Here is a 57671-nt window from a genome sequence, read left to right on the forward strand (position 1 = left end):
CACGCAAAAATCGCCACGGGCCTGTATGGGTGTCAGCATCCCAATCAGTATGGTGCCGATGCGCTGTTTCGGCCGGTGCGCACGCTCAATCTGGACCTGATCAGTCGGGAATGGGACAATCTGCTGCGGATCTTCGTCTCCCTGGCGCGCAAGACGACGACCCAAAGCGTGCTGGTGAGCAAATTGAGCGCAACCAAGCGCCGTAATCGGACACTCCAGGCGCTGTGGGAGTACGATCATCTGGTGGCGAGCCAGTATCTCTTGGACTACGTCGATTCCGAAACCGTCCGGCAGCATGTGCAACGGGCGCTGAACCGCGGGGAGCAATATCACCAGCTGAAGCGGGCGCTGACGCAGGGGAATGCCGGCAAGCTGCGCTTCAGCAGCGATGAGGAACAGGAGTTGTGGGATGCGTGCAGCCGACTGCTGGTCAATGCGATCCTCTACTACAACATCCGCATGCTCTCAGACGCCGTCGCGCTCAAGGAATCCCACGGTGACGCGGCGGGTGCCACCTTCTTGAAAGAGGTGTCCCCGATGGCCTGGCATCACATCAACCTGCATGGCCAGTATGCCTTTGGCGACGAACCGGCGGCCGTCCCATTGGCGCACTGTGTCGCCACGATGGTCCAGTATCATCCAGCTGACACAGCCACGTCCGCCGACGGTGCACCAGCGCATGTAGCACCCGATTGAAGCGAACAGATGTTCACAGGCCTTAATCGGGGCGCGCTGTGATCAACCCCTTCATGCGGCGCGGTTTGACGGAGGCACGGCCCAGTTTGTCCTTGCTGTTGAAGCTGGCCGCTGCCGACTTAATAAGCGAGTTACGAGGTCGCTCATGACCATCACCTATCAGGCCATCATTGACCAGCTGCACCAGCGCTTTGCCACCCTGTCAAGCTTGGTGCGCCTGAATGCCAGTGGCCAGAATGTCGCGTTGTTGACCGAGGAACCCAAGACGATCAGCCAGTGTCCAACGCTCTACAGTTTGCTCGAGCACGTGACCTATGCGCCAAGCACCCCTGTGACAATCAGCGAGGTCGTGATTCTCTCGCGGCTGGTGGTTGCTGATGCAGGGAGCGATCGCTGTGAAGCAGCCTTGATGCCCTATGTCTTTGACCTGCCTGCCACCATCAACGGTTCATCCGAGGGTCGGCGTTTGGGCAACTGGAGTGCCATGCGGCGGGGAATAGCGACGGTCGAACGGGCGGAAGCGGTGTGGGTGGCGATTGGGGGCAAACAGCTCTATCGCGCCCTTGATATGTATACAAGGATTACCCTGCAATGACGGTGATTTATTTTACCTATGTGGCCACACCCGATGCCGGATTTTTGCCGGGCATTCCCTTGGCCGATTTGACCGCGACCCACTGTGTGCAGATGGCGGATTGGCAGCTACGCAGTGTGGCTGCCGCGCCGATGTACCAGCCAACGCCTGCGGGTGTCGCGTATGTGGCGGAACGCTTACCCGAACCGGAGCCCGAACCAGAGCTACCGGTGGAGCCAACACCACCGACTGAGCCACCAAGCGAGCCAGAACCTAAACCACCCGTGGAGCCAGATCCACCCGTTGACCCGGAGCCACCGAGTGAACCCGAGCCAACGCCGACGGCGACGAGCACACGCCGCAAAGGAGGTGCTGAATGACCATTGCCCAACAAATTGCTTTTGAATCCTTCGCCATGGCGCGGGAAGCCACCGCTGGCACGCCCGCCAGTGCGCCAACCCATTATGTCACCGCCAAAGGCCAAGTCGATCCTGAAATCACGCACGACGAGCCAGAAGAATCGCGCGGCACGTTGGCCAAAATCTACCGCTCGGCGGTGGTTAATCGCCAATCCAAGTGGAAAGCCAGTGGCGGTCTCGACCTCGATCTGATGCCGTTTCTGATGCAAATGCTGCACAACGGAGCGCTCACTGCGCCAACGACTCCAGCGGGGGCAACGCTCGCACGGTTGTGGGAGTCCACCCGCGTGATGACCAGTGCCAATACCAAATTTGCCACGCTCTGGTTTGGTGATCCCAACGTGCAAACCTTTCGTGCTGCTTTTGGGGGCTTAAACAATTGCAAGCTCACGAGCAATGTGGTGGGGAATGCCGCCACCAAGTTCGACCTCGATGGCTTCGCCCAATTTATGGAAGCGGTCAGCACGCTCGCCTTGCCACCGCAAACCGCTGGCGATCTGGTGATTCCGAGTGACTTAGAGTGCTGGATTGACCAAGGCAGCGATGCCATTGGGACGACTCCGGCAACCTTTCGCGTGATTCAAGTCGAGCACACCTTTCAACCAGGGCTCGAACCCGATAAGTCGGCCAGTGGCCCCAGTGGCAATCGCACCTGGAATCGGGTCAATGTCGGCGTGAGTTCGCCGCAAACCATCCTGACCCTCTATTTTGATGACCTGATCGATTACGACCGCTGGCGCAACGGCGTGCGCTGTAAGGTGCGCGTGCGCCATAACGGCACCTTCATCGAGACCGTGGCGGGGAATCCCAGCTATCGCTATCTCGAAGTCGATGGCTATGGCGTGCTCAAAGCCATGACCTGGGGGGCACAGAAGAACGCCCGCACGATCAAGCTCACCCTTGACCATGCCTATGAACCAACCATTGGCAGCGATCTCCGCATGGCCTGCCAGAATACCAAAACCACCGTCTAAGCCACGGTTTCTTAGCCGAGCTGAATCATTTTTATTCCGCGAAAGGATAGCCCAATGAGTCGTTTTACCCCAACCACCACCATCGCCCTGACCGATGCTGACGACACCATCACCATGCTCACCGGTTTGACCTATGGCCAACGCGCCGACTATGCCGATGCCTTGATGCAGATCGAAGGCGAGTACGTCACCACCTATCGCCGCCAGTTACTGATGCTCGAAGCCACGATCGAGGGTTGGTCAGGGCCATCCTTCGATGGCATGCCCCTCATTCCGGCGAACATCGCAGCGCTCGATGCCCGTGATCCGCTGGTGCAACGGGCGGTTGCCCATGCCGAGGCGGTGATCTACCCAAAGGCCGCACCATTAACGGGCGACACCAGCAGCACACCATCAGCCACGCCGACCACCTCTACTGGGGATGGTACAGCCAGCTAAGTGGTGGAGGGGCCGCACGCATCGGCGACTATGATGCCGAGGTCGCCTTGACCATGCGCTTCGGCTGGACCTATGAGCAAATTCGCCAGCAACCGGCTGGCTTTATCGATGAATTAATCGCGCGTGCCAATGCGGAAAGCGACTGGCATGCCGAGGAGCAGGGCCGTGGCGGAAGAAACCCTTGATCTGATTCTCACCCTGCGCGATGAGGCCACCAGCAAACTCGCCGCTGCTGGTGGCCAGCTTGCGTCCCTGAACGAGCAATCGACCCGCGCCGCCGCAACCGTGCAAACGTTGGCGGATAAATATCGGCTGGCGGGGCAATCCCAAGACCTCGTGGCGAAGTCAGTGACCGATCTCACGGGCAAGCAAGCCAAACTCGAAAGCACGATTGAGGCAACCACGCGCGCGCTGGAGCAGGAACGCGCCAAAGCCGACAGCAATGCCACCACCATTGCCACCTTAGAGCGCAGCATGGAGAAGCTGCAACAGCAAGCCCGCTCCACCAGTGACGCAATTGAGCGCAAAGTCATCAGTATCGAGAAGGCCAGCGTGAGCATGCGGCAGCTGGAGCAGCGCACGCTGACCGCCGCCGATGCCATGCGCCACGAAGACTCCGCCATGAGCGACGCGAAAGGCTCGATGGGCGGTCTCGCTGATGGCTTGATGGGCGTGGCCAAGGCCTATGTGGGGGTTGAGGCAGTCCGCAAGGTGGTGCAGTGGGGCAAAGAAGGGGCCGCGATCGAAGGCGTTGAGGAAGCCTTCGAGAACCTTGCCCGTAAATCCGGCATGTCCAGTACCACCTATCTCGCCGCCCTCAAAGACGCGAGCGCAGGCACGATTAGCGAAACCAATCTGATGATTGGGGCCAATAAGGCCGTCTTGCTCGCCGGTGATCGCCTGGCCAAAGATGTGCCGCAGCTGTTGGAGATTGCCCGAGCCGCGTCGAAAGCCACCGGCGAAGATATCAACTTCATGTTCGATTCGCTGGTGACGGGCCTCGCACGCAATAGCAAAATGATCATCGACAACCTTGGGATCACGGTCGATGTGGCCAAGGCGAATGAGACCTACGCCAAATCCATTGGTAAAACCGCCGATGCGCTGAACGATCAGGAAAAGGCACTCGCCTTCCAACAAGCGGTCATGCAGAGCGGCCAGCAGATGATCAACGATGTTGGGGTCGATGTTGACTCCAACGCCGCCAAGATTGCCCGCGCGGAAGCCCATCTGGAAAACTTTGGCAACAGTTTGAAAGTCCTGGCTGGCGATATTGTGGGCTTCTTTGCCGAGGGCATTGATGTGCTGGATCGCCTCACCAGCCAAAACTTCACGGTCGCCCAGCGGCTGCATGAGGTGGACTATCTCGCTATCCAATCGGGCAAGAGCTTTGCCACCTATGAGCAGTCCTTAAAGGATCTGGATGCCACCGAGGGCATGGTCACCGAGCGTCAGTACCATTTGGCCGAAGCCTTCCTCAAAACGGGCATGGATGCCCAATCGGCCATGGATCGGGTGCGCAGTTTAGGCGATGCGTTTGTGCGCAAAGCCGAGGCGGCGGGACTCTCCAGCACCGCCATTGCCGATCTCGCGGTGCGCGCGGATACCCTGTCAGAAAAGAGTGAGCGGGCACGCGGGGCCGTCGAAGCCACGACCTTTGCCTTCAGTGCCGGATCAATCGATGCGACGATGTACCGCGATGCGCTCGATGCGATTGAGCAGCAAGTGGTACAAGATGAAATTGAACTGACACGCCTCGAATCGGCAACGTTGCTGGTCGCGAGCAGCACGCGCGAGGCAACCGCCAGCACCGATGAATTTACGGCGGCGGTTGAAGCCCATACCGATAGTCTCTACGCCAAAATCGATGCCACGATCGAAGCCAGTATGGAGCAGGAAACCCTTGCCCTCTTGACCCAAAACGCGCGCTTGGCTGCCGATGATCATATTGGCGCGCTGGCTGCCGAAACCGGCAGTCTCTACGATCTCGCCGCTGCCGCCCAAACGGCTGGCGATGCGCTCGCCTATAAAGCCTTGATGGAAGGCGCAGCTCAAATGCCGCGCAATACCACCGCAGCCCGCAATGAGCTGCGCGCCGAGGGCATCGACCCCCGCGATCAGCGCCAATACAAAGATGCGGTTGTCGATCGCTCGCAAGATTTGGTCAATCCCGCAGGCGCAGCTGCGCGGCAGCGCGAAGCCGAACGCCAAGCCGATGAATTCAATCGCCACAATGCCGACCGTGTCCGCACGACACGCGGCACAACGCGGCGGAGCAGTGGCGGCGGTGGGAGCCGTGGGAATGGTGGCAGCCGCAACAGTGGCAAAACCGCCAGCGACCGCGAAGCCGAACAGCGCATCAAACAGGCCGAGCAAACCGAAGCCAAGATTGCGAAGGCGAAAGAGGATTTTCAGGAGAAGGCCGAACGGCTCACCCGTGATCACTATGCCACCGTGCGCAAGATTGAGGATGACTACCACCGCAAAGCACTGGCCGCTGAACAATCCTTCAATCGCCAAAAGTTTGCTGGCCAAGCCGATTTCTTGGAATCGGTCGCCGGCATGAACAAAGCGGATCGGGCAGAGGCGCTGCGCAAGCAAACGGAGGCATGGGACAAAGCCCAGGTGATGGCCCAAGCGGGACGCGCCAAAGAAGCCGATGCCTATCTGAAAGCGGCAGAAGAAGAAATTGAAGCGGATCAGCAACGCACCGATCGCATGCGCCAGCTGCGTCAACAGTTGGCCGATGAAACGGCAGAATTGACCGCTGCCGATCGTGCCGATCTCGAAGAACAACTGCGGCTCTTGGAGAAAGCCGATCAGATTAAGGATGACCTGGCGGCTAAACGCCTGAGCGACTTGGAAACGGCCAATGATAGCCTGAAAGCCGAACGCGATGAAGCCTTGGCCAGTGAGAACGCCGACTATAGCGAAGCCCAGGCGAAGCTGCGGGATGACTTTGCCGACACCATGCGCGGGATTGTCGACAAACAAACCGAACAATTGCAGGCCCATCAAACGTGGGCCGATGCCACGATCGCGTTGTATGGCCTTGTCGCGAGCGCTGCGAGCAACGCCGCGAATGCCGCTGGTCGTGTCCCAAGCGGCACACCTGCACCTGGTGATGACGCAACCTACACCACACAGGATAAGGTCGAAGCCAGCTATGCCCTAGGCACCGGCGATCGGGGGTTGGCGCGCGATATGATCGTCCAAGCCCACGCCCGCGAAATTATTGTTGACCCAACCCGCTCCGATGTGATTCGCAAAGCAGGCGGGATTGATTATCTGCTCAAACTGAGTGAAACCGAACGGGTCAATCGGTCACGCCCCGATCGCCTACCCACCGTCACGCCCGCACCGCTGGTGCAACCAGCCCGACGTGACGCGCCCTCAATGCCCGCTGCAGCTGGGCCAACCAGCGTGGCCATTCAGGCAGGCGGTTTGACGCTTGCCCAAGTCGAAGCACTTATGCGCCGGATTCTGGCCCAAAACAATCAAGGGATGGGGCAACAGAGCCAGGTCCGGCAACGCATGAAATCCACCACGCTGATCCGGTAACTGTCCGATAAGAGGTACATATATCTAGATATGTGCACCTCTTATCGGAATAGAAAAGGAAGAACCTATGCCAACTACCCAACGCACCTGTTCGTTGATTGCCGGAACCGACACCTTTACCATTGGCGACCCCAGCGCGGGAGCCGATGCCACCTTTGTCTTGGGCGGTGGGGCCATTCCCAGCACCCACGATGATCGCCCGGTCGAAACCCAATGGCTGATTAATATTGTGGGCAGCACGGCGGCGGATGCCATGAGTCGCTTGCAAAAACTGGGGCGGATTCTGACCGCTGCAACCTACTACCGCACCGCCCCCGAGCTGTATGAAACGTTGCGGCCACGGGTGCTATTTCAGCCTTTTGGCAGTAATCGCAGCACACCGCTTGTGCGCAGTTTGCTCGATGCGGCGGTGCCGGATGTGCCTGCTGGCATAATTGATACCGATTTGCAAGCGATTCCCCCAGGCATTAATGGCGTGGCCATCAGCTTCCAGTCGGGCGGCTGGTGGTTGCCCAGCGAAGTGAATGACTATGATCGCGTGACCTCGAGCAGCGTGGCGAATGGCAATGTGATGACGCTGAACTTTGGCGCGACCATCCATGCCATTCCCTCCCCAGCTCGGGTCGTGGTTGCCGGCAATTTTCCACCCACCAGTAGTGGCTTTCTGAACATGCCGCTTTCCGCGCTGCTGATGAGCAAACAAGGTGGGGTTCAGATTGTGGCGGGCAATAGCTGGAGCAATGATGCCACATGGATCAACAACAACCAATCTGCCCAAAAAGCGCGTGATACCACCGTGGTGCGTGGCACGCTGAGTACCGGGGTAACCAGCATCACCCCACAGCACAGCGGCAGCTTCAGCGTCAGTGGGCGACAGACCGTGGTCACCAAGATTGCCGTGCGGACGGCGGGGGTGAGTGTGCGGATTGCGGCGGTCTTGGAGAATCTGGAGAATGGCCAAAGTCTGGTCTCGCCCGAAGAAGTGGTGAGTGGCGGCACGACCACCAATCCACAAATCGTCATCTTCCGCGAGATTGCGATTAATAGTGTCAGCACCCGCTTACGCTATCGGGTCACCGCCAGCGCTGCGGCGATCGTGGATATTGAAACCAGCTACATCGTCGATACCACGCGCACCGAGTATGGGGTGCGCATCCTTGAACCGTTTACGATCAATAGCAGCCCCACCGGCGTTGTGCTCGACTTCCAACCAACCTACCGCCCCCGGGTCGCTATCACCGGCAAGTTTGTCGGCGCGCGGGGTCGCTTACCGGTGCAGGTGCCTGGGCAAACCGCTGCCGGAGCGGATGCGAATCTCGATGCCGTCTATGTCGGCACGTATAGCACCAACTGGCGGGTCGTCGATGCGGCCAGCGCGGTAACCAATTATATCCTGACCCTTGACCGCTATCGGGCCTACCGGATTCCAGAGTAAGCGAGGCGCTCATGCTTGATCCCCAATTCCAGATTCTCATTCAGGATCTGACCAGTAATCAAATATTGGATATTTCCGATCGGGTGGTCGCCGCCACGTGGCGCTATACCGAGCAAGGCTGTGGTGATTTGAATGTCACCATGCCCTGCACCATTGCCGAAGCCTATTGGTTCAAAACCTTGCCGTTTATCTATGTGAAAGTCTTCAACCGCTGCTCCAAGCGCGTCTGGTGGGGCCGCGCTGCGGGCGATGATGTGGCCATTACCCGCACGGCGGATGGGGCTATCTCCATTCAGATCGTGGCCTTGGGCTTAGTCAAGGCGCTCGAAGATATTCCGCATACCGGCTGGTGGAGTAGCACCCGCTATGGCGATTGGCAGGACGTGTCCAGCGACCTGATTCCCAGTCGCACGTCCGAACGCTTCAGCTTTGAGACTGAGCGGCGCTTGCGGATTGCCCCATCGGGCGGCAATGGCTTCACCACCAGCAGCATTGGCATGCTGTCGATTGCCCAGCCCACTGCGGCCAGTGTCCAGTGGCAAACGATCGAGGCGACCTACAGCCTGAAAGCGCCTACTGGATGGCGAGCCAGCCTCAGCCGCTATGACGGTACAACCTTCATATCCTCGCTCTGGACGCTTGATGGCATCGGGACGGGCGCGACCGGAATCACCACCCAAAGCGGCACGCTGAGCTTCCTGAGCGGCGTGGGCTGTTCGCGCTTGGGCTTCAATCTGTTTTGTACCCGTGCGGCCACCAATCTGCATACCGCATCGATCACCGCAGGAACCCGCACCGTCACGCCCGGTACAATGGCGGGGATTGCGGTCAATGCCAAGCTGGCGATTGGCGGCTCGGAGCCAGAAGAAGTCGTCGTCACCGCAATAACGGCGACGACCTTTACCGCCGTGTTTCGCAATCCCCACCTGGGGAGCGATCTCGTCGAACCCATCTGGGATGGTAATGATGGCGATATTGAATTGATCATCACCACCCTGCGGGTGAAAGCGGTAGCACTGTCAACGGTCACGCTCGACCAAGTGGCGAAGTATGCGTTGGGCGACGTGCTCGCAGTCAATCCGTGGGCGGTGGTCAATAGCGATGGTAAGGTGCAAAGTCCGCTCGTTGATCTTGCCAATCTGCTGGCCGAAGATCAACCGTGGGCCACCATCTTGAGTGAGCAGGTGCAGCTGGGTGATACCACCAACCGACCATGGGTGTGGGGGGTCGATGAGGATGGCGTGCTGTTCTTGCGGCCCCGCCAGTCGGGGCGGGTGTGGTATCTCAGCACCGAGCAATGCAGCTATACCCAAGGCGGGAATAGCGATGGGCGCTGGACGAGCGGCTATGGGGTCTATGAGGATGAGCAAGGCCAACGCCAGCGCACGCCCATCCAAACCGATGCCCAAGCGCTGGCCAATAGCGGCCTCGTGCGGCGCACGGCGCTGCCGGTGGACAGTGGGACGCTCGCCGTGGCCACGCAACGCACGAGTGTGTTTCTGAGTGATGCCGCCAAAGGGGAATCCGCTGCGAGCGTGACCTGTGCGTTACTCGAAACCATTGATGGTTTGGTCTATCCGGCAACCGAGGCCCGACCTGGCGACATGCTATTGTTTCGTGATGTGCTACCCACCAGCAGCGCCGTAGCCAATCGCTTGAATGGCTTTGTGTTGGCCGAAGTGCAGGTCGATGGCTTCAATCTCGGTACGGTGCAGCTCGTGCCCGAGGAGCCGCTGCCGCAACTGGAGATGATGACGAATAAGAGTTATTTATATCAAGGTTCTGTCTAATAATTCCTAAAGCTTCCTTGAAAATGCTCAGAACATCATCATTGCTATGGAAATCACCAAGGAGGTTACATTGAGAGACATATAAATGGGGTTTCTGAGACATTATATGGTATGGCCTTGAATTATCATACAGAATTTGGAGCATCAAGAAGATTTATACAATGATCTTTTTGGTGCTCCAGATTAAAATAAATCAGCTATATCAAATACTGATATATTCAAGGGTAAATTTTCTTCAAATAGTATAATATTGAAAATAAATATATGCCTCATAATATTCATTAAAATTTGTTCTCCTAATTCAATTTCCTCATTATGATATTTATTATAAACTCTATAACTTCCATGAAATAGATTATTTCTAATGGCATATAAAACCATGGATAGGGATATTATATTTTTTTTGTAATAATTATTGTCTTTTATTTCCTCTAATAATGTATTTCTTAGTCCATTTGTTGTATCTTCTCCATTTTTTAGTAATATATTTTTCTTGCTTATTTCTTTTATATGTTCTTCGCTTATTATAAATATTGATTTCACTAAATTAATATCCAAACCTTCTACTAATTTCTTTATAGATTCTTTCTCATTACCTTTAACTATTCCTTTATAAAGATTATTAAATCCAATCCAATTATATAAAAATCTTGTTGTACTATTTTTTTCTAAGCTTGCTCTATAATACCATTGTATATTTTCTATATAATCATTTTCAATGTCAATCGCACGCATTAAAATTTTATCAAAAAATAGCATATGTTCTTTATTCATATCTATCTGTAAAGCTTGTGAATTCGATGAGAAAGATGCGTTTCCTCCAAAGTTACGACCATTCATCAGGTGTTTTGAACCATTAAAATATCCTGATCTTCTAGTCACTAAAGATAAGACTCTTAGGATAGTTTCTTCTAAGATATCTGAAGTTTCTCTAAAATATAACATCCTTTTATCATTTGTACTAAATTCTGGAATTTCCTTATTCGAATAATATTCTAATTTTATCTGAATACAATCATCCTCCTTTTTTATAGAAAGAGATTCACTAATATAATCATTTTTTATTTCAATATTTAATAGATTGATTATTATCGAAATCATATAGGGCATAAAAGATTCCTTTCTCAAATAAAAACTCTTAAATACTTCGCCCATGGTTGAGCACCAGTAGGCGGCCAAGGATTTCATCATCAGTCAGTGTATCAGGCCATCCATAGGCAGCAAACACAGCTTTATCTAATTTTTTATGAACAATATCAAGCCATGTTGGACGCTCATTATACAGATTAGTCAAGGTACGTTTTGCTAGTTCCTCAGATGATACGCCTAAGGGATTCAACCATCTATCGCGCTTTTCAACAAGCTCTTTAGCAGCCTCACTAATAGCATGAAATAGATAATTATCTTTTGGTTCATTACCCGGCATCCAAGGGAATGGGAATGTTTCAAAAGTTGTTGTAGGGGTATAGCGTGGTCTATCTTCCAACGATGTTCCTTGACGAAGTGACCATAATTCATGAATTCTAGAGTGTAATACTCCGAAAAAATAATCATCATCACGCGCAAAAACCAGCGTACCCTGATTTGATAATATTCGTGATTCAATCCATATGAAAATGCGATACTTTGCAACGGCAGGTGTTACTATATAACGTTGAAGCTTTGCAACGGCTTTTCGCATACCTGGACGAGCCTCAGCATACTGCCACCATTTACTGGCATATGATGCTCTTTTATTAGCACTACGAATAGGATAGACATGTTCTCTTATATATGCAAATGGTGCTTCATACTGACATGCTTCTTCAAGTGACTGTAATCCAAAATCAATCGTATACTTTTTTCTATTACGCTGTACTACATCTGTAGCACTCATTACTGGCCTTATGACATCACTATTTGGCCTTCCATTTATATTGATTGGTTGATCAAGCATTTCTTTCGCTACGCAATCAGGAATATCAAAAGAGGCCTTAGGTGAAGGTCCCATAAAACATATATTATTGTTTTCCTCCAGTATGTACGCATTACTTATATTGATATCTGTTGTTAAGTCTGAATGAATTTGTGTCACCAAAGAACCGTTAAGCCATTTATCAGCCGTCGTTTTACTGAAGCCAACCATTGATATTCGAACCGTTGCACCATTTAAAATCCAAGGTCGATCTGACCATGCCATAAAAATTTCACTCGATGCTTTAATCCGTTCCAAAACTTTACGATTAGCACCCCCACGAATTGAGTTTGTCGCAATCAAGCCAGCCCGCTGTGTTTTTCCTTGAGTAACCATGGCGCGAGCCTTCTCAAACCAGTAACACACAAGGTCTGAAAATGCTGGAAGCCGTTCTTCATAACAATTAAACAATCCATCTACATATCCATCGCTTAGTTCCTGACGAATTTTATTGCCCCCTAAAAACGGAGGATTCCCTATAATAAAATCTGCTTCTGGCCATATAGGCTCGCTAAAATTCCCTTGTGCATCAACCCTTAGAATTGCATCCATATGACGAATGGTTTTGAGTGATTTCAAGATAGGTTCTGATAAATTTCCAAATCCATTTTCTTTCATCCACTGAATATAGCCAATCCAAATCGTAATTTGAGCTAACTCATGAGCATAAGCATTAACTTCCATGCCAAGAAATTGCTCTGGATTGACCTGTGGAATTTGTAACGGCAAGCCTACATCAGCACCAAAACGAATAACATCCTTTTCCAAATCGAGCAACAATTTTAAGGCAATATAGAGAAAATTGCCGCTTCCACACGCAGGATCAAGGACTTTTATCGATCGCACTTTATGCAAGAAGGTATTGATCTGGAATTCAATTTGTCGATTAATCTTGGTTACATCATTACCCACTGCTTCATTACGTTGGACAACTAATCCCTCAATAACCTGTTCTTGTTTAATCCATTCTTCTCTTAAAGGTTGAATAACGACTGGTTCGACTAACAGTAAAATATCATCTTTACTGGTATAGTGCGCACCCAGTTGCTTCCGTTTCGCCGGATCGAGTGAACGTTCAAATAATGTTCCAAAAATTGCTGGTTCAATCGATGACCAATCATAGGAACAAATATCCACTAAAATATCAAGTGCTTCACTATCCATAGGTAAAACCGTTGCATTATCAAAGAGCGACCCGTTAAAATGCCGTATCTCCTCAATGCCAAACCATCCTCCTGTAGTCATGACATTGAAAAGCTGGCTGAGTTGGGCTGTAAACGCAGAGGATTTCCCACGTGTTTGAGTCACTAAACGAGAGAAGATATCCTTGGGAAGCAAATTGACGTCTTCAGCAAATAAACAAAATAATAATCGTGTTAAAAAATGGGCAATTTCTTGGGGTGCAGCATGTTTTTCATAGCGGGTAATAAGTTGGGCTAATCGAGCAAACTTTGCAGCAACCTCTTCGGTTACCCGCTCTGGTGTGATTGGCGAACGAAATAGATCGGGAGCATAAAAAATACTTCGAATCGTATCGAGGCCATTCCTTGTTAATGTTTCATCGAGGGGTAACGTTGTTACCTTTTTGACTGTATTGGTAAAGTTTGTATGAATAACGAGACTATCAAGATCAGAAACGATTAAGAGTGGAGGATTTAACAAGGCCTCACGATATTGGAGAAGTTGATCATAAGCGCGGTTAAGATTCCCATGCTTGCCTTTATATTCAATTGCAAAGTAGCCTTTTTTCCAAACATCAGCCCATCCTTTTCCACCATTGAGTTTTGTAACACCCGCCTCAAAGGTATAAAATGTTCCTGTGGGATCTTCCTCAAGTGGGGTTTTAGCCCCAACTAAGGAACAGAGGTCGGTAAAATGCTCATAATATGCACGTCGTTCGTTGACCTGAATACCTCGCCATTTTCGAACAAACTCAAGAGGTTGCATAGTGGCCTCACATGCAGTATGGTGGAACTATAAGAATATGAGACCTATCATAGAAGTACAGATGGTTAATTAATAGATGCAGCTCTTCCCCTTATAACTAGACAGATGTTATGTTTTAAAATAAGTAGAATTTCCTAACACCTAATAGCTATCACATATGTTCTATATATAGATACAATAGTACTACTAATCAAGTTTGTTGGAGAGTTTATGACCAAGAACAAACGCCTAAGAAAAACTGCAAATAAGACAACTAATAATCAACCGCCGTTACCTGATACGACAAAATGGCAACCCCGATCTGATAAAACCAACACCTTACAAGCCAGCTTTCTCAAGCGGTGTATAGCGGTAGAAAAAAAGATTGTCCTTCGCGCACAATATGAACGAGGAATGATCATAGATAATTTTGATGCAGGAAGTGGCATAGAAGATATTCTGCGGGATGAATTACGAGAAATCTTACCGCATCGATACACTGTGACAACCGGCACGATAGTAGATAGAAAGGGCAATACAGCGGGTGACTGTGACATCATCATTTTCAATGACCACTGGTTTCCCTCTGTTAAGCCAGGAGCCATACCCACATCACGAAAAACCTTTTTCCCTATAGATGGTGCATATGCAATAATCGAAGTAAAACAAGCATTGGATTACGAAATTCTTGATGAAGCAATGAAAAAATTAGTGATCTGTAATAGACTTGAGCGCCCTCATACAAATGCCAATAGAATTGTTGAGAATAACGAGTTCGATGGATGTTTTCATGGCCTTAGAAATCCACTTTATACGGCCATTATTGCAACATCTCTCAAAGATGGTATTGATATGGATATTCTTGTTGAACGATTCTTCAACATCAATACTACGCTCGATAGACTCGAAGTTATCCGATGTTTATGTGTTTTAGGTCAGGGAAGTGTTACGTGGTTTTTCCGAGATCTTGATGGCAATATTAAACCAACCTTATTTATGCGCGAAGATTTATTTACCCACATTCTTCCTGCATACCATAAAGTTCCACAAACAGAATCAGCTCTCTATGCATGCGTTTCAGATTTATTACTGCATCTTTATCAATCGGTACTCGCAGCAGAAGATATAGCAATCGCTTACGGGCCAGTCAATTACCATTTCTTAGGTCCCACTTCCCCAATGATATCTTTGTCTCCAGATCCGGAATGGATGGAAAAACTTAATTGGACTCGCAATGAGCAAGGGCAAATCAAGCTTATTGATGAGCAGCAATAGATTTTATCTTCCATCGTTCTCATAAATATAATTCTCATTACAAATTTTTAACGTATGTGCTCAGACCAACCCACCCGTAAAAAACGGTATGGTTGCTTAATATGTTATCCATTCTTGGTATACTGGGCTATCCAGATCGGCGTGAGAGTAGCAGAATTACGCACATCGTCAATAGGCACAATCAATAGTTGATTACTAGACTAGACGATTTTCCATACATCGAGCACTGACCGTTCGTGGCGTTGGGTTGGTATCGTAAAGGTAATGAGTGGCTAAATGTAGCGTCCTTCCAATGCTTCTAGCGATACAACTCTCTATACGAATGCGCTTTCCCCATGATAATAATCGATTCCTCGGTTCACCTAATCAATCGTATACAATTGATCGATTTGCCCCTACTATTGTCCAATACCAAGTAATGGAGGTGACAATTGCTCTCAATCAGGCTATGTTGCATTACCCCAGTAGTGCAAGGTGCTGCCGATGATAGCCGACGAATCTTCGACGTGGCAACGCAACGAACAAGCGTCTTTCGAATCAATACTGCCATGAGCGAAACCTCTGCGGGTTTGATCTGTACCATGCTGGAAACCGTAGATACCATGTTCATTCAGCAACACGACCCAATCTGGTCATGATATGTTTATTATGTGATGTACTAAAAATTAGCAATTCATATACTATACATTTATTTAATATAATTAGAGATAAAGTCAACAATATTTCCAGTATATCTATTTACAATAGAGCTAATTAATATTATTATAGTCAACCTTAATAACTTCAATGAAATTGGCTTTTCATCTTTATATAATTCAATAAGATATTTCTTTAATATATCAAAATCTTCATCTGATAATTTCATCTTTTTCTTATAACGAATTATTTTACTAATCCTATCACTATTTTTCTCAATAAAATAAGGAGTTCTCAATTCATGGTAAAACACTAGTAAAATAATAGATGATATAGTTATATAAGAAGATGTTACTATAGAAATAAATTTATTTTCAGATATCATAAACATATAAAAAACTGCCGGCATTGTATATATACAATAAGAAATTATTAAATAAGAAGATTCACTTAGATCACTTATCAAAGGATAATGATAATACTTTCTAGTTGAATATAATATATAAGAAGATATCAATATTAATAATCTGATTGATTCTATTATTTTATATAATAATGAATCATATAAAATAATAGAGCAAAAAGAATATATTGCATATAAAAATATCATTAATTTAATAATAATTTTTTTCATAACTATGGAAGAAATAACCTCCCTACTATCTCCTGTATAATTTGCCACAATAATGCCAATATAATACCATACCAGACTATTTTTATTAATTCAAAAAAATTAGCCTTATAGTTATTTTGATTTTCATACAACATTTTAGTAAGATCATTTATTTCTTTTTCATTCAATCTATTAATCATTTTTTTATAAATATCTCCTATTTTATCTGGTTTAATCGTTTGTTTTTTATTTATACTAAATAAATAAAATCCTTTGTTCAATATCCAGATTAATACAAAAGATATTTCATATATTAATGAATATACAGAAATATCTTGATTACGAATTACAATACCTCCTAAAATACCTATAGAAAAGAAAAAATTCATATCCAATAACATAGAGAAAAATTCTATGTTATTCATTGGTAATAGTTTTTTATACATATATGGTTTTTCTCTATTTAAATAAAAATAATCAAAACTCCAATATAAACCCATAGACATAATGACTAGATTCAGAATAAACTCTGGGATTGATTTCTGATCGCTCTTTAAGATATCGAAGATTTTATGGGCAGGGTTGAAAATAAGTAAGTATCGACCAAAAAGCCCAAACATATGCCATAAAAACAGGTGATTCTTGCTTAGCATTCGTTGTTCTTTATAAAACAAGAATCTATCAGATGGAATAAATATAATTTCTTTCAAAGATTCACCCTTTTTGAAGGAACAAATTATAATTTATATTATTTCCAATACGATGATTTTCTATAAATGTTGCAAACCATGCTGCGCGTAAAAAGCGATGAGGCTGCTGAATGCGTTGTCCTTCTTTGGTGTACTGGGTTGTCCAGATAGGTGCAAGCACCCCTGATTCACGAACGTCGTCAATCGTGGCAATCAGGAGTTGGCTGCCAGGCCAGCCCATTTCCCAGGCATCGAGCACCGCCCGTTTGCGCCGTTCGTTCGGCACGGTAAAGGCAATCAGTGGCCAACTATAGCGTCCTGCCCAATACTGTGATCGATACAACTCAGCATAGGAGCGTGCCTTGCCGGTGATGATACTCAGCTCTTCAGTTCCCCGATCAATCTCGATGGCATAGAGTTGATCAATCTGGCCTGGCTGTTGGCCAACACCGAGCCAAGGATACAACGACGAGCGCTCACAATCGGGCTGCATAGCATTAGCCCAGCGTCGCACAACGACAATGCCGTCGGCGCGTGGCCGTGCGGTTGGGCCTAAGTCCATCTCAATATAACTGCTCATCCCCACAATACCAGGCACATAGGGCAGCGATTGAATCAAACTGGTGATGACCTCAGCATACTCAATTTGATGTTCGGCTTGGTGTTGCGGATTGAACATCGTGGGAGCCAGTCGCTCACTGCCTTCTTCAAGCATAGGAAAGGCCTGTTTGACGATCTCCCAGCCGAGTGATGTAAGACTATACAAACGGCCATGGCGCGTCCAGCCAATTGCACCGCGCGGATCATAGCCATGCGATTGAAAGTGTTCACAATAGGTCAGCAGTTTGGCATCAACCAGTTTGGCCAACGTGCGATTGACCGTTTGAATCGTCACCGTAAACGGATGGCCCCAGGCCGTGCGGAGGTGGCGCGAGAGCAATCGCCCGAGCCGAGCAACGAGCAGCAGGATCTGTATCTCGATGGGATTCAAGCCAATGGGGGTATGTGTAGTCATTCAATCACTCCTCACACGATAATTGGTAGCTTCGCAGACTGTTAAAGAATGTCGGCACGACCAAATGGCCAATTTAGGCGATTCTAGTGCGCTATTTTCTACGTGGCGATTTGTAGACCATCTGAACGCGATATGAACACGGTTTGAACGCGATGTGAATGGGCTAGCATGCGATCACCAAATGGCCGTGGCTGGCTACCTAAAGCAGCCACGGCCATAGCGACCCTTATTAAAGCCCGCTGAGCCAGTATTCATCGGTTCGTACTGGTTCGGGTGGAACAGGACGCTGCCAGTCGGCCAACCGCTTGGCAAGAACACCATCACCATCACCCTTATATTCCCACCACGACGGCGCTCTAGGGGTGGAAAAGGCATGAATAAACACGGGGATGTGTGGTAAAACGAGTGCTGGCGGAACGGCCATGAGCGCAACCGTCCACAACTGATGGGATTGTCCGTTCGCATCGACGACCGTTTCGGCAAGTAAGGTTTCGAGCGGCGTACTTTGAGGCACACGCAGATACAAGCCAAGAAACGGGCAAACTAGCACGCTACACAGTGCACCGCACAGATACCGTGGTGGCTGCTGGACGCGAATCAGTGCGGCATCCAGTTGCTGAAAAAGCGTCATCGTAGCCTGTTGCAGCAAGGGAGCAAGGTCGTGGGGCTGCATGCTGGGTGGCGACAGCGTAATCTGCACAGTATGCTGGCCGTTATTGGGCAGAGCCAACGTTTCGGTCAAGGTAATGGTCATCGGTATCGTTGTCATCGAAGAGCTTCCTTTCTGCTTAAGCACCGAGATCAAGCACCTGCTTGACCTGGCGAATTTGCGTTAAACGGCGGGTTCGTTTACCACCCAAGCTGTCAATAATTTCATTGCCACTTTTGCCTGCAAGAACAAGCTTGGTAATCAGAATGACATCGGTCAATGTAGCATCGTCGATTTGGCTCTCATCACTAGTTCCCATGGTTCCAAGTGGGGAATCACCGGTTGAATCGACTACGGAATTGGGAACTTGCCAGAGGCGGCGCGGGTCAATCGGGCGAGTAGACAGCATCCACGCGGGTTCACGATCACACCAAAACCATTGACAATTCCATTCAATCGCCGCAGGCCACGGAGCGAGCAGCGGAGACTTCATTTTCTCCAATGCCCGATCGCCAATCGCAATCCACAGCAGGTTATCGAGCGCTTCGCTATCGCCTTCAATGCCCAGGGGTTTGACCAAGGTGGTTTGGGTCACGAGGATGAGATGCATGCGATACTTGGCCGCTTGACGCAGCATTTCGCCCACAAAGCGTTGGGCCACGGGCACTTTGGGTTTCGCTGCCGAGCCATCTTCACCGTGCACCTTGCTCATGACATCCGGCGCTTCTTCCAACACCACCGTGATGGGGTCAAACGTTTCGACACCCGTGGCCGCTGCGGCCTTGCGTCGCCCCAGTTCGGCGAGCAGCGCTTTCATTACCCGATTGATCGCAGGATAGTCATAAACTTGGGGCAACCCACCATAGTCATTGGGTCGGGCATGGGAGTTGAGAATCACCAGCTGGTGGCCCTCGAGGGCGCGTAAATAGGTCAACGCCATGCTCAGCACCGACTTACCTTGGCGCGAAGGGCCAGCAATCCCAATATGCGGGCGCTTGGCCAAGGTGTCGAGCAGCATGGGCCACGAATAGGTTGGCAAGTGCGCAACATCCGGTTCGACTGGTTCATCAACTATCGGTCGCGCTACGACTACCGCCCGCGTCGCACCCGCAGAACGAGAGGCGGCGGGTACAGCGGCAGGGCGACGTTCGCTCGCGGGTGTGCGTGCGTGCCACCAGAGAAACGTCCCAACAAAACTACACGCAAAGAGAAAAATTAGCGGATACAGCCAAGGCGAATTAATATCCATGGGGATGCTCCTGTGGAGTGCGGCCAAAGGCCAAATATTCTGGCCACCGCGCCGAGACAATACCAAGGATGAGACCAGCTCCCCACGCCAGGGCAATGGCTGGCAGGCCGGACGTGAGTTTGTAGGCGATGGGATAAAACAACCATTCGCACCACTTGTAGGCCGTAATCATGGCATCGGGAGCGAGAAAACAGCCATAGCCCCACGCGGTTCGGCGTAAGGTATAGAGTTGGCCAAGGAAGAGAAAGAGCGCCAGCCCAAGGCCCGCGAGGATGCCGCGATAATCGCGAATGCCCCAGAGCCAGTGTTGAAAGTCACTCAACGTCGACACCGTGGTGACAATGCTGTTGCCCCAGCCCAAGGTGCAGGCGATGCCCTTCACCAGTTTGCGACTCGGTTCAAGGCGGCGAAGATCAAATAACACATTCGATGTGGTCATCGTGTTCTCCTTTGGTATACTAGCGCTGCATCACTTTCGTGTTCTCCGGTGATGCACGCCGCCGATGCTGATTTCATCGGCGGTTTGTGTGTCAAAAGAAGCGTGGTGGTTCCTAGACATCTTGATACTCGGGATCAGGCGGCAAATCGAGCAAATCGGGCAACGGAACCGGAGTTTGTTCAACGGGTGGTATACCACTGTGCAACCCATGGTCAACAACGGGTGTACCGCTGTTCAACCCATGGTCAACACTGGGGGAACGACTGTGCAACGCGTGTTCAACAGGTTTCATCAGAACGGCCAGTAACGTGTCGCGCACAACGTGATCATTAAGCCGCGCAACGCTGGCCAACGCATCGGCGGTGAACAACTGAATCTCTTTGCCACAGGTATGCAAGCCAATAATCACGAGCGCGCGGATCACGGCAGACTCGTTACCAAGGCTGGCAATCATCGCACTGAGCACGCCCGAACTGCGGGTCGTCAAACGTTCATCAAAACTCATTGGCCAAACTCCTCGTAGCGCCGCGCACGGCGGGCATAGCCACGCGCGATCGCGGTTTGCGGATTGGGAGCGATGATGGTTTGGCGAAAACGCTGTTGAATCGCCTGAACCAGCATGGGCATTTCCGCACCACCCCCAGCAACAATAATCGCCGCCAGCTTCGCACCGCTGCCCCATGCTCGAACCAGTGCATCGGCGACTTGATGGCCATTGGCCAACCATGGCCGATCCCAGCCGCTTGGCAGATCACATTCCTCACCCGCGACCCGCACACAGCCAGCGCGCACTGCACTATCGACTTCGTGTAAGGTCAGATCAAGGTTGTAGCGGCCACTAATTTTGGTTTGCAGCTGCTGGAGTGGACTCGCGCTCCCGAGTTCGAAGCTAATTGCACTTTCTGGCACAACATTCATCGCTTGAACAATGCAGGCATCGACCGTGTTGTGGCCTAAGTCAATAACACCAACCCGACTCAGCTCATAGCCGCTGCGGGCAATGGCTCCACTCGGATCGAGTAAGACCCCATACAACGCACCAAGGGGTTCACTAATCACGCGAATGCCAGTTTTGAGCGTCGTCCCGTGGTAATACTGGGTAGCGACTGCATCCCGCAGCCGCGATCCCAAGGCCACCGCTAAGTCGCGTTCGCCGGACCAGGCGGCGGGAAGTCCGGTGACACATGCACCCCCACACGGTTGGTTGAGGCGTTGTAAGGCTCCTTTCACCAGCGCGGGGATAATGTGGCGATCGTAGAGCCGTTGTTGCGAGCGGAGCGATATCGGCGCGGGATGCAACAAGGCATCCTCGCCCGTCCACCACAGCGTGCCGTGGACTTCAACCGTGGGCACATCGTGCAGATTGCCATCGGTGCTACTGGCCGGAGCCACCAGCGCAGGAAAGATAATGGTTTCTTCGTGATCGCCGGTATTGATCGTATATTTCACATAGCCATGGCCAATATTGGCCCCATGGGCAATAGCAGTCATAGAACACTCCTCTACGATGGATGGGCGTTGAATCCCATCCATCAAGAACACATCAGTGAATCGACCGACGCAGCCTTAAGCAACCGATTGGATGGCACTGGGGAAGTCTTGCGTCCACCAGTGATCAAGATGGGTTGCAATCCACGACCGTAAATCCATGCCACACTGCACGGCCATCGTGCCGAAGTCGTGAGGATCGGGCCGCATCCGCGCAACCTCTTTGCCTTTGAAAATATCGAGCCAATAGGCTGCGGCTTTATCACCAGCTGCATCGGCATCGGTTGCAATGAAGAGTGGCTGACAGAGGCTGTACTGAACGAGCCAGCGAAAGCCACGGCCTTGGGTGGTTCCAATTGCCGCCACCCCGCTGAGCGGCTGTCCATGGCGTTCAAATTGGCCAAGGGCTTGTTGGGCCACCAACGCATCGATGGGGCCTTCCACGAGAATGCCAGGGCGACCCGCGTGAAAGGTATCGATGCCATAGGGCACATTGCTGCTTCCCGCAATCGTCACATATTTCATACCTTCGTCGCGGGGCGTAGTTTGGCGAATCGAGAGCTTCCAGAGCTGGCCATCGCAGAACCACGGAATCACATAGCCAGCGGGCAACCACACGCCATCTTTATCGGGATCAGTCAATCCCCACTTGTGCAGCGGACGGTAGAGCGGCTTGGGGTTATAACCAATGGCTGCCGTGCGGAGCGTGTGATCCGTTAGGCCACGCTGGTGGAGGTAGCTGCGTGGCGAGGACTGACTATCCCCATCCTTCCACAACATATCAACCGCGTAGCCAAGGAAACTGAGGGCGGCCTGTTGCCACGTCGCTGAGGGTGGCTCACAGAGAGTGGGTGGCTCAGGGTCAGGCATTGCTACCGTGCTTGGAGTCGATTGGGTCAGCGTCAGCCCCAGCGTTGTAAAGACCCCTTTGATCAAGTTCTTCCAATCAGGATGATCTTTGGTAGGAATACTGCCGTGATCGCGCAGGAAAATAAAATCAATATCCGAGGCCCAGGGCTGACCATCGCGACAACTGCGACACCACCAGCGGCCCCCATTACTGTCCCCATGCGGTTGCACCCGAAAACGATCCTTACCACCACACAACGGACAGGCTCCAGCCCATTCACCACCATTGGTTGCGGCCACTTTGCGCAGGGCGGTGCGCTGGCCAACCAAGGAAAGAAACGCATCGCCCGAAAGATGTTCAATCATTGAAACCTCCCAAGAGAAGTGTCATGAAGTGTCACAGAAGTGTCATGCTGCCTAAACAGTCGGTTTAGGGCTTTCCAATGCGATAAAATGGAGAAGTGTCACAGTGTCACAAGTGTCATGTATTTTTTCAGTTGAGAGGGTGCTCGCTAGTCTCGCGTACATGTTCCTTATTAAATTGGATATGTCCCCTTGTGACACTGTGACACTTCTCAAGGAATATGCTCCCTGAGCTGCTTTTTAGCGTCACAAACGTTGTGTGACACTTCGTGACACTTCGTGACACTTCTCATGCGCTATATCTCCACAATTGCATCGTCCGACCATTCGCGGCTTTAGTCTCAAGCAGGTCAATTTGGCCAGCGAGGCGTAAGACTTCAAGGACTTCGGTAATCTCTTTTTTGGATTGATGCGTTTGACGACACAGATCGCGCACCGTTAATCCCGAAAGCGAATCTTTCAGAACGGCGAGCAGCTTATCACCCAGCTTGGTTTCTTCACTCTGAATCCCATCGCTCCAAATGCGGTGCAAGTCGCTGCGCCAGCGCTCGACAATGGTGATCGCCCGTTTGAGGTGATCGAGCTGCATCACCACTGGTAACGCGGGGCAATCCATGGCGGCCAGAATCATGGCGACGCGCAGGACGTGCCCAGGGAATCGGGCGTAACTGGCATAGAGCGTGTCGGGTAAGCCATTGTTCGGCAGATCAAAGCGCAACGCCTTGTCATAGCGCTTCCACAACGTCATCACGCCAGGCGCGAGCCGGATGGCACTGGGCGGATGCTCGTTATAAATCCGCACAAAGCGCTTGATATTCTCTTCTGGCACGTCATCGACCAATTCGGCTTCTGGCTTCGGAAAGAGCGCATCAAGCGCCTGCAAGTCCTGAATCAAGCGCTCCGGCATTACCAGCTCATCGGGAAACTCGGCATAGCATGGTGGGGCATCGGGAATCAGAATTGCGAAGCGACTCCACAACCCTTCATCCCACAGCTTTTCACTGCGCAGGTGATCTTCGATATTCTTGGGCGTGGTTGCGCCAAGAAAGGAGAGGCTGGCATCGCGGATGGTTGTGCGGCCATGGGTGATCGTTTCATGGGCCAAATACTCAGGGTTATCAAAGAGCTTGAGTAAGAGCGAGAGCAGCTCGGCCATATACTCTTTTTTCATATCGCTGAATAAAAACCCTGCTTCGTCGAGTAACCATGCCCGTTGGGCCGCTTGGGCACGGGCGAGCAGCCACTGTTCACGGTCGTAATCACTATAGCTGTCCAGCTTGTCGGGGATGACGGTCGAAAACTGCTGGAGCAGCGATTGGGGGGTGCTTTTGTCAGGTAGGAGCAAGTGGCCAAGGCCAGCGCGCCGTAGCACCCGCTCGACGACCTTCATCGCGGTCGATTTGGCGTAGCGCCCTGGTGGGGCAACAAACAGCGCATAAATATTCGGGTAATAGAAGGTTTCACCAATTTGGAGATATAGCCGTCGCGCGATCGCGGTAGCGGCAAGGAAGAGGCCCGCCGCCTCATGGAAAATCGGTGGCGTGACCGGACTTGCTTGGCTGGCATAGTCGATAAATGTATCAAGCCACTGCCCACATGCGCCGTGCTGCCGGATGGTTTTCGTGAGTTCACTCGGCAGCGGCGGCATGGTACGTAAAACGGTTGGGGCAGGCTGATCAACGAGCAAGGCTGCCACCCGACTATCCACCCGAATCGCGGTTTCCAGTGCGGTTTGCACGGCAGGCGCGCCACCGTGCTCAAAGGCATACACCAAACTTTGCATCATTGCTAACCATTCTCCCCAATCACGGGTCAGGTCAATCGTCTGGCCTGCGAGCAACTGCTGTAGCGCAGTGCGCACCTGCACATAGAGTGGAGTTGTCATGTATCTATCCTCGGTGCTGCGGGAGAACACTCACCACAGCACCCTATACTTGCAAAAATGGGAAGGAGAGGATGCTGCCCCAATCACCGGTGGCGATTGGGGCACCTGATTACGTCGACTCTGGCGTTTTGTCTTCGCCTTGAGCTGCATCAATCAAGAGGCGTTGAATTCGTTCCTGGTTGGCCTCGATCTCTGCGAGCAGCAGGGCGATCTTGGTCAGGATAAGTTCGACGGCTTCGGGATTGTTCAAGTGGTAGCGTTGATGCACCACTTGGTTGAGCAACTCTTTGGCTCGGATAGCTTGCTTCGACGATTGCGCGGCGTTCGCCAGCGCTTCGAGTCGATGTTCGTTCACCACGTTCGGCCAACGGAGTCGTCGCCGTGGCATCCACATCCCTTTCTTGGTGGTCGCCATTCACGAGGTCAAAGACAACCGCACGGGTTTGCTGGCGACGTTTGATCATGCGCCAGACTTGCCACGTAATAATGACCCCACCACCAATGCCAAAGCTGGCGATGATCTGCTGCTCATACTGGGGCCAGCTGGCGTTCGGGGTAAGGCGGATGGCGATTCCTGCGGCAGTTACGCACAACAGGGTTCCGACAACCACTTCAATCCACGTCCAATCTGGTTCCAAGTAGTGCTTGTAATGTTCAAGCATCACGGCATACAGCATCGTGGCCATGGCCAAACCGATACCAATATTGATGGGCATAGATCCCCCTATCAGCAGGTTTTTTGTCAAAAACATGCTGACTTTCTGTACACTTTTTCCCTTGTTTCTACCGGGATAGGTGGGCATACTGGAGGCTTATAAGCATGACTCCACCTTCTCGAGGAGATTCACGCCTTGCCGTTTTTGGGTCGCCTCATGGGATGAAAGTTGGGCGTAATGCAGCGACATTTGAATCGTTTCATGGCCCATCAACACCCGCAGACTCTCAGCGTCAAGACCGTGCTTGATCAGTTCGCGGGCAAAGGTGGCACGAAAGGAGTGAATCAAACGCCGCACATCGTTGCGGATCGCCGCGTCGGATGCTAAGCGATCAAAACTCTGGTGTACGCCGCTAATCGTCAGTGTTTTTTGCTGGCGATGGCTGACAAACAGCGCAGGGTTCGTATCGGTTCGACTGGCGATGTAGGTTCGAAGGACTTCTTGGGTAGCGGATGAAATCCAGATATACCGATCCTTGCTGCCTTTGCCAAGAATCATGGCGCAGCCCTCAGAGTCAAAGCTGGTCCGGCGGAGTTGAATCAGTTCACTGACCCGAACGCCGGTATCCAGTAAGACACAGAGCATGGCTTTTTCACGAAGCTCGGCAACCAGCAGGAGGCGCTTAATTTGATCCATGGTGTAGTGAGCGGGTAAGCGCTTGGGTAATCGGGGTTTGAGTTTATCGGTATTAACTGGCTGAATATAACCTTCTTCAGCAAGCCAGCGCACGAGGATGAGCGCATCATTGACGTAGCTATAGTGACTGGCAATGCTTAAGTTTTGTTGGGCTAAGTACGCACTGTAGGCCCGCAATAACGCCCGACTGAGCACCTGATTTGGTTGCTCCAGCACCCACGCTCCAAAGCGTCCTAACCGGATTCGGTAGGTGGTAATGGTGGCAGGGCTGCGGCGTTCGGCGACTTTTGCGGACAAATATTCTTCAATCCATTGGCTAATCATACGAAATGACCTCGATCTATCGCGTTATCCCCGAAGGGATAGCGTGTGCGTTCGCAAATACTCGACTCGAGGCCGCGCGGAGCGGAAAGAGTATGTGATGGGATACCTCTGCAGGTAGTGCTAAAGGGGTATCTCATTACAGGTCTTCAGACACACTGCGTTAAGGGGTGCTTGCACAACCAGCAATGGCGGTCGCCATTTTTTGGGTATAGCAAAGCAACCTACACGTTTGGTATTGGCAAATGGCTATGGCTTGGGTGATCTTCCAATTCTGGAAGCAACACAAAGCCGACCGTCATTCACCAATCGGTGTGAGGAAGACAGGAAACACACTGAGTCAAGGTCATTGGTATAACACTCATCCATCGTAACCTTGCTTTGTGTCGATGGAGAGTGATGATCGTCAATCTCCGAACGATCATCGTTATGTATTAGCAAATGCCGGAGCGCGTGAATGGTTGAAGGCCGCAAGCGGCATTCAGGAATAGGGAAGTCGGTGGGCAGGATTCCCAGGACGACATATGGTAAGCTTCGTGGATTCAATGATCCTGAATGCCCATGAAGCGTGGTAGATAAGCAGCGTGTCTTTGCATCAGTCCTGCTTATCGAACAAGTGGCGTGTCTAGCATCAACCACTTGTATTGGGTTTCTAGCAACGAGTGCATGCCAGATCCAAGGGAAGGCTATTGCTTTAATAAAGCACCCGATAACAATAGCCATGTTGGAAAGCTCGATGTGTCGAGTCAAGTTCGGCGTTAGCGTACCATATGCCAACCATGCAGAACGTTAACGCTCTATAAGAAAATGGTTTTTGTAGTGACAGTGCATTGCAGCAATGTGGTGTTGCTGGCGAGCAGAAGCCAATAATCCTCCTTCAAAGCAGCCTGGCAAAACAGGGTGCTTGCTTCGCATTTTAGGCAAACCTGTTAATCAATGGGTCCTAGGTTCGAGTCCTAGTCAGGGAGCCACTTCTTTTTACAATTGATAATCCCTGATAGCTCAGTTGGTAGAGCGGTTGACTGTTAATCAGCATGTCCTAGGTTCGAGTCCTAGTCAGGGAGCCACAACCATAAACACCCATCTGAGATTTCAGATGGGTGTTTATCATTTAATAAATCCACGCTTAATCACGCAATAGCTTCGCCAAATCCGTGAGCAGTAATTAGCCATCTGACGATTGCGGTACACTATAACCCAGCATTATGCTCAATTATCAAAGACTCTCGGGTTTCGCTGACGAGTACTTAATAGGTGAATCGTTGGCGCATACTGATGAAAGGATGCTATGAAGCAGGCTGTTGGAGATTCAGCGGTTTCTTCACCCCATAACACCGATCCAGCGGTCAAGCGCCAACGCTGGTTTGGCATGACGGCCATGATCATCTCGGCAATGGCCTTTGGTTGGCTGGGAGTGTTTGCGCGGCTAGCCTACGACGATGGCACTGAGCCGATTACGGTCTTATGTTTGCGATTTAGCATTGCCGCAATCGTGATGCATGGCATGCTGCGCCTGCGCGGCGAACGGCTGCCGCGTGGCAAGTTACTAATTGGGTTAATTTTATTGGGCGGGATTGGCTATGTGGGCCAGTCGCTGGCCTATTTTGTGGCGCTGACCATGGCCTCGGCGGGCTTGGTTGCGGTGTTGCTCTACCTCTATCCTGGGCTGGTTACGCTGCTTGCCGTAGTGTTCTTCAAGGAGCGCTTGACCACGCGCAAGCTGCTAGCCTTGGCTCTTGCCTTGGCGGGCACAGCGTTGGCAATCGGCCCTATTGGTGGCGGCAAGCCACTTGGTATCATGCTTGGCATTGCCGCAGCGGTGATCTACGCCATCTACATCACAGTAGGGAGCCAAATTACCGCCCGCGCTGGAGCGATTCCAGCATCGACCGTGATTATGAGCGCTGCGGCGGTCGTCTATACAGGCATTATGCTAGCGCGCGGCCCAGTTTGGCCAGCAAGTATCAACGGCTGGCTGGCAATTGTGGGCATCGCGCTGGTTGCCACGGTGCTGGCAATTGTGATGTTCTTTGTTGGGCTGGAACGCATTGGGCCAACCGCCGCCTCGACCATCTCGGCGTTGGAACCGTTGGTTTCGGTGGGGGCAGCGGTTGTTGTGCTGCACGAACCAGTCAGTTTCTGGCAACTTGGTGGTGGCTTGCTGATTCTGACTGCGGTTGTGCTGTTGGCACGCAATTCGCAAACATAGCTGAGTTAAAAACAGAGCGATCGATAGCGAACCATCGATCGCTCTACCGATTAATGCAGCATCATTTTCTCAATGCTTCATCACTGTTTATGCCAATTTACTGCCAACTACTCAGAGCGGCCTACAAAGGGCAAATACAGTTTCCAACTTGGCGGAGCTGTAGTCGGCGATGCGATCGTTATGGTCGTTGTTGGAGTGCTGGTTGGAGTGGTGGTGGTTGGCGTAGTTGATGCTGGAGTGCTGGTTGGAGTGGTGGTGGTTGGTGTCACGCTCGGTGGAGTGGTTGCAGTTGGCGTGATGGTTAACGTCGGCGTAATTGTGACAATTGGCGTGACGCTTACGGTTGGTGTTACGGTTGGCGTAATCGTAGCCGTCGGCGTAATCGTTGCCGTTGGAATTACGGTTGCCGTTGGAATTACGGTTGCCGTTGGCGTGACCGTTGCCGTTGGCGTAATCGTTGCCGTTGGAATAACGGTTGCCGTCGACGTGACGGTTGCCGTTGGCGTGATGGTCGCAGTTGGTGTAAAGGTAGGAACGAGCGTAGCGGTTGCCGTTGGATCAGGAAAACCAGTAAACAAGATCATGTATAAGGCGCTATTGGCTCCAATTTGGCGCGAATCACTTGCCAAGAAATTGAAGTCGGTTTGCCCAGTAACATTGCGATAATAGCCATAGTTTGGCCCAACTAACGGTACCGAACCAGCCGCAAAGGCAGGAGCACCAGTACCGCCACGAATTGCTGTGGTCAGGTTCGTTGTATCGACCAAGCCAGCACCGCTATCGCCACGAATATTGATCGTCACGCCATGATTGCTGAGGCCAGTCAGGGTCAGCGGGTTCGTCAACGGAATTGAAATATCGTAAAGTCCTCCGGCTATTAAGCTAGCGCCTCCAAGATCAAAGGTTAGTAAACCGCCAACTGGGGTCGTAAACACCCGTGTATTGGTAGCATTAAAACTATCCCAAAATTGAATTCGAACTTCAATTTTAGTATAGGTTGTTGCTGAGAGCGAAACCAGCCCAAACTGCAGTGCCGTAATATCGCTTGCTGATGCCAAATTGAATGCTTGGCCCATATAGGTGTGCGGTGTTGACGCAATCGTAATAAAGTCATCAGCACCAGTAATGGCATCAAATACTGGTGTGATTACCTGCGGCGGACGAGCACTCGTCAGCAACGAGCCACCATGCTTGAGTTGCCCCATTGATTGGTCGAGTGCGACTTCAGGCAAGCCTTGGGCTTGACGTGTAGCGCTGGTCGTTGTGGGCGAGACAGCAAAGCTGGCAAGCAACGCTAACAAACAACCAACAGCACTCAGGATCCCTAACTGGCGATGGATTCGATTCATGGATACCTCCTATATCGCATGGTACCTAGCTTCAGCAGAAGCCAGCTAGCTAACTAGCAATGATGAGGCCATAGAATCCACCTCGATCACTTAAAAGCAGCGATTCGCGTCAATCATTAAGGATCATAACGCCATAGATGGATGGTGCAACCACGCAACGAAGCGGCTAAATAGCTGCCACTTACATCCCATTCAAGAATAAATGGAATCATGATCATTCTTGCACCAACTTCCGCAACATCAGTTATAACCGTTGCTAGATGTTTCCCATGGCGATCCCAACATTGAATCTGATTATTCCAACCTGCGATGGTCAAGAAATCGCCAGTTGGATGCCATGCGAAAGCCATGACCGTTGTCTCCAATTCAATGCTGATGCTCTGGCCATTTAAATTACGTATTTGGAGTTTGGTTTGATTGGCTTGGGCTAGCAGAGCGCCATCAGGCGACCATCCAAAACAACGACCATGTTCCCACTCACGTTGATCACTGTCCAGTTCCCATTGATCAAGCATGTGGCCCGCGCGATCAATCAAGAGCACTGTGAATTGCATTCGAATAGCAAACATTCGTGAGCTGGGATGCCAAATAATTTCAAGCACCTGGCTGATTTGGCGAGGTTTGATGCTAGTTTGCGTCACGAGTTGGCCATTACGTTGCCAAATACGCAACTCAATTGTGTTTAAGGTAGGTTGATTCCACGCAGCGACCAGACATTCGCCATCAACCGACCAAACTAGATTATCTTTAAACGATTCTGGCACTGGATTCTCACCAAGCCGATGAATCGTAGCACGCGCTAAATCCCATAATTGCCAAAAATTCTGTTTGGCGATATAGCTAACGACTTGTGGATAAACTGGATTCCACGCCATGCGTGAGCCTGGTATTTGATGGATCAAACGACCATGGTGATTCCACAATTGAATAGTATTGGCTCGAACTGCAAGCATAGTGCCATTCAGTACCCATTGCAGTTCCTCAACATAGCTCTGGCACGTTAATTTGGTTTGCAATTGGCCATCAGCATTCCAAATTGTCACATCATGGCGTTTTTTGTAATCTAAGGTTGAGCCACTTGCTAATAGCGCCTGCTGTGGATGCCATGCGATTGGATTTGGCGTATAGCCCCATTTGCCACATTGAACGTGATACGTAATCATGGTAGTGCGCCTTAGGATTTACAGTTTTGATCATAATATGAGGAAGATTGAGTAGTTGAAGCTTTATTATAATGTGAGGAACATCGATGCAGCAACCAACATGGCAGATTAACAGCCAGCAACAAACATGGAACGTACGTTGGTATGCCGCCGATAGCGAGCCAGCAGGCAAAGCTCATGGCTCGGCTGGCATTTGCCTCACGCCCAATCTTCAAATTTTAGTGGTAAGCCAAAATAGGATTGATTGGGATGTGCCAGCTGGTCGTAGCGAATTGGGCGAATCGTGGGCAGCAACCTTGCAGCGTGAGCTGGCCGAAGAAGCATGTGCCAGCGTGCAAAGTGCCAGCTTATTGGGCTTTTGCCAAAGCCAATGCTTGAATGGGGCAGAACAAGGCTTAGTGCTAGTGCGCGCATTTTGGTTGGCTCAGGTTGTAATCCAGCCATGGCAACCACAATTCGAAATGATCGAACGGCGCATTATCGACCTAAGCGAAATTTGGGGCTACCTGCCACATGCCTATCTACCAGTGTATCGCCATGTGTTGCAGGTAGCCTCATTGTTTATTGAAGTCGATTAGATTAACTGTTTCCGCTGAGCACGAGCCATTAGATTTAGCGCATCCAGCGATTCATACCTATTTCCCATACGACGATTAAAGTACTCAATTGAGCGATTAATAAGCTCACTACAATAAATGTAAGACAGCGAAACAGCACATATAATTGAATTTTCCGAGTATAGATTAAACCAAAGCCATAGCTAAATAATCCTAGCAGCATGAGCACTGGTAGGAGATTCCATCCTTTCGATAACCAGTACAATAAAGGAATCGATAGTACGGTAATCATTATCATTTTGATCAGCATATATTCAGGTTGAAGTGGTAATGTTGATTGATTAATATGTTTAAACAAAATTGTAATAAAACCAAACGACGATACTGTCACAAATATTATTGTTATCAATATAGGTAATATTCTTGCAATTGTTGGAATGTTAACAACCATAGTTGGTGTATAAAATGGTATTAGTAAACTAAGTAAGAAAAATAAATTTCTCCAGCCATACGTTTTACGATCAAAATCAATACTGTCAATCATTTCTGGCAAATTATCAAGACCATAGCCTAAAAAGATAACTCCTGCAAAGATAAGGAGCTTTAGAAATAATACCCAATTTGAGGCTATCAATAGTGAAGAAGGCAACATAAATAGCCCAAGGATGATACATGGCAAGGAAAGAATCAAGAAAATGTACGGGCGTGGTTGTTTAATTAAACGATTGAACATACGTTCTCCTCAGACAATAAATTTGGCCATTTGGTTGATATTCTCAATCAAGCGCTGATAGTACGTGTCGACTGGCTTAGGGTTACATAGATTTCCAAACCGTAGACCTCGATCCCCAACAACCGATCTCCATTTTTGCCTTCTGCCTTCATACTTCATCCTTATTAAGGTTGGGTTAAATTGATCCACGAAGCGCACGAAGGACACGAAGGCTCCGTTTTTTAGCCACGAATTGCACGAATTGCACGAAGCATGTTCGGCTAGCTTCATCGCACTTTTGACTTTTGACTTTTGATTTGGTATTTCATCCTTCATCCCTCATCCTTCCAAAATTGCCCCTTGACTCTATAGCATAGTATAGGGTTTATGCTAGGCAGCAGAAAGGAATTGAGCGATGCAAATTGGCCAAGTAGCCCGCCGCTGTGGCGTAAGTGTCCAAACTGTCCGGTTGTATGAACGCATGGGCTTGATCGAAACCGCCCAACGCCGCGAATCGGGCTATCGCGATTATTCGAGCACTGTGGTTGCACGAATTTTGGCGATTAAACAAGGCCAAGCACTTGGCTTTAGTCTACGCGAAATGGGCATGTTTCTGCAACTTAGCCCGCAAACCACCGAGCAAGCGTTGATTGAGCAATTCGTTGAGCAAAAAGTGCAGCAAATTGACCAAACGATTCAACAATTTCAACGCTTGCGCTTGGCGCTCGAAGAATTTGCCACTCGTTCCGCCGACGACCCGCGTGAATGCCCGGTCATTTATGCTTTGGCCGAGATGGCCTGTGTACAAGGAGTTTCTGATGCGTAGAACAGCGCAAAGTTTACGCTGGTTTGGGTGGTATGCGGTTAGCACGGGAATTGTGGCCGCGCTCGCACCAAATCTTATTTTGGGCTTTTTTGGCTTGCCTGCAACCAGCGAGGTTTGGCCACGCGTGGCGGGCATGCTCATTGGCTTTATCGGCGTATTACACATGAATGTTAGCCCAATCAATCTGCAACGCTATGCCTTGGCGACAGTGGTGTTGCGGCTTAGCGTGCCGTTGATCTTTGGTTGGTGGGTGCTTAGCGGGCTTGGGCCATGGCAATTGCTATTTTTTGCTGGCGCTGATGTGGTTGGAGCACTGGCAACCTTGTGGGGCTTGCGGGTCGATCAACAAGCGGGCAATTCACGCCAAACTAGCGCAATTGCCCGCTAAAAAAGCTAATCGCGAACGTGACCAGCGCCGCGCACAATCCATTTATAAGAGGTCAGTTCGCGCAAGGCCATCGGGCCACGCGCATGCAATTTTTGGGTGCTGATCGCAATTTCAGCGCCCAAGCCCATTTGCGAGCCATCGGTGAACCGCGTTGAGGAATTGGCATACACGACCGCCGAATCAACCTCATTCAAAAAGCGCTCGATTGCGGTTGGGTCTTGCGATAAAATCGTATCCGAATGGTCAGTCCCATACTGATCAATATGCTCAATTGCTTGATCAAGCCCATCGACCACCCGCACAGCCAAGATTAATGCAGAAAATTCTTGCCCAAAATCCTCAGGCTGGGCCGCGACTACATGCCACTCGCTGCTACCAGCCTCGCGCAAAATCGCCAAGGATTCAGGATCGCAGCGCAATTCGACCTTGTGCTCTTGCAAGGCAGCACCCAAACGCGGCAAAACTTTGGCAGCAGCACTGCGTTCAAGCAACAAAGTTTCGAGCGAATTGCAGACACTTGGGCGTTGCACTTTGGCATTGACGATAATTGGCACAACTTGATCGAGCGGCGCAGTATGGTCAACATAGGCATGGCACACACCAATTCCGCCAGTAATCACCGGAATCGTGGCCGTTTGGCGACAAAAATCGTGCAAGCCTGAGCCACCGCGTGGAATAATCATATCGACGTAGCGATCCAATGTCAGCAAGCCGCGCACCAATTCACGATCAGGATTATCGATCAATTGCAAAGCATCAGCGGGCAAATCGACTCGTTCTAAGGCGCGGCGCAAGGCCTGCACCAACGCTGCTGCCGAACGGGTAATTTCCTTGCCACCACGCAAAATCACTGCACTGCCAGCTTTGATGCACAAGGCGGCCACATCGGCGGTAACATTTGGCCGCGCCTCGTAGATTACGCCGACCACACCCAGCGGCACGCGCCGCTTTTCGATCCGCAAGCCATTGGGCAGCACGCCTTGCTCAAAAACCTCGCCAACTGGATCGGGCAACACAGCGACGGTGCGCACATCGTTGGCAATCGCTTCGAGCCGTTGCTCATTAAGTAGTAAACGGTCAAGCAAAGCCGGAGTTAAGCCAGCCTCGCGCCCCAGCCGCATATCAGCAGCATTGGCCGAAAGAATCGATTCGCGATCAAGGCTTAGTTCTTCGGCCATCGCTTCAACGGCTGCATTGCGTTGCGCCGTGGTTGTGCGGGCCAATAATCGGGCTGCCAGCTTTGCGCGCTGACCCATTGCCTCAAGCATTGGAGACTCCTCATTGACTAGCCATCATAACTCGCCGAGTGGTGCTGCTGGATGAGCTTCACCTTCGAGATCGCCTTCGAGTTGCCAGCGCACTGCTGCATGCAAATGCACAGCATCGTTGTAGCCGCCCAAAAACCAACGCACCTGCCCACCCCGCTGATGCTGATACCAATGAGTCAAGGATGTATTGGTCACTTCTAGGTCAACATTCGGTTGCTCGCTGCGGGTATGTGGCCAAAAATAGCTTAATGATGATTCTATCACCCAACCATGGCAAACAATCGCAATCGTCGCATCAGGATTAGCATTCAGCACCCGTTCAAAATTGGTGTGGGTGCGCAGGCAGAAGCTTTGCCACGTTTCGCCACCTGGCGATAGAGGCTTGCGCAAATCAAAATCAAATTTGCCATAGCGTTGATTATATTCTTTCCAGCTTAGGCCATCGGCCTCGCCAACGTTGAATTCGCAAAACGTCTCATCGTAGAGCAAGGGTTGGTCAAAGGCTGGCGCAATAATTTCGGCGGTTTGCATTGCCCGTGGCATCGTACTACAAATGAAGAGATCGGGCACGATTTCACGGGTGGCGATCAGGCGATCGCGCAAATGTTCAGCTTGTTGCACGCCCAAATCGGTCAAACCACGATCGCCTTTGATGCCGCCAATAATTGGCTCGACATTCACCACAGCCTGCCCATGGCGAATCAAATACAGTTTAGCCATAAAACCCCTTTATAGTAAGGATGAAGGATGAATTATGAAGGTTGAATGCCCATCCTCCACTATTCACACCTTTTTTACAAGGATGAAGGATGAATTATGAAGGTTGAATGCCCATTCTTCAAATATCATCCTATATTCTATGTTCATTGTTCTATATTCAGTTTTTCATCCCTCATCCCTCATCCCTCATAATTCATAATTTATCAGACGTTCTATGTTCGGTTTTTCATCCCTCATCCCTCATCCCTCATCCTTAACAAAAGCTACCATATCATCGCGGTGAATAACTTCGTCGCCGTAGGAATAGCCGAGAATATGTTCGATGTCGCTGGTGCGTGAGCCTTTGATTTGGGCAACTTCGTGGGCGGCGTATTGGCACAAGCCACAGGCAATCGCCTGACCATCGGGCGCGACAATCGCCACGGTTTGGCCCCGTCGCCACTCACCCTCGACCGCCACAATTCCTGCTGGCAACAGGCTGCGACCTTGCTGGGTCAGGGCTTGCACCGCTCCAGCATCAACCGCAATATGCGCTTGGCGCACGCGCTCGGCCATAATCCAACGTTTGCGGCTCTCCAAGCGGGTGCTGACTGGGCGAAAACGCGTGCCAACACTCTCGCCAGCGGCCAAGCGCAACAGCACATCAGGCTCGTTGCCAGCAGCAATGATCATAGTTGTGCCAGCGCGCGTAGCTAATTCGGCAGCCTGAATTTTGGTAAACATCCCGCCAGTGCCACGATGCGAGCCAGCAGCCCCAGCCAACGCATAGACCTGTTCGGTCACCGCTGCCACATCGTCGATTAACTGAGCTGCGGGGTTTTGGCGCGGATCGGCGCTATACAAGCCAGCAATATCGCTCAAAATAACCAAGAGTTGCGCATCGACCAAATTTGCTACCAACGCCGAAAGGGTGTCGTTATCGCCAACCCGAATTTCATCGACTGCCACCGCATCGTTTTCATTGATAATCGGCAACACCCCGATTTCCAAGCAGGTTAATAGGGTTGCACGCGCATTCAGGTAGCGCACCCGATCACGCAGATCGGCGCGGGTCAGCAAGGTTTGGGCAACCGGCACATCGTAAATTTCAAATAACTGGCCATAGATGTGCATTAATCGACCTTGACCAACCGCCGCCAAGGCCTGTTTGTGGGTCAATTCACGTCGCCGTTTGGGAAAGCCCAAGCGCTCCCAGCCGGCCAAAACCGCCCCCGAGGAAACCAACACAACGTCGTGGCCAGCGGCACGCAAGTGGGACATCTGACGCGCCAAATCGACCATGCGCGGGCGATGCAAACGGTCGGTGCCATCGGTCAAAACGCTGGTGCCAAGTTTAATTACAATTCGCATAGCAAGCTCTATTCATCAAGATGAGTATAAAAGCTATTTTAACGCCTAGTGCCAAATCATAAAAGCTGCATTTTGAAACCACCAAGAGCACGAAGGATGAGTTTTTAGCCACGAATTGCACGAATTCCACGAATGATCATTCTTTTAGCCACAGATTGCACAGATTGGCTTGATTATGTATTGATGTTCAATCATTTCATCGCTCATAATACAGCCTTCATGTTTAATTTTAGTCACGAATTGCACGAAGCTGTGGCTATCGGCTTTAGGCTATGGGCTATTGATTTTTGCCTTTTGAATTTCATCGCTCATACTTCATCTTTCATGCTTATTTTCTGCCTTTTGATTTTTGACTTCTGAATTTCATCGCTCATAATTCATCCTTCATCCTTGGTTTCTACCTTGGCTTTCATCCCTCATCCCTCATACTTCATCCTTATTTTCTGCCTTTTGATTTTTGACTTCTGACTTTGCTCTATGTTCTATGTTCTAAAACGACTAGGCCACAGAGCAAAATACTCCATGGCCTGTAAATACTTTTTCGTTATGTCAAATAATTATTTTTTGCCAACAGCTTGAGCGTGGGTATGCTTGACCGCCAAAATTGCTTCAAGCTCGGCTTCTTTGCCTGGCAAGCCATGGCATGCTTTGAATTTCTTGCCGCTATCGCAAGGGCAAGGATCATTGCGTCCGATTTTGATAATAATGCGGCGGGCTGGAGCAGCTTGCCCAGCAGCGTTGCTCACGCGGCGAGCAGCGCCACCAACACCCCGTTTAGCTGGCTTAGGTGCTTCTTCGGTGGCGTTTTCCGAGCCACCAGCAGTTTGAGCCATTGCCAAACGAGCTTCCATTTCCAGCTCAACTTGGCGCAAGCGCACTTGCCAGTTAGCTGCATCGGTGAAGAAGTTGTAGACAATTCGGTTTTGAATATTGCCTTTGAGTTCATCGAACATCTTATAGGCTTCGCGCTTGAAGGCCACCAACGGATCTTGTTGGGCAATCGCCACGTTGCCAATGCCTTGGCGCAATTCATCAACCGCCGTCAGATAATCGATCCATTCGCGATCGATTGCGCCGAGCATTTCCTGGCGCTCGAAGTGAGCAAAGAAGGCTTCGGGGCCGCTAACGCCAGGAATTGGCTGCACGCCACGTTGCAACAAACCAGTATATTGGGTTGCCAACTCTTGGCCCAAGCGATTGTAGGCTTCTTCGACAACATCGGTCGCAATTTCGCCAATTTCATCAGCTTGGCGGCCTTTGAAACGAGCGGCCAATTCAGTTTCTTGGGCTTTGAGTTGGGGCACAATCGCATACAACTGGCGCAAGAAGCCTTCCATATCTGGCTGATCAAGCTCTTTGTTATCGAGGAAATCTTCGACATGAGCTTCGATTTCGTCAACCACCATCTCAAGGATGCGGTCGCCCATATCTTCGCCACCAAGAATGGCATGGCGGTCGGCGTAGATAACTTCGCGTTGCTTGTTCACCACGTCGTCGTATTCGACCACATGTTTACGCACATCGAAGTTATAGCCTTCAACCCGAGTTTGCGCGCTTTCGATGGCTTTATCGAGCAAGCCCGATTCGAGTGGCAATTCTTCCTCGCCATCAGACATACGTTCCATCAAGCGCTTGATCGTGTCGATGCGTCCGAAGCGGGTCATCAACTCGTCTTCAAGCGAGATGAAGAAGCGCGATGAACCAGGGTCGCCTTGACGGCCAGCCCGACCACGCAGCTGATTGTCGATCCGGCGAGCTTCGTGGCGCTCAGTACCAATGATGTGCAAACCACCAGCATCCATCACAGCTTTACGTTCTGCTTCGACATCGGCTTTGGCTTTGGCGGTTGCTTCGGCCAATTGTTCAGGCGTTGCCTCGGTGATGGTTGTGCCAAGCGCTTTAAGATGCTCCTCGACCAAACCATCGGGATTCCCGCCAAGCAAAATGTCGGTACCGCGACCAGCCATGTTGGTTGCAATCGTAATTGCCCCGGTGCGACCAGCTTGGGCCACGATATAGGCTTCACGTTCGTGTTGCTTGGCGTTCAAGAGATAGTGTTCAAGCCCTGATTGATTGAGCAAATTGCTGACAATTTCTGAGCTTTCAACCGAGGTTGTACCAACCAAGACTGGGCGGCCAACTTCGTGCATCTCTTTGATTTCACGCAGCACAGCGTTATATTTGGCTTTTTGGGTTGCATAAATATGGTCGCGATAATCTTCGCGCACCACTTGGCGATTGGTTGGGATAATCACCACTTCCAAATTGTAGATTTTGCTAAATTCTTCTGCTTCGGTGATTGCCGTACCAGTCATGCCACCAAGTTTGTTGTACATCCGGAAGTAATTTTGGAAGGTGATGGTTGCCAAGGTGACGTTTTCGCGGCGCACCTCGACCGATTCTTTGGCTTCAACCGCTTGGTGCAAGCCATCCGACCAACGCCGACCAGGCATCGTCCGTCCAGTAAACTCATCGACGATCACGACTTCGCCATTTTGCACCACATAATCAACATCACGATGAAAAACATATTCGGCTTTGAGCGCGTTTTCCAAGTAGTGGGTCAATTCGAAGTTCTTGGCATCGTACATGTTCTCGCCTTCGGGCAAGTTGAGGCGTTTTTCCATCACCTCCAAGCCCGATTCGGTCAAAGTAATCGAGCGCGATTTTTCGTCGATCCAGTAATCGCCGTCGAAATCGTCTTTCAAGCCTTTGCGCACTTCATCAGGCGAAATGCTTGAGCGCTTGAGGCCACGCACCAATGATGAGAAACGGCGATAATTATCGCTGGATTCTTGGGCTGGGCCTGAGATAATCAACGGCGTACGGGCTTCGTCGATCAAAATATTATCAACTTCGTCGACAATCGCGTAGTGCAATTCACGCTGCACACATTGATCTTTGTGCTGCACCATGTTATCGCGCAGATAATCGAAGCCATATTCGTTATTCGTGCCGTAGGTCATATCGGCCATATAGGCTTCGCGGCGTGAGCAAGGCCGCCAGTGGACCAAACGACTATCATCTTGCTTGGCGTTGGGGTCGATATAATTGGGGTCGTAAATTGCTGAATAATCGTGGGCGATATAGCCAGTGCTGAAGCCAAGGCTATGAAAAATTGGCCCCATCCAACCACCACCAACTTTGGCGAGGTAGTCGTTGACGGTAATCAAGTGTGCGCCACGACCTGCAATTGCGTTGAGAAACAAGGGCAAGGAAGCCACAAGGGTTTTACCTTCACCAGTTTTCATTTCGGCAATGCGGCCTTCGTGCAGCACAATCCCGCCGATCATCTGGACATCGTAGTGACGTTGGCCAATAACGCGGCTTGAGGCTTCGCGCACGAGGGCAAACGCTTCAGGCAACAATTCATCAAGTGCTGAATCTTCGATAATCCGTAATTCTTTTTGATAGTCTTTTTCGACGGTTGAATCGTGGCGATTTTCGTCGGCGTAGCGGTCGTCGAGCGCTTCACGATCCGCTTTGGTAAGCTCTGCGAACCGTGTGCGTAATTCAGCCGTTTTTTCACGGAGTTGTTCATCGCTAAGAGCCTTGAATGTTGGCTCAAGGGCGTTAATTTCATCTAAGGTTGGCTGCATTTTCTTCACAACCTTAGCGTTGGGGTCGCCCAGTAATTTCCCAAGCCATTTAAACATGTGGTACCTCGTGGTGTCTGAATATCGGCAGCACGGCTGCATCGCTAGATTATACCACGCAGCTTTGGCGCTTTGAATGGCTTAAAAGCTGCTTAAACGAAATGTTAACGCACTGCCAATAATCGTCGATCTTCACGATTAAGCAGCTGTTGAAACTTGCCAAGAAAGCGTCCAAGTTGGGGATCGCTGCGCTCCAACGGCACATCATCAAGCGCAAACCAGCGGATTTGGGCGAATTCAGCCTGATCGTAGCGCAAGGTTTGCTGCGAATCGGCCTGCACCACATACCACAACGAAACATCAATATGGCCTGCGGTCAGACCAACGGTTTCGGTTACGCTAATAAAGCATGGCTCTGGCCAATAAAACTGCGCTTCAATCCCCAATTCTTCCTCAATCTCGCGGCTGACGGTGCTTGCTGGATGCTCATCTGGCTCAACATGGCCACCGCAAGGTAACCACAACTGGGCATTACGGTGATCAACTAATAAAATCTGGGCAGTTGCCGGATCATAGACCACAATGTAGGAAACGAGGTGCATCGGGGGCGTGGCAGGCTTAGCGGTGCGAAACAACGGTGCATCGCTATCGATCCAGGTCAAGGTTTTGTTACAATCTGCTTGCTCACGTAAGTCCAATGGTGCGATCTGGTTGACTAAGCCACGAATGGTTGAACGCATAAATTCCTCCAACAATCCTCAATCTGAGCCACGAAAGTTGGCTATAGGCTATTGACTATAGGTTATTGACTAGTGGTTATTGACTATAGGCTTCTCCAATAAATCTCCGATAGCCCAAAGCCCATAGCCAAACATCCTCTGCGCCGCTGCGTTATAACGACATGTTTTTGAATTTTGACTTCTGCCCTTTGATTTTCCCCCTTCATCCTTCATCCCTCATCCTTCATACTTTTAAGGCTTCGATGCTGCCAACCAGCAATGGCACGCTATCGTTGATAAAGTTTTCGAGATTTTGGCAGCGGTCGCTATAGAGCCAGCGTGCGGCCAAGGCAAACACCGACCAACTGAGCATAGTTGCTAACAATTGGCGTTGGGTTGCAGCAACGCTACGCAACGGCACATAATGATCAAGCCACGTTTGAATATGTTGTTCTAGCATGCGTTTGATCTGAGTTTCAGCCAACGAATCGAAAAAGCGATGATATTGATTACACTGGCCATGAATCATCGTCCAATGATCAGCAATTGCCCACAGCAAGGCCTGCATATAACGCGTCGGCGTGTCGGGATAATGCTGCATACGCCGATCAAGAAACATCATAAAGCCATCGCGAATTAATTCATCAACTAAGGCATATTTATCGCTGAAATGGGCATAGAAGGTTGCCCGATTAATCGTCGCAGCTTCGGCAATCTCGTTAACGGTGACTTCCTCAAAGGTACGAGTGCGCAAGAGCTGAATTAATGCATCAAGAATTAATTTACGCGTACGCTTGGTGCGCGGGTCGATTTTTACAGCGTTTCCCAACATTTTGGCTCCTTTGTTGCCTAAGCAACAAATTTTCGTTTTTGCTGGTTGACACTATAGCACGGGTTCTCTATGCTATTCAACAGATGTCAATTAAACAACGAGTGTTGTTTAGATTTCAATCGATTAGTGAGGTTTTCAATTATGGCTCATACTCAAGGTTTGGTCGCGATCACCGGTGCAGCAGGTCAATTAGGGCGCTTGGTTTTGCAAGAAGTATTGACAAAAGTTGCAGCAAATCAAGTTGTGGCAATCACCCGTGATCCTGCCAAATTAGCTGATGTTGCTGCCCAAGGCGTAAAAGTCGTTGCTGGCGATTTCAACGATCCAGCAAGTTTGACCGCTGCCTTGGCTGGGGTCGAACGGGTTTTGCTGATCAGCATCGATGTTGTCGGTAGCGAACGAGTGCGCTTGCAAACTGGTGCGGTCAAAGCAATCGCTGACGCTGGCGTGAAGCATATCGTTTATACCTCGGCAACGAATCCTGCCGAAGCCCCCATGGAATTTGTGCGCGAACACGCCGCCACCGAAGAAGCCATCAAGGCCAGCGGTTTGAGCTACAGCTTCTTGCGCAACAACTTCTACTTTGAAACGATCACCGATAAGGTAAAAGGTGCCTTGGCTGGTGGCGTAATTGCTGCCGCTGCTGGCGATGCTGCTGCTGGCTTGGTTGCCCGCGCCGATTGTGCCGCTGCCGCCGCTGCTGCCTTGGTCAGCGATAATACCGCTTCAGAAGTTTACGATATTACTGGCCCAGTGAGCTTAACTCACAAAGCAATCGCTGAAACCGTCGCCGAATTTGCAGGCCGCGACGTAGTATATCAGCCAATCGATGCTGCCAGCGCTCAACAGCAACTTGAGCAATATGGCCTGCCAGCGCCAGTTGCCGGCTTTGTCGTCGCCATCGATCACGATTTGATCGGCTCAGGCGCGTTGGATGTTGTGACCAACGATGTTGAGCGCTTGACTGGCAAGCCAGCTCAATCATTGGCCGAATATCTTAACGCAAATCGCGCGTTGTTTAGCTAATATTCAGCTTGATCAAACAGGCAGCCATTAATTTGGCTGCCTGTTTTTTAATGATTTAATTACTTGCTGGTCGTAGGATTATGAATTGGCAGGCCAACCACGTTGCCCCATTCGGTCCATGAGCCGTCGTAATTGCGCACATTTTTGTAGCCCAACAATTCGTGCAGCACAAACCATGTTAACGATGAGCGTTCGCCAATGCGGCAATAAACCACGGTATCGCTTTCAGGTGTTACGCCAACATCGCCATATAATTGGCTAATTTCGTCGGCGCTCTTGAATGTTCCATCGTCGTTGACCGCTTTGGCCCACGGCACATTGACCGCGCCAGGAATGTGGCCGCCACGCACAGCGCCTTCTTGAGGATATTCGGGCATGTGCAGTTTTTTGCCAGTAAATTCATCTGGCGAGCGCACATCGACCAAGCTATGGCCTGATGGCAATTCAATTGCGGTTTGGCGCGGGTTTGGCCGTCCGATATGAGCCAACACATCATCGCGGAACGCGCGGATTTCGGGCTTTGGCTCGCCGACGACATAGCTGGTTGGCTCGAAGCTTGGCACAGTTCGGGTCAATTCGCGGCCTTCATCGATCCATTTTTTGCGGCCACCGTTCATAATTTTAAGCTTTTCGTGGCCAAGCAATTGGAAAACCCAGTAGGCATAGCAGGCCCACCAATTATTTTTATCGCCATAAAATACGATTGTGGTGTCGTTGCTAATGCCAAAGCGGCTCAGCAAGGCAGCAAAATCATCGCCATCAATGTAATCACGAATCTGGAGATCGTTTAAATCATCTTGCCAATTGATTTTGACAGCGTTGGCGATATGCCCCATCTCATAGAGCAAAATATCTTCATCCGACTCAACCAAACGCACATCTGCATCATTCAAATGTTCTGCAACCCAATCAGTGCTGACCAACACATCAGGATTCACGTAATCGCTCATCGATGGCTCCTTTATTGAAATTAATACTTAGGCTTCAAGCAAAATCTGATCGTTCTCGATTTTGAGGTTATAGACTTTCAATGGCTCGGTCGCTGGCAATGAGCGCGGGCGGCCACTGGCCAAATCAAAACGTGCGCCATGCAGCGGGCATTCGATAGTGCAATCATCAGCATCCAACTCGCCTTCGTGCAATTCGGCGTAGGCATGGGTGCAAATGTTGCTGGTAGCAAAATACTGGCTGCCACAGCGAAAAATCCCCACTTGCTCACCAGCAAAATCAACCTGAATCGCTGGCGTATCGGCCAAATCGTGCAGCGTTGCAACAACTTGATAGCTCATCTCGTTATTCCTTAATTTATTAACTAAATTGATTAACAATGATCGAGCAAAGAAAATGCCGAGGACGCAGTTGTTGCGCCTCGGCGTTGTTGGGCCAGCATTAGCCGACCGAACCTTCCATTTCCATTTGGATCAAGCGGTTCAATTCGACAGCGTATTCCATTGGCAATTCGCGGGTGAATGGCTCCATAAAGCCCAACACAATCATCGAAAGTGCTTCGGCTTCGTCGAGGCCGCGGCTCATCAGATAGAACAATTGCTCTTCGCCGATTTTGCCGACGGTTGCCTCGTGGGCCACAGTCGCTGAATCCTCTTCGATCTCGATGTACGGAATCGTATCCGAGGCTGAGCGACTGTCGAGAATTAAGGCATCACAGACCACGTTGACTTTGGCGTTGGTTGCGCCGCGCATAACCTTGGCCAAGCCACGATAGGTCGTGCGACCGCCGTTCTTCGAGACTGATTTGTTGGTGATGCGGCTGGTAGTGTCGGGAGCGCCGTGCACCATTTTGGCCCCAGCGTCTTGATGTTGGCCTTCGCCAGCATAAGCAACTGAGAGCACCTCGCCCTTTGCGCCGCGACCCATCATGTAAACCGCTGGATACTTCATGGTCAACTTCGAGCCAATGTTGCCATCGACCCATTCCATCGAAGCATCTTCGTAGGCGACAGCGCGTTTGGTCACCAAATTGAAAATGTTGTTAGCCCAGTTTTGAATCGTGGTGTAGCGGCACTTACCACCTTTTTTGATGATAATTTCCACCACTGCTGAGTGCAGTGAGTTGGTGCTATACACTGGAGCGGTACAACCTTCGATATAGTGAACTTCTGCGCCTTCGTCAACGATAATCAAGGTACGTTCGAATTGGCCCATGTTTTCAGCGTTGATGCGGAAATAGGCTTGCAATGGAATATCGACCTTGACACCTTTTGGCACGTAGACGAACGAGCCACCAGACCAAACCGCTGTATTCAAGGCAGCAAATTTGTTATCTGCTGAAGGGATGATTGTGCCAAAATATTCCTTGAACAACTCAGGATACTCTTTCAAGCCTGTGTCGGTATCAAGGAAGATCACGCCCAGTTTTTCCCACTCTTCGCGCAACGAGTGGTAAACAACTTCTGATTCGTACTGAGCGCCAACGCCAGCCAAGAACTTGCGTTCAGCTTCAGGAATACCCAGTTTTTCAAAGGTATTCTTGATACTTTCTGGCACATCGTCCCAGCTATTTTCAGTTTTTTCACCAGGCCGCACATAGTAGTGAATATCTTGGAAATCCAACTCAGCCAAGCGTGGGTTGGCCCACACGCCACTGACTGGCAGTGGTTTTTTATGGAAAATTTCCAGCGCCTTCAAGCGGCGTTGCAACATCCATTCAGGTTCGCCCTTCATTTCCGAGATCGTGCGCACAATATCGGCATTCAGACCTTTTGAAGATTTGAATGTATAGTTCTCTTCGTCGCGAAAGCCGTACTTCGAGTAATCAAACTCGATTTCGTTTTGTGCAGGGTTGGACATGCCCTGTGCCTCCTATAGTGTGATCACGAATAAGTGATGAGATTGTTAGTTAATAAATTGTTGAACTGAATCAACTTCTGGATCAAACACAACTACTTGTTCTTGTAAACCAGCACGAATCAAGCGTTTATCTGATGTACATAACACTAGTTTAGTGTTTATAGTAGCCATTGTTAATTTAAGCCGTAATGCGGTAGCCAATATCAAAGCATCACTACTATTAATATTGTAGTTAGGAATGATTTTTAATGATTGTGTAATATCATCATCAATAATTGATGTAATCATTACTTCAGGATTCTGAATAAAATCTTGATTGAGATGATAAACAGCAGCCTGATAAAGGTTATTATTGATCCGACCGTCATTACGTTTTCTTGTAAGTATTGAAAGTACTTCAAGGATTCCAATAACTGAACATCCGCGTTGCTTTGCAGAAAAATTGGCAAAAAGATCATTAACAGCAGGTGTGCCAATTTCAATGCTATAACGTTTTATGAGAGCACTCGCATCATAAAATAAGAAAAGATTCACCGTAATCGCTGCTCCAATAAATCATTGGTCAGTTCATTCGATGATAAAGACTGTGCCATGGCGTATTGCAACTGCTCGATTGAATATTCAGTTGTTGGAGGCGCTTCAACACTTTGTTGTAAAGCGATGCTCCACTGCTCGCGAATACTTCTTGATTGATTCAGAGTAGCACCTTTTAATTTGGTCAATTCCTGCTCTAAAAAAGTAATTCGTTCAGCAAGATATTCAATCGTTAGCGTTGTCATAGGCTATCCTCATCGTCGTCTACGAGATTGACCCCGTAGAGCCCAGCTTTGAGCGTTTTGAGCGAGAGCAAGGCGCATTTCAGTCGCACTGGCCCAATTGGTATCCCCAATAAATCGAGGATGGTTTGTTTATCAAAGGCTTTGGCTTCGTCGACGCTTTTGCCAGTCAGTTCTTCGCTGAGCATCGAGGCTGAAGCTTGGCTGATTGCGCAGCCCTTGCCTTTAAATTTCACATCAACAATCCGCTCATTTTCGACCAACAAATAAATGCTGAGTTGATCGCCACACAACGGGTTATGCTCATGTTGCACAATCGTTGCTTGCTCAAGCTCGCCGTAATTTCGCGGATGGCGATAGTGATCTAATATATTTTCACGATATAAATCGTCCACAATGCCTCACAGTTGGAAGGTGTCGCGCGCCAAAACCAAGGCTTCGGCCAAACGATCAATTTCTTCCTCAAGCGTGTATAGGTAGAATGATGCGCGTACCGTTGCTGGTACGCCAAAAATATCGTGCAATGGATGGGTACAATGATGCCCAGCCCGCACCGCAATGCCTTGCGTATCGAGGATTGCCGCCACATCGTGGGCATGCACTCCAGCCAAGGTAAAGCTCAACAAGCCACCGCGCTCAGCAGCAGGCGGACCAAAAATGGTCAGCCCATCGATGGCGCTGAGTTTATCCCAAGCGTAGTGGGTCAATTGGCGTTCGCGCTCGTGAATCGCCTCCATCCCAAGTCCATTCAAGAAGTCAATCGCCGCGCCAAGGCCAATCGCCTCGGCAATCGCTGGCGTGCCTGCCTCGAATTTCCATGGGAGATCATTCCATGAGCTTTCGCGCAGCCCGACCCGTTTGATCATATCGCCACCACCCATAAACGGTGGCATGGCTTCTAGCAATTCACGCCGTGCCCACAGCACGCCAATGCCAGTTGGCCCGCACATCTTATGCCCCGAAAAGGCCAAGAAATCGCAGCCAAGCGCTTGCACATTGACTGGAATATGCGGCACACTTTGCGCTCCATCGAGCAGAACCAAGGCACCAACCTGCTTGGCAGCAGCAATCACCTGCTCAACAGGATTGATCGTGCCCAGCACATTCGACATATGGGTCATGGCCACAAGTTTGGTGCGCTCAGTCAATAATTGCTCAAGCTTGCTCAGATCAAGTCGACCTTGGGCATCAAGCTCGATAAAATCAAGCTCCACGCCAATTTGGGCCGCCAACAATTGCCATGGCACCAAATTCGAGTGATGTTCGCTAACCGTGAGCAAAATCCGGTCGCCAGCTTGCAAATTGGCACGGCCCCAGCTTTGGGCAACCAAGTTGATTGCTTCGGTGGCGTTGCGGGTAAAAATAATTTCCTTGGTCGATTTCGCGCCAATAAAGCGTCCAATCGTGCGACGTGTGCCTTCATAGGCTTCGGTCGCTGCTTCGCTAATCTGATACACGCCCCGATGCACATTCGCATTAATCGTGCGATAGTAGCGATCCATCGCATCAAGCACAACCAGCGGCTTTTGCGCAGTCGCAGTGCTATCTAAGTAGGCGAGGCGATGGCCGTTAATCGATTGATCCAAGAGCGGAAATTGCTCGCGAATGGCGTTAATATCCAGGGTTGTTTGTACAGACATAACTCACCAATATCCGATCGACAAAGAATTGCTTTTTGATCCACGAAGAGCACGAAGAACACGAAACCGCGAAGAACGCGAAGATCGCTAAGAATCGTTACTCAAGATTAAGCGTTTCCATTCCAAGGTTGGCCGACTATGAAAATTGGCCAAAATCCCAAGCGGTTTGTGAGTCGCTTTGAGATAATTTAATAACTGGGCATGTTCAATTGATGTTAATCGTTGAATTGCCTTAATTTCCACAATAATCTGATCGAAACAAACCAAATCGGCAATATACAGTTTATTTAAAACGGTTTGTTTATAGCGAATTGGTAATGGCTGTTGCCGAACAAAAGGAATTTTTCGTTCAGTTAATTCTAATTCGAGCGCTTCTTGATAGACAGCCTCTAAGAAACCACTGCCCAACTCGCGATGAACTTCTATAGCCGCGCCAACCACAGCAAACACTTCATCGGCTAATAATAACGACATCATTGTTCTCCAAAATGAATCAACAGGTCTCTAATGCTAGATACATTGATCATTCATTTTTGGCGAATCAACCTCGATTTATAAATTATTAACCTTAGCGTTCTTCGTGCTCTTCGTGGTTTCAATCTTATACATTGACTGAAACCACGAAGATTTTTGATGCTTAGACTTTATCGGCGACGATGGTTTCGACGCGTTCGCGTACAGCTTCATCGGGAATCATATCGATGATTTCGCCGACAAAGCCCAACACGATTGTGCGCTTGGCTTCGGCAAATGGCAAACCGCGCGATTGCAGATAGAACAACTGCTCTTCGTCGATTTGGCCGCTGGTCGAGCCGTGGCCAGCCTTAACTTCGTTGGCATCAATCTCCAAGCCTGGAATTGAATCCGAGCGTGACGTTTTGCTCAAGTGCAAGGCATTTTCGCGCAAGTCGGAATTGGTGCCTTGGCCAGTGGCTGGGATTTTGACCATGCCATCGAAAACGGCATAGGCTTCATCATCGACCACGGTTTTGAAGTTAATTTGGCCTTCGGTATTCAAGCCAATGTGGTTCAGTTTGGGTGCAACCAGCAAGTTTTGCTTGCCATTACCATACAACAAACCATTCCAATTGACGCTTGAGCCATTGCCGCTCAAATTGGCTTCCAAGGTAACGTGCTGCACAGCGCTGCCAACCACCACATTCAACCATTCTGCTTGGGCATCGCGGTTGATGCGGATTTGTTGGCTACCGAGCACATAGACATTGCTGTTCAGAATTTGCACGCTGCTGAAATTAACTTGGCCACCATCGCCAACCTCAATTTCAACTCCAGTCAAAACCACTGCGCTGGCATCAAAATCAGCTGAGCTAATTTCTTCGATCACATTGATCGAGCTATGGCGCTCGGTCACGATCAGCGTGCGAGGAGCGACAATTGTGCCAGCATTGGCCACGTGATAGCGAATCCGGACCAATTCTTCGACTGCAACATCTTTGGCAACGTGGATGAAAAGCCCGCCGTTGACCAAAGCATTGTTAAGCGCTGAATAGGGATCGCGGCTGGTTTGCACAGCACTACCAAGCACCCGTTGCACCAACTCGGCGTGGCTTTGAATTGCTTCGGCCAATGGCAAAATCGTTACGCCTTCAGCGCCAGCAAATTCAACCGAAACTTCGGCTTCAGCAACGCTATAATCGGCAAGATTAAAGCCCTTGAGGTTGGTTCGTCGCCAATCTGGTTGCTCGGCGGTTTCAAATGATTGCCAAGCTTCGTGGCGGCGGCTCGTGAGCCATTCTGGCTCGTTGCGGCTGGCCAGCAAGGCCTCAAATTGCGCCACATCAAAGGTAGATTGCAAATTAGCTGGCATTGCCAAACACTTCCTCTCGAATGAAATCGTAGCCTTTTTCTTCGAGTTCCAAAGCCATTTCAGGGCCACCTTCGCGCACGATTTGGCCGTTCATCAAAACGTGCACATAATCGGGCTTGATGTAGTTGAGCAAGCGTTGGTAGTGGGTGATGACCAACACGCCAAGTTCAGGCTTTTCGGTTTTAACTTTGTTAACACCTTCGGCCACAATCTTCAATGCGTCGATGTCAAGCCCTGAATCGGTTTCGTCCATGATTGAGATTGAAGGCTGCAACATGGCCATTTGCAAAATTTCGAGGCGTTTCTTTTCGCCACCAGAGAAGCCTTCGTTCAAATAGCGGCGAGCAAAATCAGGAGCCATTTCCAACATATCCATACGCGATTTGATCACTTTGCGATATTCGGCCATTGGAATGGCGGTCGACTTCGGATCAACACCTTCTTGAGCGCGATGGGCGTTCAAGGCAGCGCGCAAGAAGTTGGCAACGGTTACGCCAGCAACTGCGACTGGATATTGGAATGCAAGGAACAAGCCCAATTTTGAACGATCGTTTGGTTCGAGGTCAAGCACATCTTGGCCTTTGTACCAAACTTCGCCTTCGGTCACTTCGTAGCGTGGGTGACCAGCGAGGGTATACGCCAAGGTCGACTTGCCTGAGCCATTTGGCCCCATGATGGCGTGAATTTTGCCTTCTTCGATGGTCAGATTAATACCTTTGAGAATTTCTTTGCCATCGACCGCAACGTGCAAGTTGCGAATGACCAAATTGTTGGCGCTCATGACACTCCTATTCAAGATTGCTATTCAAGACAACAGCATGGCATGCCCTTGCATTGCCAGCCGCCAAAGAACTTAGTTATGCTTCTCAATCCCAATCTCATCGGCCTTAATCACAAAGTGACAGCCGTTATGACCTTCGACCATGCGGCGTTGAATTTCAACTTCATGGCCGAGTGCAGTTTCCATCATTTGGCGTTCCATGCTACAGAGGCTATCGTGAGTTTGGGCTACCTCAAAATAGGGGCAGGCATACTCACTCACCACCCAACCGCCGCCTGGCGATTCGGCTACATTAATCGACATACCTTTGCGGTTCATCGTGTAGACAAATTGCATCAAGCGCTCACGCAAGGCCGCATTGGCGGGATGATCGCCCGTGTAGAGCGTTGCCAAGCGTGTGCCAACCCGACTAAGCAACTGCGCCATGCCTTCTGGGCCTTCGGTTGCCAAAATTTCTTCAAGCAACACATTCAAGAGCACATCGTAGCCCTTGGGAAACAGCGATTGAGCCTTAGCAGTCAGGGTGTAGCGATAAGAAGGACGGCCTGGGCCTTGGCGAATTTTGGTCGGTGCAATGAGGCCTTGGTTGGTGAGATGAGTTAGTTGCTCGCGCACCGCAGTTGTGCTCACAGCCAGCGCATCTTCCAATTCCTTGACAGTCGCTGAACCTTTACGCTGAATATAGCTCACAATATCGCCGGCGGGCGTTCCTTCTCGGATACCAAACACGGTCATAGAAACCTCGCATTTTGCCTTTGACCATACCGTTGCATGGTTTGTTATTGAGAATGATTATAAATCGATAATCATTTTCTGTCAATAAAATCGGAAAAAACTGTGTTTATTCAAACAAAGGCTTGTTGTTAAACCAAAACAAGCCCATTTTAGGGCAGATTTGGGGCAATAACCATACCAGTGCGTGCTGAATTCAGCTCAATCGGCTGCGAAACATTGATGAGAAGTTGATTAAGCGGCCAATAATTCTTGGTGCAGGCGTTGGAGTTGGGCGATTGTACGTTGGGTGCGTGGGTGTTGTTCACCAAAACGGGCGAGATCGCCTTGCAAACGCACCTCGACCGTTTGCAAATTGCGTCGCCGATTGAGCCAGCGTTGATAGTGGGCGGTGGCTTGGCGATAGACTGCTTGGGCTTGCGCAAGGATAAGATTGCCATACATCGCGCCAATCAAGCACCACAAATGTTTATCGCTGGCCAAGGGTCGCAGATTGGCTGGATTATGCCGCCATGCTTTGAGCAAACGGGTATTGGCGTTGACCGCACTGCGAATTTGCTCGGCCTCGCTTGAGGAATACTGTTCAGCAAACCATTGCAATACCGCTTCGATTCCCGTTACTGGATGCATTGCAGACCTCCTAACCAATGTTGGCTTGAGCATAGCAGCACCTTGTGACAACAACTGTCACAATGTTTTGTCACAATTTCGATTCAGGGGTATAGTTGCGCTCTATTGAAGGCTGGCTGTTGAAAGGAAGATCGACATGGTTTGGTTGAGGGTCGCCCTTGTTGGGCTAATGCTAGCGCTGTTGCTGGGAAGTATCCCACAAACCCAAGCTGCTAACCCAGAGTCTACAGAACGAATTTTTGGCGAAGGCGAGGGAGATCCAGCAGGCGCATTTCAGGTGCTGCGGCTGCATTCTATTCCCACAACAATGAATTTTGGCGATGCTGTGCGTGGGGTCGCCAGTGGTGATAGCTGGTTGGTTGGGGTTGGCCAAAAAACGTTTATGACGCTTGATGCAGGTAATCATTGGCAACAGCTTGATCCGCAAGCGCTGTTTCCGGCAGCAGCTGGTGGCTTGTGTTGCCAACAAGCCTTTGCTTACGATTATGGCCGTGATCTGTTTATTTGGTTGTTGCAGTATGCGCCTGATAGCCAACGTGGCTTGGTGCGGATTGCCTACACCGATAGCATAGGTTTGGCCGAACAGGAATGGGAGTGGTATGACGTGCCAGCTGCCCAAGGCTATACTTGGGTTGAGCCACAGCTTGAACTCAGCGCCAACCAAATTTGGCTAGCAATGGATCGTCAAGCAATTGGCGGGGCCATCGACAGTACGTGGGTCAGTCAACTTCAAACTGATACGCTTGAAGATGAACTGGTCTTTATGCGCAGTTATTCATCAGCAACTGAGCGGGCCTGGCACTTGGTGCGAGGAGCAAAAGACATCATGTATTTTGCAACTCACATCAATCAAACAACCCTGCGAATATACGCTTGGGATGAAAACCAGCCAGTACCAACCAGTAGCGACGTAACTGTGGCCGAGTGGACAGCAGGCGCGCGAATTTGCCCAACGCCTGATCAGCAGAATTGGTGTGCAGATGATGATGGCCGAATTCGGACTGGTTGGGTGGCCAAAGGCACGGTGGGGTTTATGTGGAATGCTGTTTCCAGCAACACCATTACCTTTCCCTACATTGATGCAGTGCGGGTGTATGAGCGCGATTTGAGCTTATTGCCATTTAGTTTAGCGCGACCATTTATTTTCAATGCGCAAAATGGCTTTTCGCTGCCCAGTGCAGCGGTGAATGGCCGCGATGATGTGGCGGTCAGTTTTTACCATAGCAGCACCGAACAATATCCCACGCTTTCGAGCAGCATTTTTGATGATTTTAATGCGCCGCCCCCAGGCTGGGCCTATTACAATGTGCAAAGCAGCAGCATAACTCCCAATCAACAGCAATGGGTTGGCCAACTCGATACCCAAGTATTTAGCCCAACCAACCTTGGCTGGAGCGTGACTGGCGCGCGCTTGAATGGGTGTGCTGAAGCTCGTTGTTTGCAACCATTCATTGCCATTTTCAGCCGCGAGCGCGATCGCCCAGCGATTGAACGTTGGCTTAGCCCGGTTATGTATGAAGTATTCAGCCCATGGGTTCAAATGAACTAAAACAAAAAAACCACTGGTCGAATGACCAGTGGTTTCATTTGGTGCCACCTTCCGGGCTCGAACCGGAGACCCTACAATTTTCAGTCGTATGCTCTACCAACTGAGCTAAAGTGGCATTGGTGGGTGATGAGGGACTCGAACCCCCGACCTACTCGGTGTAAACGAGACGCTCTACCAACTGAGCTAATCACCCATATGTATGAAGAACGAATTGGTGCCCAGAGTGGGACTTGAACCCACACGAGATTGCTCCCACTACCCCCTCAAAGTAGCGCGTCTGCCAATTCCGCCACCTGGGCAGGTGGTTTGCAACATTTGGTTTGTGTTGCATTTCGTTATTCAATTGTTTAGTGCCGTGGTATTATAATCAGCTTTGGCGTTCTTGTCAAATTTTATCTTCCACCGCCAAAACGCCATTGTATAGCCCGTAAATATAGCGCAATCCTAGCTTTGTTGATTGAAGATTTCCATCCATGGTTCGGCTGAGGCAAGCGGGCCAAAACCAACTTGGGCATACAAACCTTGGGCGTTTCTGGTTGCCAATAGCCAGCGCCGCAAGCCTTGCAACTCGGGGTAGGCCAGCACGGTTTGCACCAACCACTTGCCAAGGCCCTTGCCGCGATGTTCAGCCAAAATATACACATCATCGATATAGGCAAAGACCGCATAATCGGTAATGACGCGCGCCAAGCCAATTTGCTGCTGGCCGTGATAAACCCCGAAACACAACGAATGCTCGACCGATCGAATAATGAGCGCTGGATCGCGTTCGGCGGCCCAATAGGTTTGGTGCAGCCCAACAACAATCGCTGCATAATCGAGCAGTGCAGGATCGGTGCTGATTGTATAATCGTCACGTTGCCAGTGCATAAACAATCCTCCACAATAAAACAACAGCCCCAGTTGCATTAACTGAGGCTGTTGCAAGAATTACGATTTAAGGAGCGCAGCTTGGTTTGGCATTCAGCCATGGACTGAAAGTCAAGTTTACGCCGACGGCATCGCCAGTGCCAGCGCCATTTTGCTCAGGGTGATAGGGGCCTGAGGCATCGCCCCACCAATTGTTGCGGGCATCAAAACCCACATCACCGGTTAAGCCATAATTTTTGTGGCTTTGGAAACTATTGGCGCTAATCAAAATTCGCGAGCCATCCAAGGTTGGGTCAGTTGATTTGATTTGCAAGCCATATGCGCCGCCGCTAAAGCTATTGCACTGAAAAACTGCATTCAACGATTGGTTGAATTGAGCGCGAACATTCGTGCCGCTATTGCCACGGAAGCTATTCTTTTCCAGCACAATTTCAACATCATCGGCGGTTGCGCTGAGACTCACGCCCGTTGCGCCATCGCTGGCAGTATTGTTAATTACGTTGCTGAATAGGCGTAAGCTCTTGCCGCCGCGCACCTCGGCGCTAATCGGCGCATAGCCAACCACGCGACTGCGCTGCATATCGAAGTTGCCGCCGCTGATATACATCCGGCCTTGGTTTTCTTCAAATACGCTATCTTGGATGACCGTATTGCCGCCAAGCGCTGAAACCAGCACGCCTTCGGCCCCGCCACCACGCACATCGACCCCGTTCAAATTGGCTTGACCGCCATTATTGACCACAATCGATTTCCACAGGCTTTGGCCGCTTTTGCGGAAGCGTGCGCCATTAGCAGTCAAAGTCCCATCGACCACCAACGATGTGTTGGCATCCAGCAGCACTTCAACGCCATCGTCAATCGTCAGGGTTGCACCTTTGGCGATAATCGTATCGCGGCGAACTTTGACCGGGCTTTGAGCGATTGACCAACGAGTATTGCCGCGAATCATATCGTAGGGCAATGGCGTTGGGGTTGGCGTATTGGTTGGAGTTGCAGTTGGGCCTTCGGTTGCAGTAGCGGTTGGCGTTTCGATTGGCTCCTCAGGACTGCTGGGAGTTTCCAAGGGATCTTCGGTTGCCTTAGGATCATCGTCTTCCTCAGTTGGGAAAGGCATTTGATCGGTTGGCAACGGAATTGAATCCGTTGGGACAGGAATATTGGTTGGAGCTGGAGTGCTTTTTGTATCGGGAGTTGGATAATTACTGCCAGAGCCTTGGGTTGGCGCGGTTGTGCTGCGATTGCCCGTGCTACTGGTTGGAAAGAGCGGCATTGACGTGCCACCAACCGGCAAGGTTGGAAAAGGATCAATGGTTGGGGTTGGCCCATCGCCCTGTGGCGGAGGATACGCACCTTCAAACGTTGGCGTTGCCCGATTTGGCGCAGGAGGCCCGACTGGCCCGCCGCCTGCCACATCAGTTGCAGTTGGGCGATTGTTCGCTACTTCGGTGCTGCTAATCAGCGTTGGCGTGATCGAGCCATCTGCAGGAGCCAGCGTTGCTTGAGATAGCGTCGTTGGGCTAGAGCCAGTTGCAGGTGCTTCAATCGGCGATTGCGAATTAAGCCCAAAGATTGCAGCCAACACAAAAAACGTACCAGCCATAAGAATTGTCTGATACTGGCGGATTTTTTGCATCGCACGACTTGAACGTAGGGCGCTGAGCAACGTCGCTCGTCTGTTTGGTGGGCCACTTGGTGGCAGGTTTTGCATCTCCATAGTGCGCCATGGTAGCACAGCCTCGGCCATCGTGCAATGAAGATTGGTTAAGAAATTATACTTAGTTGCCCATTGATTATGTCTATGGTATAGTCAGTCTCTACGAGATTTAACCATCAGTTAAAGCAGCATTGACATGCGGTTTATCTTCTTTATGCAGCATGACATTCCAGAACTGAAGGTTCCGCTTTGGTTTAGCCGTCACAGTTGGTGTGAACGGCATTTCTACATGAATCGTGGAGGATTCTGTGCAATTTAAGGGTTTACGACTCCTAACAGCGTTAACGATGCTGTTCACGTTGATTGGTACTTCGTTGTCCGCGACCTACACCAAGCCTACCAGTGCTGTCTCAACCTCGCTGGTTATCAGTCAAGTATATGGTGGCGGTGGTAGCGCTGGTACTCCTTATAGCAATGACTTTGTGGAAATTCTGAATATTAGCACCAGCCCTGTTTCCACAAATGGCTTATCAGTCCAATACGCAAGCGCAACGGGCACTGGAAATTTCGCTGCTTTCGCTTTACCAACCGCCACAATTCAACCAGGTAAATACTACTTGGTGCAATTGGCATCAAATGGCACAACCACCCCATTGCCAACCCCTGATGCAACCGGAACGCTCAACTTGAGTGGCTCAGCTGGTAAGGTCATTTTGGCAAATAGTGCTACTGCTTTGGCCTGTAATGGTGGTTCTGCTGCTTGTAGCCCAGCCGACCTAGCTAAAATTATTGATCTGGTTGGCTATGGCACTGCCAATTTCTTTGAAGGAAGTGCGGCTGCTCCTACATTAGATAATAACAGTGCAGCTGTTCGCAATAGCTGTGTTGATACCGACAATAACGCTAATGACTTTAGCAAATTAGCTCCTACCCCACGCAATAGCAGCAGCCCAGCGGCAACCTGTGGTGGCTCACCTGTTGATAACGCACCAACCGTTGCCAGCACTGTGCCAGCCAACGCTGCCAACAATGTTGCCTTGAACGCCAACGTTACGATTACCTTCAGCGAACCAGTTACCACAACTGGCAGCTGGTACA

At 50.1% G+C, this 57671-nt stretch carries 52 protein-coding genes and 4 tRNA genes (2 of these 56 cut by a window edge); 17 read left to right on the top strand and 39 right to left on the bottom strand.

Going from position 1 to position 57671, the window contains the following annotated elements:
- The 8 genes from C5S61_RS00575 to C5S61_RS00610 all read left to right on the top strand — a co-directional run.
- Positions 1 to 696, top strand: the 3' portion of a protein-coding gene (locus C5S61_RS00575) for a Tn3 family transposase (protein WP_110513198.1). Its footprint begins 2421 nt before the window's first position; only the last 696 of its 3117 coding nucleotides appear in the window; the start codon falls outside the window, past its left edge; the stop codon is at positions 694 to 696.
- Positions 697 to 841: 145 nt separating this feature from the next.
- Positions 842 to 1291 carry a hypothetical protein gene (locus tag C5S61_RS00580; protein ID WP_110513199.1) on the top strand — a complete coding sequence of 150 codons (450 nt, stop codon included), beginning with the start codon at positions 842 to 844 and terminating at the stop codon, positions 1289 to 1291.
- Positions 1288 to 1650, top strand: coding sequence for a hypothetical protein (locus tag C5S61_RS26695; RefSeq protein WP_164689143.1), 363 nt, complete (start codon positions 1288 to 1290; stop codon positions 1648 to 1650). The genes C5S61_RS00580 and C5S61_RS26695 overlap by 4 nt, the downstream gene beginning before the upstream one ends.
- A complete protein-coding gene (locus tag C5S61_RS00590; protein ID WP_110513200.1) occupies positions 1647 to 2663 on the top strand; it encodes a hypothetical protein in 1017 nt (338 codons plus the stop codon). Before C5S61_RS26695 ends, C5S61_RS00590 begins: the two co-directional genes overlap by 4 nt.
- Positions 2664 to 2717: 54 nt before the next feature.
- Positions 2718 to 3101, top strand: a complete 384-nt coding sequence (locus tag C5S61_RS00595) for a hypothetical protein (protein WP_110513201.1) — start codon at positions 2718 to 2720, stop codon at positions 3099 to 3101.
- Between the two features lie 165 nt (positions 3102 to 3266).
- A complete protein-coding gene (locus C5S61_RS00600) occupies positions 3267 to 6662 on the top strand; it encodes a hypothetical protein (RefSeq protein ID WP_110513202.1) in 3396 nt (1131 codons plus the stop codon).
- A 67-nt stretch (positions 6663 to 6729) separates the two neighbouring features.
- Positions 6730 to 8097, top strand: a complete 1368-nt coding sequence (locus C5S61_RS00605) for a hypothetical protein (protein ID WP_110513203.1) — start codon at positions 6730 to 6732, stop codon at positions 8095 to 8097.
- Positions 8098 to 8108: 11 nt separating this feature from the next.
- Positions 8109 to 9887 carry a hypothetical protein gene (locus C5S61_RS00610; protein WP_110513204.1) on the top strand — a complete coding sequence of 593 codons (1779 nt, stop codon included), beginning with the start codon at positions 8109 to 8111 and terminating at the stop codon, positions 9885 to 9887.
- Between the two features lie 183 nt (positions 9888 to 10070).
- Here the strand turns inward: C5S61_RS00610 and C5S61_RS00615 are convergent, their stop codons facing one another.
- On the bottom strand, positions 10071 to 10997 hold the full coding sequence (locus tag C5S61_RS00615) for a hypothetical protein (RefSeq protein ID WP_110513205.1): 927 nt from the start codon (positions 10995 to 10997) through the stop codon (positions 10071 to 10073).
- A 28-nt stretch (positions 10998 to 11025) separates the two neighbouring features.
- The gene (locus C5S61_RS00620) at positions 11026 to 13788 is read right to left on the bottom strand and encodes a class I SAM-dependent DNA methyltransferase (protein WP_110513206.1); all 2763 of its coding nucleotides are present in this window, start codon (positions 13786 to 13788) and stop codon (positions 11026 to 11028) included.
- A gap of 210 nt (positions 13789 to 13998) precedes the next feature.
- Between C5S61_RS00620 and C5S61_RS00625 the strand changes: the two genes are divergently transcribed.
- The gene (locus C5S61_RS00625) at positions 13999 to 15042 is read left to right on the top strand and encodes a DUF6602 domain-containing protein (protein ID WP_110513207.1); all 1044 of its coding nucleotides are present in this window, start codon (positions 13999 to 14001) and stop codon (positions 15040 to 15042) included.
- A gap of 1272 nt (positions 15043 to 16314) precedes the next feature.
- Here C5S61_RS00625 and C5S61_RS00635 read toward each other — a convergent pair.
- From C5S61_RS00635 to C5S61_RS00685, 11 genes are all read right to left on the bottom strand, one after another.
- Complete coding sequence (locus C5S61_RS00635; RefSeq protein ID WP_124033357.1) at positions 16315 to 17001, bottom strand: hypothetical protein; 687 nt, start codon at positions 16999 to 17001, stop codon at positions 16315 to 16317.
- Between the two features lie 4 nt (positions 17002 to 17005).
- Complete coding sequence (locus C5S61_RS00640) at positions 17006 to 17995, bottom strand: replication-relaxation family protein (protein WP_240614384.1); 990 nt, start codon at positions 17993 to 17995, stop codon at positions 17006 to 17008.
- A gap of 229 nt (positions 17996 to 18224) precedes the next feature.
- Positions 18225 to 18764 carry a hypothetical protein gene (locus C5S61_RS00645; RefSeq protein WP_110513210.1) on the bottom strand — a complete coding sequence of 180 codons (540 nt, stop codon included), beginning with the start codon at positions 18762 to 18764 and terminating at the stop codon, positions 18225 to 18227.
- 19 nt (positions 18765 to 18783) lie between these two features.
- Positions 18784 to 19893 carry a hypothetical protein gene (locus C5S61_RS00650; RefSeq protein WP_110513211.1) on the bottom strand — a complete coding sequence of 370 codons (1110 nt, stop codon included), beginning with the start codon at positions 19891 to 19893 and terminating at the stop codon, positions 18784 to 18786.
- Positions 19883 to 20332, bottom strand: coding sequence for a hypothetical protein (locus C5S61_RS00655; RefSeq protein WP_110513212.1), 450 nt, complete (start codon positions 20330 to 20332; stop codon positions 19883 to 19885). The genes C5S61_RS00650 and C5S61_RS00655 overlap by 11 nt, the downstream gene beginning before the upstream one ends.
- 112 nt (positions 20333 to 20444) lie before the next feature.
- Positions 20445 to 20837 (bottom strand): hypothetical protein, encoded by a 393-nt coding sequence (locus tag C5S61_RS00660; protein ID WP_110513213.1) that lies wholly within the window; start codon positions 20835 to 20837, stop codon positions 20445 to 20447.
- Complete coding sequence (locus tag C5S61_RS00665) at positions 20834 to 21823, bottom strand: ParM/StbA family protein (RefSeq protein ID WP_110513214.1); 990 nt, start codon at positions 21821 to 21823, stop codon at positions 20834 to 20836. Before C5S61_RS00665 ends, C5S61_RS00660 begins: the two co-directional genes overlap by 4 nt.
- Positions 21824 to 21898: 75 nt before the next feature.
- Complete coding sequence (locus tag C5S61_RS00670) at positions 21899 to 23035, bottom strand: primase-helicase zinc-binding domain-containing protein (protein ID WP_110513215.1); 1137 nt, start codon at positions 23033 to 23035, stop codon at positions 21899 to 21901.
- Positions 23036 to 23321: 286 nt separating this feature from the next.
- Positions 23322 to 24917: a DUF3987 domain-containing protein gene (locus tag C5S61_RS00675; RefSeq protein WP_110513216.1), complete on the bottom strand. Its 1596-nt coding sequence runs from the start codon at positions 24915 to 24917 to the stop codon at positions 23322 to 23324.
- 149 nt (positions 24918 to 25066) lie between these two features.
- Complete coding sequence (locus C5S61_RS00680) at positions 25067 to 25633, bottom strand: hypothetical protein (RefSeq protein WP_110513217.1); 567 nt, start codon at positions 25631 to 25633, stop codon at positions 25067 to 25069.
- A gap of 96 nt (positions 25634 to 25729) precedes the next feature.
- Positions 25730 to 26593, bottom strand: a complete 864-nt coding sequence (locus C5S61_RS00685; RefSeq protein ID WP_110513218.1) for a tyrosine-type recombinase/integrase — start codon at positions 26591 to 26593, stop codon at positions 25730 to 25732.
- 988 nt (positions 26594 to 27581) lie between these two features.
- On the opposite strand from C5S61_RS00685, the gene C5S61_RS00690 reads away from it, so the two are divergent.
- Together C5S61_RS00690 and C5S61_RS00695 are read left to right on the top strand one after the other, a co-directional pair.
- A tRNA-Asn gene (locus C5S61_RS00690) sits at positions 27582 to 27657 on the top strand.
- A gap of 221 nt (positions 27658 to 27878) precedes the next feature.
- On the top strand, positions 27879 to 28799 hold the full coding sequence (locus tag C5S61_RS00695; RefSeq protein ID WP_110513219.1) for a DMT family transporter: 921 nt from the start codon (positions 27879 to 27881) through the stop codon (positions 28797 to 28799).
- A gap of 107 nt (positions 28800 to 28906) precedes the next feature.
- On the opposite strand, the gene C5S61_RS00700 is transcribed toward C5S61_RS00695, so the two are convergent.
- Both C5S61_RS00700 and C5S61_RS00705 read right to left on the bottom strand, forming a co-directional pair.
- Positions 28907 to 30148 (bottom strand): hypothetical protein, encoded by a 1242-nt coding sequence (locus tag C5S61_RS00700; RefSeq protein ID WP_110513220.1) that lies wholly within the window; start codon positions 30146 to 30148, stop codon positions 28907 to 28909.
- A 116-nt stretch (positions 30149 to 30264) separates the two neighbouring features.
- Positions 30265 to 31311: a WD40 repeat domain-containing protein gene (locus C5S61_RS00705; RefSeq protein WP_110513221.1), complete on the bottom strand. Its 1047-nt coding sequence runs from the start codon at positions 31309 to 31311 to the stop codon at positions 30265 to 30267.
- A gap of 86 nt (positions 31312 to 31397) precedes the next feature.
- Here C5S61_RS00705 and C5S61_RS00710 point away from each other — a divergent pair, with 86 nt between their 5' ends.
- Positions 31398 to 31889, top strand: a complete 492-nt coding sequence (locus C5S61_RS00710; protein WP_110513222.1) for an NUDIX hydrolase — start codon at positions 31398 to 31400, stop codon at positions 31887 to 31889.
- 34 nt (positions 31890 to 31923) lie between these two features.
- Here the strand turns inward: C5S61_RS00710 and C5S61_RS00715 are convergent, their stop codons facing one another.
- Positions 31924 to 32601, bottom strand: coding sequence for a hypothetical protein (locus C5S61_RS00715; RefSeq protein WP_110513223.1), 678 nt, complete (start codon positions 32599 to 32601; stop codon positions 31924 to 31926).
- A 394-nt stretch (positions 32602 to 32995) separates the two neighbouring features.
- Here C5S61_RS00715 and C5S61_RS00725 point away from each other — a divergent pair, with 394 nt between their 5' ends.
- Together C5S61_RS00725 and C5S61_RS00730 are read left to right on the top strand one after the other, a co-directional pair.
- The gene (locus C5S61_RS00725) at positions 32996 to 33406 is read left to right on the top strand and encodes a heavy metal-responsive transcriptional regulator (RefSeq protein WP_110513225.1); all 411 of its coding nucleotides are present in this window, start codon (positions 32996 to 32998) and stop codon (positions 33404 to 33406) included.
- Positions 33399 to 33794 (top strand): hypothetical protein, encoded by a 396-nt coding sequence (locus C5S61_RS00730; protein WP_110513226.1) that lies wholly within the window; start codon positions 33399 to 33401, stop codon positions 33792 to 33794. Before C5S61_RS00725 ends, C5S61_RS00730 begins: the two co-directional genes overlap by 8 nt.
- 5 nt (positions 33795 to 33799) lie before the next feature.
- On the opposite strand, the gene C5S61_RS00735 is transcribed toward C5S61_RS00730, so the two are convergent.
- The 6 genes from C5S61_RS00735 to C5S61_RS00765 form a co-directional block, all read right to left on the bottom strand.
- Positions 33800 to 35062 carry a glutamate-5-semialdehyde dehydrogenase gene (locus C5S61_RS00735; protein ID WP_110513227.1) on the bottom strand — a complete coding sequence of 421 codons (1263 nt, stop codon included), beginning with the start codon at positions 35060 to 35062 and terminating at the stop codon, positions 33800 to 33802.
- Between the two features lie 24 nt (positions 35063 to 35086).
- Positions 35087 to 35782 carry a histidine phosphatase family protein gene (locus tag C5S61_RS00740; protein ID WP_110513228.1) on the bottom strand — a complete coding sequence of 232 codons (696 nt, stop codon included), beginning with the start codon at positions 35780 to 35782 and terminating at the stop codon, positions 35087 to 35089.
- A 240-nt stretch (positions 35783 to 36022) separates the two neighbouring features.
- Positions 36023 to 37132 carry a glutamate 5-kinase gene (gene proB / locus C5S61_RS00745; RefSeq protein WP_110513229.1) on the bottom strand — a complete coding sequence of 370 codons (1110 nt, stop codon included), beginning with the start codon at positions 37130 to 37132 and terminating at the stop codon, positions 36023 to 36025.
- 557 nt (positions 37133 to 37689) lie between these two features.
- Positions 37690 to 40788 (bottom strand): preprotein translocase subunit SecA, encoded by a 3099-nt coding sequence (gene secA / locus C5S61_RS00755; protein WP_110513231.1) that lies wholly within the window; start codon positions 40786 to 40788, stop codon positions 37690 to 37692.
- Positions 40789 to 40892: 104 nt separating this feature from the next.
- Positions 40893 to 41468, bottom strand: coding sequence for an NUDIX hydrolase (locus C5S61_RS00760; protein ID WP_110513232.1), 576 nt, complete (start codon positions 41466 to 41468; stop codon positions 40893 to 40895).
- A 223-nt stretch (positions 41469 to 41691) separates the two neighbouring features.
- The gene (locus C5S61_RS00765) at positions 41692 to 42279 is read right to left on the bottom strand and encodes a TetR/AcrR family transcriptional regulator (protein ID WP_110513233.1); all 588 of its coding nucleotides are present in this window, start codon (positions 42277 to 42279) and stop codon (positions 41692 to 41694) included.
- A gap of 141 nt (positions 42280 to 42420) precedes the next feature.
- Here C5S61_RS00765 and C5S61_RS00770 point away from each other — a divergent pair, with 141 nt between their 5' ends.
- Positions 42421 to 43305, top strand: a complete 885-nt coding sequence (locus C5S61_RS00770; protein WP_164689144.1) for an NmrA family NAD(P)-binding protein — start codon at positions 42421 to 42423, stop codon at positions 43303 to 43305.
- A 59-nt stretch (positions 43306 to 43364) separates the two neighbouring features.
- On the opposite strand, the gene C5S61_RS00775 is transcribed toward C5S61_RS00770, so the two are convergent.
- The 12 genes from C5S61_RS00775 to C5S61_RS00830 all read right to left on the bottom strand — a co-directional run bounded on the left by C5S61_RS00775 (position 43365) and on the right by C5S61_RS00830 (position 52500).
- A complete protein-coding gene (locus tag C5S61_RS00775) occupies positions 43365 to 44255 on the bottom strand; it encodes a sulfurtransferase (RefSeq protein WP_110513235.1) in 891 nt (296 codons plus the stop codon).
- Between the two features lie 27 nt (positions 44256 to 44282).
- Complete coding sequence (locus C5S61_RS00780) at positions 44283 to 44594, bottom strand: Rieske (2Fe-2S) protein (protein WP_110513236.1); 312 nt, start codon at positions 44592 to 44594, stop codon at positions 44283 to 44285.
- A gap of 100 nt (positions 44595 to 44694) precedes the next feature.
- Positions 44695 to 46113, bottom strand: a complete 1419-nt coding sequence (gene sufB, locus C5S61_RS00785) for a Fe-S cluster assembly protein SufB (protein WP_110513237.1) — start codon at positions 46111 to 46113, stop codon at positions 44695 to 44697.
- Positions 46114 to 46158: 45 nt separating this feature from the next.
- Entirely contained in the window at positions 46159 to 46647 is a 489-nt protein-coding gene (locus C5S61_RS00790; RefSeq protein ID WP_164689145.1) for a type II toxin-antitoxin system VapC family toxin, read from the bottom strand.
- Positions 46644 to 46892 (bottom strand): hypothetical protein, encoded by a 249-nt coding sequence (locus C5S61_RS00795; protein WP_110513239.1) that lies wholly within the window; start codon positions 46890 to 46892, stop codon positions 46644 to 46646. The genes C5S61_RS00790 and C5S61_RS00795 overlap by 4 nt, the downstream gene beginning before the upstream one ends.
- Positions 46889 to 47284, bottom strand: a complete 396-nt coding sequence (sufU, locus tag C5S61_RS00800; protein ID WP_110513240.1) for a Fe-S cluster assembly sulfur transfer protein SufU — start codon at positions 47282 to 47284, stop codon at positions 46889 to 46891. Before sufU ends, C5S61_RS00795 begins: the two co-directional genes overlap by 4 nt.
- A gap of 6 nt (positions 47285 to 47290) precedes the next feature.
- A complete protein-coding gene (locus C5S61_RS00805; RefSeq protein WP_110513241.1) occupies positions 47291 to 48529 on the bottom strand; it encodes an aminotransferase class V-fold PLP-dependent enzyme in 1239 nt (412 codons plus the stop codon).
- An 87-nt stretch (positions 48530 to 48616) separates the two neighbouring features.
- Positions 48617 to 49003 carry a GxxExxY protein gene (locus tag C5S61_RS00810; RefSeq protein ID WP_205701336.1) on the bottom strand — a complete coding sequence of 129 codons (387 nt, stop codon included), beginning with the start codon at positions 49001 to 49003 and terminating at the stop codon, positions 48617 to 48619.
- A 163-nt stretch (positions 49004 to 49166) separates the two neighbouring features.
- The gene (gene sufD, locus C5S61_RS00815; protein WP_110513243.1) at positions 49167 to 50357 is read right to left on the bottom strand and encodes a Fe-S cluster assembly protein SufD; all 1191 of its coding nucleotides are present in this window, start codon (positions 50355 to 50357) and stop codon (positions 49167 to 49169) included.
- The gene (sufC, locus tag C5S61_RS00820) at positions 50347 to 51138 is read right to left on the bottom strand and encodes a Fe-S cluster assembly ATPase SufC (protein WP_110513244.1); all 792 of its coding nucleotides are present in this window, start codon (positions 51136 to 51138) and stop codon (positions 50347 to 50349) included. Before sufC ends, sufD begins: the two co-directional genes overlap by 11 nt.
- A gap of 72 nt (positions 51139 to 51210) precedes the next feature.
- The gene (locus tag C5S61_RS00825) at positions 51211 to 51873 is read right to left on the bottom strand and encodes a helix-turn-helix transcriptional regulator (RefSeq protein WP_110513245.1); all 663 of its coding nucleotides are present in this window, start codon (positions 51871 to 51873) and stop codon (positions 51211 to 51213) included.
- Positions 51874 to 52104: 231 nt separating this feature from the next.
- Positions 52105 to 52500: a hypothetical protein gene (locus tag C5S61_RS00830; RefSeq protein WP_110513246.1), complete on the bottom strand. Its 396-nt coding sequence runs from the start codon at positions 52498 to 52500 to the stop codon at positions 52105 to 52107.
- Positions 52501 to 52636: 136 nt separating this feature from the next.
- Here C5S61_RS00830 and C5S61_RS00835 point away from each other — a divergent pair, with 136 nt between their 5' ends.
- Entirely contained in the window at positions 52637 to 54049 is a 1413-nt protein-coding gene (locus C5S61_RS00835) for a hypothetical protein (protein WP_110513247.1), read from the top strand.
- Positions 54050 to 54088: 39 nt separating this feature from the next.
- Here the strand turns inward: C5S61_RS00835 and C5S61_RS00840 are convergent.
- The 5 genes from C5S61_RS00840 to C5S61_RS00860 form a co-directional block, all read right to left on the bottom strand.
- Positions 54089 to 54164, bottom strand: a tRNA-Phe gene (locus C5S61_RS00840).
- 2 nt (positions 54165 to 54166) lie between these two features.
- A tRNA-Val gene (locus C5S61_RS00845) sits at positions 54167 to 54242 on the bottom strand.
- A gap of 19 nt (positions 54243 to 54261) precedes the next feature.
- Positions 54262 to 54348, bottom strand: a tRNA-Leu gene (locus C5S61_RS00850).
- Between the two features lie 145 nt (positions 54349 to 54493).
- Positions 54494 to 54919, bottom strand: a complete 426-nt coding sequence (locus tag C5S61_RS00855) for a GNAT family N-acetyltransferase (protein WP_110513248.1) — start codon at positions 54917 to 54919, stop codon at positions 54494 to 54496.
- 67 nt (positions 54920 to 54986) lie between these two features.
- Positions 54987 to 56633, bottom strand: a complete 1647-nt coding sequence (locus C5S61_RS00860; RefSeq protein ID WP_164689146.1) for a right-handed parallel beta-helix repeat-containing protein — start codon at positions 56631 to 56633, stop codon at positions 54987 to 54989.
- A 248-nt stretch (positions 56634 to 56881) separates the two neighbouring features.
- On the opposite strand from C5S61_RS00860, the gene C5S61_RS26550 reads away from it, so the two are divergent.
- Positions 56882 to 57671: the start of an ExeM/NucH family extracellular endonuclease gene (locus tag C5S61_RS26550; RefSeq protein ID WP_124033358.1), read on the top strand. It continues 2414 nt past the right edge of the window; the window shows 790 of its 3204 coding nt (coding positions 1-790); its start codon is at positions 56882 to 56884; the stop codon falls past the right edge of the window.

Source organism: Herpetosiphon llansteffanensis (genome assembly GCF_003205875.1).
In the GTDB taxonomy this organism is placed as follows: Bacteria; Chloroflexota; Chloroflexia; order Chloroflexales; family Herpetosiphonaceae; genus Herpetosiphon; species Herpetosiphon llansteffanensis.

Excerpts from the sequence above, each read along its gene's own strand:
- C5S61_RS00645 (WP_110513210.1), bottom strand. The coding sequence starts at position 18,764 with ATGACAACGATACCGATGACCATTACCTTGACCGAAACGTTGGCTCTG.
- proB (WP_110513229.1), bottom strand. The coding sequence starts at position 37,132 with ATGCGAATTGTAATTAAACTTGGCACCAGCGTTTTGACCGATGGCACC.
- C5S61_RS00795 (WP_110513239.1), bottom strand. The coding sequence starts at position 46,892 with ATGACAACGCTAACGATTGAATATCTTGCTGAACGAATTACTTTTTTA.
- C5S61_RS00860 (WP_164689146.1), bottom strand. The coding sequence starts at position 56,633 with ATGGAGATGCAAAACCTGCCACCAAGTGGCCCACCAAACAGACGAGCG.
- C5S61_RS00615 (WP_110513205.1), bottom strand. The coding sequence starts at position 10,997 with ATGCCCTATATGATTTCGATAATAATCAATCTATTAAATATTGAAATA.
- C5S61_RS00825 (WP_110513245.1), bottom strand. The coding sequence starts at position 51,873 with ATGACCGTGTTTGGTATCCGAGAAGGAACGCCCGCCGGCGATATTGTG.
- C5S61_RS00735 (WP_110513227.1), bottom strand. The coding sequence starts at position 35,062 with ATGCTTGAGGCAATGGGTCAGCGCGCAAAGCTGGCAGCCCGATTATTG.
- C5S61_RS00730 (WP_110513226.1), top strand. The coding sequence starts at position 33,399 with ATGCGTAGAACAGCGCAAAGTTTACGCTGGTTTGGGTGGTATGCGGTT.
- secA (WP_110513231.1), bottom strand. The coding sequence starts at position 40,788 with ATGTTTAAATGGCTTGGGAAATTACTGGGCGACCCCAACGCTAAGGTT.
- C5S61_RS00605 (WP_110513203.1), top strand. The coding sequence starts at position 6,730 with ATGCCAACTACCCAACGCACCTGTTCGTTGATTGCCGGAACCGACACC.
- C5S61_RS00680 (WP_110513217.1), bottom strand. The coding sequence starts at position 25,633 with ATGCCCATCAATATTGGTATCGGTTTGGCCATGGCCACGATGCTGTAT.
- C5S61_RS00705 (WP_110513221.1), bottom strand. The coding sequence starts at position 31,311 with ATGATTACGTATCACGTTCAATGTGGCAAATGGGGCTATACGCCAAAT.
- C5S61_RS00855 (WP_110513248.1), bottom strand. The coding sequence starts at position 54,919 with ATGCACTGGCAACGTGACGATTATACAATCAGCACCGATCCTGCACTG.
- C5S61_RS00810 (WP_205701336.1), bottom strand. The coding sequence starts at position 49,003 with ATGTCGTTATTATTAGCCGATGAAGTGTTTGCTGTGGTTGGCGCGGCT.
- C5S61_RS00700 (WP_110513220.1), bottom strand. The coding sequence starts at position 30,148 with ATGAATCGAATCCATCGCCAGTTAGGGATCCTGAGTGCTGTTGGTTGT.
- C5S61_RS00760 (WP_110513232.1), bottom strand. The coding sequence starts at position 41,468 with ATGCGTTCAACCATTCGTGGCTTAGTCAACCAGATCGCACCATTGGAC.
- C5S61_RS00780 (WP_110513236.1), bottom strand. The coding sequence starts at position 44,594 with ATGAGCTATCAAGTTGTTGCAACGCTGCACGATTTGGCCGATACGCCA.
- C5S61_RS00835 (WP_110513247.1), top strand. The coding sequence starts at position 52,637 with ATGGTTTGGTTGAGGGTCGCCCTTGTTGGGCTAATGCTAGCGCTGTTG.
- C5S61_RS00695 (WP_110513219.1), top strand. The coding sequence starts at position 27,879 with ATGAAGCAGGCTGTTGGAGATTCAGCGGTTTCTTCACCCCATAACACC.
- C5S61_RS00830 (WP_110513246.1), bottom strand. The coding sequence starts at position 52,500 with ATGCATCCAGTAACGGGAATCGAAGCGGTATTGCAATGGTTTGCTGAA.
- C5S61_RS00590 (WP_110513200.1), top strand. The coding sequence starts at position 1,647 with ATGACCATTGCCCAACAAATTGCTTTTGAATCCTTCGCCATGGCGCGG.
- C5S61_RS00660 (WP_110513213.1), bottom strand. The coding sequence starts at position 20,837 with ATGAGTTTTGATGAACGTTTGACGACCCGCAGTTCGGGCGTGCTCAGT.
- C5S61_RS00595 (WP_110513201.1), top strand. The coding sequence starts at position 2,718 with ATGAGTCGTTTTACCCCAACCACCACCATCGCCCTGACCGATGCTGAC.
- C5S61_RS00625 (WP_110513207.1), top strand. The coding sequence starts at position 13,999 with ATGACCAAGAACAAACGCCTAAGAAAAACTGCAAATAAGACAACTAAT.
- sufD (WP_110513243.1), bottom strand. The coding sequence starts at position 50,357 with ATGCCAGCTAATTTGCAATCTACCTTTGATGTGGCGCAATTTGAGGCC.
- C5S61_RS00770 (WP_164689144.1), top strand. The coding sequence starts at position 42,421 with ATGGCTCATACTCAAGGTTTGGTCGCGATCACCGGTGCAGCAGGTCAA.
- C5S61_RS00655 (WP_110513212.1), bottom strand. The coding sequence starts at position 20,332 with ATGACCACATCGAATGTGTTATTTGATCTTCGCCGCCTTGAACCGAGT.
- C5S61_RS00620 (WP_110513206.1), bottom strand. The coding sequence starts at position 13,788 with ATGCAACCTCTTGAGTTTGTTCGAAAATGGCGAGGTATTCAGGTCAAC.
- C5S61_RS00675 (WP_110513216.1), bottom strand. The coding sequence starts at position 24,917 with ATGACAACTCCACTCTATGTGCAGGTGCGCACTGCGCTACAGCAGTTG.
- C5S61_RS00610 (WP_110513204.1), top strand. The coding sequence starts at position 8,109 with ATGCTTGATCCCCAATTCCAGATTCTCATTCAGGATCTGACCAGTAAT.
- C5S61_RS00725 (WP_110513225.1), top strand. The coding sequence starts at position 32,996 with ATGCAAATTGGCCAAGTAGCCCGCCGCTGTGGCGTAAGTGTCCAAACT.
- C5S61_RS00685 (WP_110513218.1), bottom strand. The coding sequence starts at position 26,593 with ATGATTAGCCAATGGATTGAAGAATATTTGTCCGCAAAAGTCGCCGAA.
- C5S61_RS00805 (WP_110513241.1), bottom strand. The coding sequence starts at position 48,529 with ATGTCTGTACAAACAACCCTGGATATTAACGCCATTCGCGAGCAATTT.
- C5S61_RS00650 (WP_110513211.1), bottom strand. The coding sequence starts at position 19,893 with ATGGATATTAATTCGCCTTGGCTGTATCCGCTAATTTTTCTCTTTGCG.
- C5S61_RS00580 (WP_110513199.1), top strand. The coding sequence starts at position 842 with ATGACCATCACCTATCAGGCCATCATTGACCAGCTGCACCAGCGCTTT.
- C5S61_RS00765 (WP_110513233.1), bottom strand. The coding sequence starts at position 42,279 with ATGTTGGGAAACGCTGTAAAAATCGACCCGCGCACCAAGCGTACGCGT.
- C5S61_RS00670 (WP_110513215.1), bottom strand. The coding sequence starts at position 23,035 with ATGATTGAACATCTTTCGGGCGATGCGTTTCTTTCCTTGGTTGGCCAG.
- C5S61_RS00665 (WP_110513214.1), bottom strand. The coding sequence starts at position 21,823 with ATGACTGCTATTGCCCATGGGGCCAATATTGGCCATGGCTATGTGAAA.
- C5S61_RS00740 (WP_110513228.1), bottom strand. The coding sequence starts at position 35,782 with ATGGCTAAACTGTATTTGATTCGCCATGGGCAGGCTGTGGTGAATGTC.
- C5S61_RS00710 (WP_110513222.1), top strand. The coding sequence starts at position 31,398 with ATGCAGCAACCAACATGGCAGATTAACAGCCAGCAACAAACATGGAAC.
- C5S61_RS26695 (WP_164689143.1), top strand. The coding sequence starts at position 1,288 with ATGACGGTGATTTATTTTACCTATGTGGCCACACCCGATGCCGGATTT.
- C5S61_RS00715 (WP_110513223.1), bottom strand. The coding sequence starts at position 32,601 with ATGTTCAATCGTTTAATTAAACAACCACGCCCGTACATTTTCTTGATT.
- C5S61_RS00775 (WP_110513235.1), bottom strand. The coding sequence starts at position 44,255 with ATGAGCGATTACGTGAATCCTGATGTGTTGGTCAGCACTGATTGGGTT.
- C5S61_RS00640 (WP_240614384.1), bottom strand. The coding sequence starts at position 17,995 with ATGACTACACATACCCCCATTGGCTTGAATCCCATCGAGATACAGATC.
- sufC (WP_110513244.1), bottom strand. The coding sequence starts at position 51,138 with ATGAGCGCCAACAATTTGGTCATTCGCAACTTGCACGTTGCGGTCGAT.
- sufB (WP_110513237.1), bottom strand. The coding sequence starts at position 46,113 with ATGTCCAACCCTGCACAAAACGAAATCGAGTTTGATTACTCGAAGTAC.